47 protein-coding genes and 1 pseudogene (1 of these 48 only partly in view) are annotated in these 56,004 nt (G+C 71.9%); 14 read left to right on the top strand and 34 right to left on the bottom strand.

Features of this window, described 5'->3' with window-relative positions; translation table 11 throughout:
* The 4 genes from ACWCO8_RS31380 to ureA form a co-directional block, all read right to left on the bottom strand.
* A protein-coding gene (locus ACWCO8_RS31380) for a TetR/AcrR family transcriptional regulator (protein WP_362004024.1) crosses the window boundary here: on the bottom strand, nt 1-471 show its 5' portion. 75 nt of this gene lie to the left of the window's left edge; the window shows 471 of its 546 coding nt (coding positions 1-471); its start codon is at nt 469-471; the stop codon falls past the left edge of the window.
* Nucleotides 472-709: 238 nt separating this feature from the next.
* Nucleotides 710-1,726 (bottom strand): agmatine deiminase family protein, encoded by a 1,017-nt coding sequence (locus ACWCO8_RS31375; protein WP_451035092.1) that lies wholly within the window; start codon nt 1,724-1,726, stop codon nt 710-712.
* Between the two features lie 11 nt (nt 1,727-1,737).
* Nucleotides 1,738-3,420, bottom strand: coding sequence for an urease subunit alpha (locus ACWCO8_RS31370; RefSeq protein ID WP_451035091.1), 1,683 nt, complete (start codon nt 3,418-3,420; stop codon nt 1,738-1,740).
* Entirely contained in the window at nt 3,420-4,118 is a 699-nt protein-coding gene (gene ureA / locus ACWCO8_RS31365; RefSeq protein WP_451035090.1) for an urease subunit gamma, read from the bottom strand. Before ureA ends, ACWCO8_RS31370 begins: the two co-directional genes overlap by 1 nt.
* Before the next feature lie 201 nt (nt 4,119-4,319).
* On the opposite strand from ureA, the gene ACWCO8_RS31360 reads away from it, so the two are divergent.
* Complete coding sequence (locus tag ACWCO8_RS31360; protein ID WP_451035089.1) at nt 4,320-5,741, top strand: cytosine permease; 1,422 nt, start codon at nt 4,320-4,322, stop codon at nt 5,739-5,741.
* Between the two features lie 28 nt (nt 5,742-5,769).
* On the opposite strand, the gene ACWCO8_RS31355 is transcribed toward ACWCO8_RS31360, so the two are convergent.
* The 4 genes from ACWCO8_RS31355 to ACWCO8_RS31340 all read right to left on the bottom strand — a co-directional run bounded on the left by ACWCO8_RS31355 (nt 5,770) and on the right by ACWCO8_RS31340 (nt 9,566).
* Nucleotides 5,770-6,864: a branched-chain amino acid aminotransferase gene (locus tag ACWCO8_RS31355; RefSeq protein ID WP_362003517.1), complete on the bottom strand. Its 1,095-nt coding sequence runs from the start codon at nt 6,862-6,864 to the stop codon at nt 5,770-5,772.
* A 240-nt stretch (nt 6,865-7,104) separates the two neighbouring features.
* Nucleotides 7,105-8,145, bottom strand: coding sequence for a 3-isopropylmalate dehydrogenase (locus ACWCO8_RS31350; RefSeq protein ID WP_362003519.1), 1,041 nt, complete (start codon nt 8,143-8,145; stop codon nt 7,105-7,107).
* Nucleotides 8,146-8,314: 169 nt separating this feature from the next.
* Nucleotides 8,315-8,449 (bottom strand): hypothetical protein, encoded by a 135-nt coding sequence (locus ACWCO8_RS31345; protein WP_362003521.1) that lies wholly within the window; start codon nt 8,447-8,449, stop codon nt 8,315-8,317.
* Between the two features lie 205 nt (nt 8,450-8,654).
* Nucleotides 8,655-9,566 carry a LysR family transcriptional regulator gene (locus tag ACWCO8_RS31340; RefSeq protein ID WP_451035088.1) on the bottom strand — a complete coding sequence of 304 codons (912 nt, stop codon included), beginning with the start codon at nt 9,564-9,566 and terminating at the stop codon, nt 8,655-8,657.
* Nucleotides 9,567-9,666: 100 nt separating this feature from the next.
* Between ACWCO8_RS31340 and ACWCO8_RS31335 the strand changes: the two genes are divergently transcribed.
* From ACWCO8_RS31335 to ACWCO8_RS31325, 3 genes are read left to right on the top strand one after another with little or no spacing between them, the layout of a single operon-like run.
* Nucleotides 9,667-10,677 (top strand): zinc-binding dehydrogenase, encoded by a 1,011-nt coding sequence (locus ACWCO8_RS31335; RefSeq protein ID WP_451035087.1) that lies wholly within the window; start codon nt 9,667-9,669, stop codon nt 10,675-10,677.
* Between the two features lie 49 nt (nt 10,678-10,726).
* A complete protein-coding gene (locus tag ACWCO8_RS31330; RefSeq protein ID WP_362003527.1) occupies nt 10,727-11,068 on the top strand; it encodes a PadR family transcriptional regulator in 342 nt (113 codons plus the stop codon).
* A complete protein-coding gene (locus ACWCO8_RS31325) occupies nt 11,065-11,805 on the top strand; it encodes a hypothetical protein (RefSeq protein ID WP_451035086.1) in 741 nt (246 codons plus the stop codon). Before ACWCO8_RS31330 ends, ACWCO8_RS31325 begins: the two co-directional genes overlap by 4 nt.
* Before the next feature lie 11 nt (nt 11,806-11,816).
* Here the strand turns inward: ACWCO8_RS31325 and ACWCO8_RS31320 are convergent, their stop codons facing one another.
* The gene (locus ACWCO8_RS31320) at nt 11,817-12,359 is read right to left on the bottom strand and encodes a GNAT family N-acetyltransferase (RefSeq protein WP_451035085.1); all 543 of its coding nucleotides are present in this window, start codon (nt 12,357-12,359) and stop codon (nt 11,817-11,819) included.
* Nucleotides 12,360-12,477: 118 nt separating this feature from the next.
* Between ACWCO8_RS31320 and ACWCO8_RS31315 the strand changes: the two genes are divergently transcribed.
* Nucleotides 12,478-13,371, top strand: coding sequence for an alpha/beta fold hydrolase (locus ACWCO8_RS31315; protein WP_451035084.1), 894 nt, complete (start codon nt 12,478-12,480; stop codon nt 13,369-13,371).
* Here ACWCO8_RS31315 and ACWCO8_RS31310 read toward each other — a convergent pair.
* From ACWCO8_RS31310 to ACWCO8_RS31300, 3 genes are all read right to left on the bottom strand, one after another.
* The gene (locus ACWCO8_RS31310) at nt 13,361-13,597 is read right to left on the bottom strand and encodes a hypothetical protein (protein WP_451035083.1); all 237 of its coding nucleotides are present in this window, start codon (nt 13,595-13,597) and stop codon (nt 13,361-13,363) included. The two genes, ACWCO8_RS31315 and ACWCO8_RS31310, sit on opposite strands and share 11 nt — an antisense overlap.
* A gap of 132 nt (nt 13,598-13,729) precedes the next feature.
* Nucleotides 13,730-15,361 carry an L-glutamate gamma-semialdehyde dehydrogenase gene (gene pruA / locus ACWCO8_RS31305; protein WP_362003537.1) on the bottom strand — a complete coding sequence of 544 codons (1,632 nt, stop codon included), beginning with the start codon at nt 15,359-15,361 and terminating at the stop codon, nt 13,730-13,732.
* A gap of 30 nt (nt 15,362-15,391) precedes the next feature.
* Nucleotides 15,392-16,318, bottom strand: a complete 927-nt coding sequence (locus ACWCO8_RS31300) for a proline dehydrogenase family protein (RefSeq protein WP_451035082.1) — start codon at nt 16,316-16,318, stop codon at nt 15,392-15,394.
* A gap of 181 nt (nt 16,319-16,499) precedes the next feature.
* On the opposite strand from ACWCO8_RS31300, the gene ACWCO8_RS31295 reads away from it, so the two are divergent.
* The 3 genes from ACWCO8_RS31295 to ACWCO8_RS31285 are packed head-to-tail and all read left to right on the top strand — an operon-like array spanning nt 16,500 to nt 20,042.
* Nucleotides 16,500-17,687, top strand: a complete 1,188-nt coding sequence (locus ACWCO8_RS31295; protein ID WP_451035081.1) for a PucR family transcriptional regulator — start codon at nt 16,500-16,502, stop codon at nt 17,685-17,687.
* Nucleotides 17,688-17,724: 37 nt separating this feature from the next.
* The gene (locus ACWCO8_RS31290) at nt 17,725-18,873 is read left to right on the top strand and encodes a DUF1266 domain-containing protein (RefSeq protein ID WP_451035080.1); all 1,149 of its coding nucleotides are present in this window, start codon (nt 17,725-17,727) and stop codon (nt 18,871-18,873) included.
* A complete protein-coding gene (locus ACWCO8_RS31285) occupies nt 18,870-20,042 on the top strand; it encodes a DUF1266 domain-containing protein (protein WP_451035079.1) in 1,173 nt (390 codons plus the stop codon). The genes ACWCO8_RS31290 and ACWCO8_RS31285 overlap by 4 nt, the downstream gene beginning before the upstream one ends.
* Before the next feature lie 27 nt (nt 20,043-20,069).
* Here ACWCO8_RS31285 and ACWCO8_RS31280 read toward each other — a convergent pair whose 3' ends face one another.
* From ACWCO8_RS31280 to ACWCO8_RS31250, 7 genes and pseudogenes are all read right to left on the bottom strand, one after another.
* Nucleotides 20,070-20,648 (bottom strand): TetR/AcrR family transcriptional regulator, encoded by a 579-nt coding sequence (locus tag ACWCO8_RS31280; protein WP_451035078.1) that lies wholly within the window; start codon nt 20,646-20,648, stop codon nt 20,070-20,072.
* Between the two features lie 96 nt (nt 20,649-20,744).
* Nucleotides 20,745-22,334 (bottom strand): phosphoglycerate dehydrogenase, encoded by a 1,590-nt coding sequence (gene serA, locus ACWCO8_RS31275; RefSeq protein WP_362003549.1) that lies wholly within the window; start codon nt 22,332-22,334, stop codon nt 20,745-20,747.
* 237 nt (nt 22,335-22,571) lie between these two features.
* Complete coding sequence (ilvC, locus tag ACWCO8_RS31270; protein ID WP_451035077.1) at nt 22,572-23,573, bottom strand: ketol-acid reductoisomerase; 1,002 nt, start codon at nt 23,571-23,573, stop codon at nt 22,572-22,574.
* Nucleotides 23,574-23,692: 119 nt separating this feature from the next.
* On the bottom strand, nt 23,693-24,217 hold the full coding sequence (ilvN, locus tag ACWCO8_RS31265; protein WP_215065241.1) for an acetolactate synthase small subunit: 525 nt from the start codon (nt 24,215-24,217) through the stop codon (nt 23,693-23,695).
* A 31-nt stretch (nt 24,218-24,248) separates the two neighbouring features.
* Nucleotides 24,249-26,126, bottom strand: a complete 1,878-nt coding sequence (locus tag ACWCO8_RS31260; protein ID WP_451035076.1) for an acetolactate synthase large subunit — start codon at nt 26,124-26,126, stop codon at nt 24,249-24,251.
* 221 nt (nt 26,127-26,347) lie between these two features.
* A pseudogene (locus tag ACWCO8_RS31255) lies at nt 26,348-29,219 on the bottom strand (putative bifunctional diguanylate cyclase/phosphodiesterase).
* A 497-nt stretch (nt 29,220-29,716) separates the two neighbouring features.
* Nucleotides 29,717-30,679 carry a 2-hydroxyacid dehydrogenase gene (locus ACWCO8_RS31250; RefSeq protein WP_451035075.1) on the bottom strand — a complete coding sequence of 321 codons (963 nt, stop codon included), beginning with the start codon at nt 30,677-30,679 and terminating at the stop codon, nt 29,717-29,719.
* Between the two features lie 75 nt (nt 30,680-30,754).
* Between ACWCO8_RS31250 and ACWCO8_RS31245 the strand changes: the two genes are divergently transcribed.
* The 3 genes from ACWCO8_RS31245 (at nt 30,755) to ACWCO8_RS31235 (ending at nt 33,270) form a co-directional block, all read left to right on the top strand.
* Nucleotides 30,755-31,756, top strand: coding sequence for an aldo/keto reductase (locus tag ACWCO8_RS31245; RefSeq protein ID WP_451035074.1), 1,002 nt, complete (start codon nt 30,755-30,757; stop codon nt 31,754-31,756).
* Between the two features lie 155 nt (nt 31,757-31,911).
* Entirely contained in the window at nt 31,912-33,033 is a 1,122-nt protein-coding gene (locus ACWCO8_RS31240) for a PQQ-dependent sugar dehydrogenase (protein ID WP_451035073.1), read from the top strand.
* Nucleotides 33,034-33,045: 12 nt separating this feature from the next.
* Entirely contained in the window at nt 33,046-33,270 is a 225-nt protein-coding gene (locus ACWCO8_RS31235; RefSeq protein ID WP_451035072.1) for a DUF6191 domain-containing protein, read from the top strand.
* Nucleotides 33,271-33,285: 15 nt separating this feature from the next.
* On the opposite strand, the gene ACWCO8_RS31230 is transcribed toward ACWCO8_RS31235, so the two are convergent.
* From ACWCO8_RS31230 to ACWCO8_RS31210, 5 genes are all read right to left on the bottom strand, one after another.
* Nucleotides 33,286-36,321 carry a helix-turn-helix transcriptional regulator gene (locus ACWCO8_RS31230; RefSeq protein WP_451035200.1) on the bottom strand — a complete coding sequence of 1,012 codons (3,036 nt, stop codon included), beginning with the start codon at nt 36,319-36,321 and terminating at the stop codon, nt 33,286-33,288.
* 33 nt (nt 36,322-36,354) lie between these two features.
* Nucleotides 36,355-36,537, bottom strand: a complete 183-nt coding sequence (locus tag ACWCO8_RS31225; RefSeq protein ID WP_362003561.1) for a hypothetical protein — start codon at nt 36,535-36,537, stop codon at nt 36,355-36,357.
* A 130-nt stretch (nt 36,538-36,667) separates the two neighbouring features.
* Nucleotides 36,668-37,204: a hypothetical protein gene (locus ACWCO8_RS31220; protein ID WP_451035071.1), complete on the bottom strand. Its 537-nt coding sequence runs from the start codon at nt 37,202-37,204 to the stop codon at nt 36,668-36,670.
* 51 nt (nt 37,205-37,255) lie between these two features.
* On the bottom strand, nt 37,256-39,538 hold the full coding sequence (locus tag ACWCO8_RS31215) for an MMPL family transporter (protein WP_451035070.1): 2,283 nt from the start codon (nt 39,536-39,538) through the stop codon (nt 37,256-37,258).
* A 192-nt stretch (nt 39,539-39,730) separates the two neighbouring features.
* The gene (locus tag ACWCO8_RS31210; protein WP_451035069.1) at nt 39,731-41,809 is read right to left on the bottom strand and encodes a phosphocholine-specific phospholipase C; all 2,079 of its coding nucleotides are present in this window, start codon (nt 41,807-41,809) and stop codon (nt 39,731-39,733) included.
* Nucleotides 41,810-42,083: 274 nt separating this feature from the next.
* Between ACWCO8_RS31210 and ACWCO8_RS31205 the strand changes: the two genes are divergently transcribed.
* Nucleotides 42,084-42,860, top strand: coding sequence for an MBL fold metallo-hydrolase (locus tag ACWCO8_RS31205; protein WP_451035068.1), 777 nt, complete (start codon nt 42,084-42,086; stop codon nt 42,858-42,860).
* Between the two features lie 38 nt (nt 42,861-42,898).
* Here the strand turns inward: ACWCO8_RS31205 and ACWCO8_RS31200 are convergent, their stop codons facing one another.
* Nucleotides 42,899-43,786 (bottom strand): alpha/beta hydrolase family protein, encoded by an 888-nt coding sequence (locus tag ACWCO8_RS31200; RefSeq protein ID WP_451035067.1) that lies wholly within the window; start codon nt 43,784-43,786, stop codon nt 42,899-42,901.
* A gap of 162 nt (nt 43,787-43,948) precedes the next feature.
* Here ACWCO8_RS31200 and ACWCO8_RS31195 point away from each other — a divergent pair, with 162 nt between their 5' ends.
* Nucleotides 43,949-44,557 (top strand): TetR/AcrR family transcriptional regulator, encoded by a 609-nt coding sequence (locus ACWCO8_RS31195; RefSeq protein ID WP_451035066.1) that lies wholly within the window; start codon nt 43,949-43,951, stop codon nt 44,555-44,557.
* 78 nt (nt 44,558-44,635) lie between these two features.
* On the opposite strand, the gene gatB is transcribed toward ACWCO8_RS31195, so the two are convergent.
* From gatB to ACWCO8_RS31150, 9 genes are all read right to left on the bottom strand, one after another.
* Complete coding sequence (gene gatB, locus ACWCO8_RS31190) at nt 44,636-46,147, bottom strand: Asp-tRNA(Asn)/Glu-tRNA(Gln) amidotransferase subunit GatB (RefSeq protein WP_451035065.1); 1,512 nt, start codon at nt 46,145-46,147, stop codon at nt 44,636-44,638.
* A 15-nt stretch (nt 46,148-46,162) separates the two neighbouring features.
* Complete coding sequence (locus ACWCO8_RS31185; RefSeq protein WP_384507929.1) at nt 46,163-46,408, bottom strand: hypothetical protein; 246 nt, start codon at nt 46,406-46,408, stop codon at nt 46,163-46,165.
* On the bottom strand, nt 46,405-47,904 hold the full coding sequence (gene gatA, locus ACWCO8_RS31180; protein WP_362003582.1) for an Asp-tRNA(Asn)/Glu-tRNA(Gln) amidotransferase subunit GatA: 1,500 nt from the start codon (nt 47,902-47,904) through the stop codon (nt 46,405-46,407). Before gatA ends, ACWCO8_RS31185 begins: the two co-directional genes overlap by 4 nt.
* 4 nt (nt 47,905-47,908) lie before the next feature.
* Nucleotides 47,909-48,205 (bottom strand): Asp-tRNA(Asn)/Glu-tRNA(Gln) amidotransferase subunit GatC, encoded by a 297-nt coding sequence (gene gatC / locus ACWCO8_RS31175; protein WP_015036350.1) that lies wholly within the window; start codon nt 48,203-48,205, stop codon nt 47,909-47,911.
* A gap of 97 nt (nt 48,206-48,302) precedes the next feature.
* Nucleotides 48,303-50,453 (bottom strand): putative bifunctional diguanylate cyclase/phosphodiesterase, encoded by a 2,151-nt coding sequence (locus tag ACWCO8_RS31170; RefSeq protein WP_451035064.1) that lies wholly within the window; start codon nt 50,451-50,453, stop codon nt 48,303-48,305.
* A 237-nt stretch (nt 50,454-50,690) separates the two neighbouring features.
* Nucleotides 50,691-52,871 carry an NAD-dependent DNA ligase LigA gene (ligA, locus tag ACWCO8_RS31165; protein ID WP_451035063.1) on the bottom strand — a complete coding sequence of 727 codons (2,181 nt, stop codon included), beginning with the start codon at nt 52,869-52,871 and terminating at the stop codon, nt 50,691-50,693.
* A gap of 32 nt (nt 52,872-52,903) precedes the next feature.
* A complete protein-coding gene (locus tag ACWCO8_RS31160; protein ID WP_451035062.1) occupies nt 52,904-53,917 on the bottom strand; it encodes a methionine synthase in 1,014 nt (337 codons plus the stop codon).
* 13 nt (nt 53,918-53,930) lie between these two features.
* Nucleotides 53,931-54,629: an SDR family oxidoreductase gene (locus ACWCO8_RS31155; protein WP_362003589.1), complete on the bottom strand. Its 699-nt coding sequence runs from the start codon at nt 54,627-54,629 to the stop codon at nt 53,931-53,933.
* A 7-nt stretch (nt 54,630-54,636) separates the two neighbouring features.
* The gene (locus ACWCO8_RS31150; RefSeq protein WP_451035061.1) at nt 54,637-55,176 is read right to left on the bottom strand and encodes an LOG family protein; all 540 of its coding nucleotides are present in this window, start codon (nt 55,174-55,176) and stop codon (nt 54,637-54,639) included.
* 115 nt (nt 55,177-55,291) lie between these two features.
* On the opposite strand from ACWCO8_RS31150, the gene ACWCO8_RS31145 reads away from it, so the two are divergent.
* A complete protein-coding gene (locus ACWCO8_RS31145) occupies nt 55,292-55,864 on the top strand; it encodes an alpha/beta fold hydrolase (protein WP_451035060.1) in 573 nt (190 codons plus the stop codon).
* Nucleotides 55,865-56,004: the final 140 nt, after the last annotated feature.

The following is a 56,004-nucleotide window of genomic DNA, read 5'->3' as shown; positions in this document are numbered from 1 at the left end:
GATGCCGACCGCGACATGGACGCTGAACCCGTCGAGCAGGGCGCGCATCCGGGTGGCGTACCGGTCGGGGTCGACGGGCCGGAACTCGCCGCGCGAGACGCCCTCGGCGATCAGCGCGACGAGGTCGCGGTGCCAGGCGCCCTCGATGGCGGCCTGCCGGGCGCGCGCGTCGTCGTCGGCGTTCTGGGAGCGGTTCCAGACCTCCAGCCAGAGCGTCCAGTGCGGGTCGCGGGGGCCGTCCGGCACGTAGACGTCGACGTAGCCGTCGAGCCGCTCGGCGGAGCTTCCGGGCCGGGAGAGGAGCGCGCTGCGCTCGGCGCCGAGCCGGCCCTCGCTCCACTCCAGGGTCTGGAGCAGCAGTTCGTCCTTGGTGCGGAAGTAGTAGAGCAGGTGCCCGCTGCTCATCCCGACCTCGCGCCCGAGCCCGGCCATGGTCAGCCCGTCGAGCCCGCGCTCGGCGACGGTGGCCATGGCGGCGGCGAGGACGTCCTCCCGGGGAGGCGCCGCCTGGTTGCGACGGCGGCGCGCGGCGGCGGAGGACGCCGGGGAGGACCCGGAGGAGGAAGCGGAGGAATTCGGGCTGATGCTGCTCACTCGTACGTTCTACCCGATCGTCTCGGCCTCGGTGTCGCGGACCCGTGCCTCCCGGGAGGCGACGAGGCCGCACGCGGTCGCCCCGCGTGCGGCCGTCGCCGACCGGAGCCGCGGGTCAGACCCTCGGCTGCTGCTGGGTGATGCAGTGGATGCCGCCCCCGCCCGCGAAGATCGCGCGCGCGTCGACGAGCGTGACGATCCGCTCCGGGAACAGCCGGCGGAAGATGCCCGCCGCGATCTCGTCGTTGGGGTCGTCGAAGCCGCACAGGACCACGCCGCCGTTGCAGAGGTAGTGGTTGATGTACGAGTAGTCGACCCAGTCGCCCTCCTCGTCCTTCAGGACGGTCGGGGCGGGGATCTCCACGACCTCCAGCTGCCGGCCCTTGGCGTCCGTCTGGCGGCTGAGGATGTCGACGTACATCCGCGAGCGCTCGTAGTCCGGGTGGGCCGGGTCCTGCTGGCTGTGGACGACCACGGTGCCGGGCCGGGCGAAGGCCGCGACGATGTCGACGTGGCCCTGGGTGCCGTACAGGCCGTAGTCGCCGGTCAGGCCGTGCGGGAGCCAGATCGCCTTGGTCGTGCCGAGCTTGGCGTGGATCTCCGCCTCGACCTCGGCGCGGCTCCACTCGGGGTTGCGGCCCGGGCCGAGCTGGACGGTGTCGGTCAGCAGGACCGTTCCCTCACCGTCGACGTGGATCGCGCCGCCCTCGTTGACCAGGGGGCTGTTGACCACCCGTACGCCCGCGAGGTCGGCGACGTGGCAGGCGATCTTGGAGTCGTGCTCCCAGCGGGCCCAGTCCTGCGCGCCCCAGCCGTTGAACACCCAGTTCACGGCGGCCAGTTCGGTGCCGTCGCTGACGAAGGTGGGGCCGATGTCGCGCATCCAGGCGTCGTCCAGCTCGCGCTCGACCAGGTCGATGGCGTCGCCGAGCAGGGCGCGCGCGGAGTCCAGCTGGCCGGGGCCGACCACGACCGTGACCGGCTCGAAGCGGCGTACGGCGCGGGCCACGGAGGCCCACGCGGTGCGGGCGGCGGCCAGCTCCTCGTCGTTGGTGAAGGTGGGGTTGGGGCCGGGCCAGGCCATCCACGTGCGCTCGTGCGGGGCCCACTCGGCGGGCATTCGGAAGGTCATGGGAGGAGTCCTCAGAGGAAGTAGAGACGGTTCAGGGACATGGATTCGACCGGTTCGGAGCGGATCGGGTCGCCGTCCAGCGACACGAGTCCGGTCCGGCCGTCCACCCCCACCTGGCCGATACGGGAGTTGAGGAGCAGGTCACGGGGGCCGATGCCCCGGGTCCCGCGGACGGCGACACGACGGCGCCGGGTCGGCAGCCGGTCGGAGCCGAGGTCGACGGCCGCCTGGGCGACGAACGCGACCGAGATGTCGGCCGGGGTCGACCCGTGGGCGCCGAACAGCGGCCCGAGGACGAGCGGTTCGCAGGTGTCGGTCGCCGCGTTCGGATCGCCCACGACCCCCCACGCGGGGAAGCCGGACTTCAGCACCATCTGGGGCTTGGCGCCGAAGTACTGGGGCCTCCAGAGCACGATGTCGGCCATCTTGCCGACCTCGATCGAGCCGATCTCGTGCGCGAGGCCGTGGGCGATCGCCGGGTTGATGGTCAGCTTGGCCATGTAGCGCAGCACGCGCGCGTTGTCGTCGTGCGCGCCGTCGCCCTCCATCGGGCCCAGCTCGGCCTTCATCTTCCCGGCCATGGCGAAGGTCCGGCGTACGGTCTCGCCGGCCCTTCCCATCCCCTGCGCGTCGGAGGAGGTGATCCCGATCGCGCCCAGGTCGTGCAGGACGTCCTCCGCGCCCATCGTCCCCGCCCGGATCCGGTCCCGCGCCATGGCGGCGTCGCCGGGCAGGTCGGTCTTCAGGTCGTGGACGGAGACGATCATCCCGTAGTGCTCGGCGACCGCGTCGCGGCCGAAGGGGAGCGTGGGGTTGGTGGAGGAGCCGATGACGTTCGGTACGCCCGCCATCTTCAGGACGTTGGGTACGTGGCCGCCGCCGCAGCCCTCGATGTGGAACGCGTGGATGGTCCGCCCGTCCAGGACCTTCAACGTGTCCTCGACGGACAGGCACTCGTTCAGGCCGTCGCTGTGCAGCGCGACCTGCACATCGTGCTCCTCCGCCACCCGCAGCGCGGTGTCGAGCGCGCGGGTGTGGGCGCCCATGTCCTCGTGGACCTTGAACCCGGACGCCCCACCCTCCGCGAGCGCCTCGACCAGCGGCGCCGGATCCGAGGACGAACCCCGACCCAGGAAGCCGATGTTGACCGGCCAGGCGTCGAACGCGCTGAAGGCGTGCTTCAGGGCCCATGGCGAGTTGACGCCAACCCCCCAGACAGGCCCGAACTCCTGTCCGATGATGGTGGTGACACCAGAGGCGAGGGAGGCCTCCATGATGCGCGGGGACAGCAGGTGGACATGGGTGTCCACGGCACCGGCGGTGGCGATGAGCCCCTCGCCGGAGACGATCGACGTGCCGGTGCCGACGACCACGTCGACACCGTCGAGGGTGTCCGGGTTGCCCGCGCGCCCGATGGCGTGGATCCGGCCCTCGCGAATACCGATCGACACCTTGCGGATGCCCTGGACGGCGTCGATGACGAGGACGTTGCTGATCACGACGTCACAGGTCTCGCGGACGGCCGCGGCCTTGAGGTGAAGTCCGTCGCGCGCGGTCTTGCCGAAGCCGGCCAGGAACTCGTCGCCGGGCTTCTGGGAGTCGGACTCGACCCGGACGACGAGCCCGGAGTCGCCCAGGACGACCCGGTCGCCCGCACGGGGTCCGTGCACCGATGCGTACTCGTACGGGTCCATCACTCGCCCTCCTCGGTGAGCTCCACGCCCAGGTAGCCACAGGCCGCCGCGCGCCGCAGGGCCTCGTCCTTCGCGCCGGGCGCGTCCAGCGGGCCGTCGACCAGGCCCGCGAATCCGATGGCGATCCGCGCGCCGCCGATCGGGAGAAGGCCGACCTCCGCCTCGCCGCCCGGGTCGAAGCGGAACGAGGACCCGGCGGGGACGGCGAGCCGCATGCCGTAGGCGGCGGCGCGGTCGAAGTCCAGGCGCGGGTTGGCCTCGAAGAAGTGGAAGTGCGAGGTCACGCTGACCGGCACGGTCGCGGTGTTGCGGACCGTGAGGACCACCGCTGGGGGTTCCTCGGCCTCGGTGGGGCCCGGCAGCAGCGCGCCCGGGGCGCCGTCGCCCAGGGAGGGGCCGCCGATCGGGTCGGAGACGACCGCGAGCCGCGAGCCGTCGTCGAAAACGGCCTCGACATGCACTTCGGTGACGACATCGGCCACACCCGGCAGCACGTCGTCGGGGCCCAGCACGGACCGGGCCGCGGCGATCGCCTCGGCGAGCCGTCGGCCGTCGCGGGCCGCCTCGCAGACCGTGTCCGCGATGAGGGCCGTCGCCTCCGGCACATTGAGCCGAAGGCCCCGGGCCCGGCGGGCCCGCGCGAGCTCGGCGGCGCCGAAGAGCAGCAGCCGGTCGCGTTCCGTGGGGGTCAGTCGCACGTCCACACACCTCCTGTTTGAGCGACACTCTAAATGCTGAACGCGAGGTATCCAAGGATTGACGTACGCGACAGTAGTGCGTCACATTGAGCGCCACTCTAAAACGCACTCGCGAACCGGTCCCCTGAGACCTGCTCCCGGCAGCTGTCTCTGGCACCCGACCCTGACATCCGTCCGCCCGCTTGCCCCGCAGGAGCGCCCATGCCGATCGAACAGCGCGGAGTCGACACCATCCCCGAAGCGGAACGCACCAGCGGCCCGCGTGACCTCCTGGCCATCCTCCTCGGCTCGAACCTCTGCCTCGGAGTGATCGTCTTCGGCTGGCTGCCGGTCTCCTTCGGCCTCGGCCTCTGGGCGTCCGTGAGCGCCGTGGTCACCGGCACGCTCGTCGGCGTCGCCGTGACCGCCCCGCTCGCGCTCGTCTCGCTGCGCACCGCGACGAACCTCTCGACCTCCAGCGGCGCCTTCTTCGGCGTACGCGGCCGGCTCGTCGGCTCGGTGGTGGGGCTGCTGCTCTCCCTCGGCTACACGGCCCTGACGCTGTGGATCGGCGGGGACGTCGTGGTCGGCACGCTCGCCCGGCTGACCGGCCTGCCCACCGGCGGCGCCACGCACGCGGTGGTCTACGCGGTGCTCGCCGCCTGCACGGTCGTCGGCGCGGTGTACGGCTACGGCCTGCTGCTCCGGCTCAGCAAGGCGCTCGCGATCGGCATGACCCTGCTCCTCGGCCTCGGCCTGGTCGCGTACGGGGGCGACCTCACCACGGCCCCGGTGGCCGACACCCCGTATCTGCTCGGCTCGTTCTGGCCGACGTGGGTGCTCGCGGCGGTGGCCGCCGGACTCAGCGGCCCGGTCGCCTTCATCACCCTGCTCGGCGACTACACCCGCTACATATCCCCCGCGCGGTACAGCTCCAGGACCGTCTGGCGGACCACCTGTATCGGCCTGGTCGCCGGCCTGCTGATCCCTCAGCTCTTCGGTACGTACACGGCGTTGGCCGCGCGCGGCGCCCTCGACTACGCGGGCCCGCTCGTCGCGGCCTCCCCCGCCTGGTACGTGCTGCCACTGCTGCTCGCCGCGACCGCCGGCACGGTCGGCAACGCGGGTCTGATGCTGTACTCGATGGGCCTGGACCTGGACGCGATCCTGCCCCGGGCGACCCGGGCGCGGGCGACGCTCGTGGTGGCGGCGGTCGCGACGGCCTTCGTCTTCCTCGGCCACTTCGCCTCGGACGCGCAGTCGGCGATGACCTCGTTCGTCCTGCTCCTCACGGCGATCGGCACACCGTGGGCGGTGATCACGCTGATCGGTCACGCCCGCTGCAAGGGCACGTACGACCCGGAGGCGCTCCAGGTCTACAACCGCCGGGCGCGGGGCGGCGCGTACTGGTACACGGCCGGCTGGCACCCGCGCGCGACGGTCTCCTGGGCGCTGGGTGCGGGCGTGGGCCTCGCGGCGGTGTCGACGCCGCTGTACGAGGGGCCGTTGCTGGCCCTGACGGGCGGGATCGACTGCAGCTTCGTGCTGTCGGGACTGGTGGGCGGGGCGCTGTACGCCGTACTGACGCCCGCCTCCGGGGCCGCGCGCGCCGCGCGGACAGCCCCGGAGGTCCTGGTCGACTAGTCGAGAGAACTGCCGACAGAGCTGCCGACTACTGGCCCAGCTGGTGCGTCCAGCCGTGCACGTCCTCGGACTTGCCCGTCTGGATCGCCAGCAGCGCGTCGCGGAGCTTCATCGTGACCTCGCCGGGCTGCCCGCCCGACTGCTGCCACTCGCCGCGCGCCGACTTCACCGTGCCGACCGGCGTGATGACCGCGGCCGTGCCGCAGGCGAAGACCTCGGTGAGGGTGCCGTTCTCGCTGTCGGCCTGCCACTGGTCGATGGAGACCCGGCCCTCCTCGGAGGTGTAGCCGAGGTCCTTGGCCAGCTGGAGGAGCGAGTCACGGGTGATGCCCGCGAGGAGGGAGCCCGTGAGCGTCGGCGTGACGATCCTGTCCCCGTACACGAAGTACAGGTTCATCCCGCCGAGCTCCTCGACCCACTTGTGCTCCACGGCGTCGAGGTAGGCGACCTGGTCGCAGCCCTTCCCGGCGGCCTCGGCCTGGGCCAGCAGGGAGGCCGCGTAGTTGCCGCCGGTCTTGGCGTCGCCCATGCCGCCCGGGACGGCGCGGACGCGGTCCTCGGAGAGCCAGATGGAGACGGGCTTCACGCCACCGGGGAAGTACGGTCCGGCCGGCGAGGCGATGACGACGAAGAGGTACTCGTTCGCCGGCCGCACACCGAGGCCGATCTCGGTCGCGATCATGAACGGGCGCAGGTAGAGGGACTCCTCGCCGCCGTGCGCCGGGACCCACGCCTTGTCCTGCTGGACGAGGACGTCGCACGCCTCGATGAAGGTCTCGACGGGCAGCTCCGGCATGGCGAGCCGGTGCGCGGAGGCCTGGAAGCGCCGGGCGTTGGCGTCCGGGCGGAAGGTCGCGACGGAGCCGTCGGGGCGGCGGTAGGCCTTCAGGCCCTCGAAGATCTCCTGGGCGTAGTGCAGGACGTTCGTCGCCGGGTCGAGGGAGAGCGGGCCGTACGGCACGAGCTGGCCGTCGTGCCAGCCGCGGCCCTCGGTCCACCGGATGGTCACCATGTGGTCGGTGAAGTGGCGGCCGAACCCGGGGTTGGCCAGGATCGCCTCGCGCTCCGCGTCGGACAGCGGGCTGGAGGAGGGCTTGAGCTCGATCGTGGGCGTCGTCGTCATCAGTGGTAGTCCTTCACCGGTTGTGTGTGACGGACCGCGCTCACGCCGCTATCAGTGCTCTGCTAGGACGTCCGAGCTTTCCCGCATGCCGCGGCCCCACGTTCGATTATCGCCCGTGAAGAGCCGTGCGGGAAACGGTGTGATGCGGTCCAGGGTTGATGGTGGCACCCTGCGACCGCATAGGTACAGCCGCCGGGCGCTGAGTGCGACCCGGCGGCTGTGTGTCGTTCAGTCGGCGGGTCAGCTCGCTACGCGTACCGCGAGCGCGTCGCCGATCTCGTCCGTCGTACGGACGGAGTCGCCGCGCTCGGTCAGATCGGCGGCGACGGCGGCCTCGATACGGCCGGCCTCGGTCTCGTAGCCGAGGTGGCGCAGGAGGAGGGCGACGGAGAGCACGGTGGCCGTCGGGTCGGCCTTGCCCTGGCCCGCGATGTCGGGCGCGGAGCCGTGGACGGGCTCGAACATGGACGGGAACTCGCCGCTCGGGTTGATGTTGCCGGAGGCGGCGACGCCGATGCCGCCGGAGACGGCCGCGGCGAGGTCCGTGATGATGTCGCCGAAGAGGTTGTCGGTGACGATCACGTCGAACCGCTCGGGCTGCGTGACGAGGAAGATCGTCGCCGCGTCCACGTGCAGGTAGTCCGTGGTGACCTCGGGGAACTCCTCGGCCACCTTGTTGAAGATGTTGGTCCAGAGGTGACCCGCGTACGCCAGGACGTTGTTCTTGTGGACCAGCGTCAGCTTCTTGCGCGGGCGGGCCTGGGCGCGGGCGAAGGCGTCACGGACGACGCGCTCGACGCCGAAGGCCGTGTTGACGGAGACCTCGGTGGCGACCTCGTGCGGGGTGCCGGTGCGGATCGAGCCGCCGTTGCCGGTGTACGGGCCCTCGGTGCCCTCGCGGACCACGATGAAGTCGATCTCGGGCGCGCCCTTGAGCGGGGTCGAGACGCCCGGGAGCAACTTCGACGGCCGCAGGTTGACGTGGTGGTCGAAGAGGAAGCGGAGCTTCAGCAGGAAGCCGCGCTCCAGCACACCGGACGGGACCGACGGGTCGCCGATCGCGCCGAGCAGGATCGCGTCGTGGCGCTTGAGGTTCTCGACGTCGGCGTCGGTGAGGGTCTCACCGGTCGCGTGGTAGCGCTTGGCGCCGAAGTCGTACTCCTCCGTCTCCAGCTTCACATCCTGCGGGAGCGCGGCAGCGAGGACCTTGAGCCCCTGGGCCACGACCTCCTGGCCGATGCCGTCGCCGGGAATGACTGCGAGATTGATGCTGTGAGACATGTCGGCACCCTACTCCTCGTCCCATCGACTGACACTCATTGTCCACGATGCGGACGGCGGGCGGGTCGCGTCGCGGCGCATCGCGTTGCGGCGCATCGCGTTGCCGCGGCGCGCCCGCGTGGCGCCCGCGCTCGGCGAGCGTGGGCACCACGACGGGGTGCGGCGGCGGTCAGTGGCCGGTCGAGCCGCCGTTGTCACGGCGGTCGAGGGCGCGCTGGAGGGCGGCGGCGGCGTTCTTGCGGGCGTCGTCGGCGCTCGGGCGGGCGACGGAGTGGCGGACTCGACGGGCGGTCTCAGCGGCCATGGGGGATCGACTCCTTGAGATCAGTGGTGATCCGAGATCAGTGGTGATCGAAGGCGCCGGAAGGGGCGGGGAGCGGGCCCGCAGGGGTTGCCTGCACAGGGGCAGCGCGCTCACGACCGCCATTCGCTGATGGAGCGAGACGTTCGGCTCCTACAAAGCTAGGACAGCCGGGCGCATCTGTCTCCACAGTTACTCGGACTTCCTACTATCTGAGACGGTGATCGACTCGCTCCGGCTGCCGCACAGCCCTCAGCTCACGGATCAGCGCCCGCACGGTGAGGGATTTCGCCAGCTCAGGGGTGGTGACATAGCCGACGGACCGCGTCGGGCGCTCCGGACCGAGATCGGTGATCTCCACCGAGGGCGGTGCTCCGATCAGGGAGAGTTCCGGCATCACGGCCATGCCGAAACCACTGCTCACCATCGAGAGCACTGCTCCGTCGTCCTCGGCCTCGACGGTCGCCGCCGGCAGCCAGTCCTGTTCGGCCCACCACCGGCGCGTGCACGAGGTGCAGTTCTCCGCCCAGTCGACGAGCGGCAGCGAGCGCGGCGCCCCGTGCCCGGCCGGGTGCACCAGCGCGTACCCCTCCTCGACCAGCACGCCCCCGACCAGCTGCGGCGGTACGGGTGACGTCGTCCCGATCGTCGCGATGCCGAGGTCGGCCCGCCCCTCCAGGACTTCGCCCGCGGTCCCGGGCCCCAGCTCCCGTACGATCCGCACCTCCGGGGCGATGTCCGGATGGCGGGCCGCCAGTCGCTCCAGGGCGCGCGGCAGCAGATGCAGTGCGGCGCTGCGGAAGGCGGCGATCCGCAGGGGCCCGGCCACCGTGCCCGCCTCGGCACCCCGCACGTCGACACCCCGCACCTCGGCCCGCATCACGTCGAGCAGCCGCAGCACCCGCCGCGCGTGCGCGAGGGCGACCTCCCCCGCGGCCGTCGGCGTGGCTCCGGTACGCCCCCGCTCGAAGAGGACCGCGCCCAGCTTCCGCTCGCTGGTGCGCACCGAGTGGGAGACGGCGGACTGCGTCATGCCGAGCGCCGCGGCCGCCGCGGAGAAGCCGCGCTCGCTCCCGACGGCGACGAGGATGCGCAGTTCGTGCGGCGCAAGGTCGGTCATGACGGCTCTCACCTCGGACTATGAGCGGCTTCGATGGATCGGCGGGATCCATCGGAGCAACCTACTGCCCGGCCTCCGGATTCCTTCCTACGGTCGCCCCATGACGCACGACGCCACCATGATCACCGTCCACCAGACCGCCCGCCCCGACGGCTTCCCCACCCCGGACCACTTCGCCTTCGTCGAGACCCCCGTGCCCGACCCGGCACCCGGCACCGCGCTGGTCGAGAACCTCCTCTGGTCCGTGGACCCGTACCACCGCGAGGCGATGGACGGGGACTTCCTGTGGACCCTGAACACCCCCATGGAGGGCCGCACGCTGGGCCGGGTCCTCGACTCCCGCACCCCCGCGCTCTCCCCGGGCGACCTCGTCCTGCACCGCAAGGGCTGGCGGACGCACTCCGTCGTCGCACCGGACGAGGTGCGCGCCGTCCCTGACTTCGACGGCGTGCCGCTCGCCGCGCACCTGAGCGTCCTGGGCGGTACGGGCCTCTCGGCGTACGTCGGCCTGACCCGGATCGCGCGCCTCCAGCCGGGCGAGGACCTGTTCGTCTCGGCCGCGGCGGGCGGGGTCGGCACGGCGGCGGGCCGCTTCGCGCGACTGCTCGGCGCGGGACGGCTGGTCGGCAGCGCGGGTTCGGCGCGGAAGGTCGCGTACCTGACGGAGGAGGTGGGCTTCGACGCCGCCTTCGACTACCACGAGGGGCCGGTGACGGAGCTGTTGGCGAAGGCGGCCCCGACCGGGATCGACGCCGTGCTGGACGGGGTGGGCGGGGACCATCTGGAGGCCGCGATCGCCGCGCTCCGCGAGCACGGCCGGATCGCCTGGGTCGGCGCCGTCGCCCAGTACCACTCGCTCGCCACTCCCCCGCCGGCCCCGCGGAACCTCTTCGACCTGGTCGAGAAGAGCATCCGGCTCGAAGGCTTCCTGGTGAGCAACCACGTGGACGCGCAGGAGGAGTTGTACGCGTTCGCCGTCCCGCACCTGCGCAGCGGGCGGCTGCCGCTGGACGTGACGGTCGTCGACGGCTTCGCGCACATCGTGGACGCCTTCCTGGGGATGCTGCGCGGCGAGAACACCGGGAAGATGCTGGTGGCCCGATCCAGCTAGCCGACCCACCTAGATTGCATTCCTACCTAGGTGGTGATGGAATGCAGCCATGGCCGCAGACCGCAGATCCAGCTGGCTCAAGGGAGTCCTCGACCTGCTCGTCCTCTCCTGCCTGACCGACGGTGAGAGTTACGGGTATGAGATCGCCAAGGCGCTCGACCGGGCGGGACTCGGCGAGATCAAGGGCGGAACGCTCTATCCGGTCCTGAACCGACTGGAGGAGGCCGGCCTCGTCGAGGCCGAGTTCCGCGCCGCCGAGCGCGGGCCCGGGCGCCGCTACTACCGGCTCACCGAGCGGGGCCGCGAGGAGCTCGCGACCGAGAGCGGGGCCTGGCTGGGCTTCCATCGCGCCGTACAGACCATGCTGCACCCAGGGGGAACGACATCATGACGACCGACACCTACTTCGAGGAGCTGGCCGAGGCCCTGCGCACGGCGGAGGTGCCCGAGGAGCAGATCGCCTCGACCGTGGCCGATCTGCGCGCGCACCTCGCGGAGACGGGGACGGCCGCCGAGGAGGAGTTCGGCCCGGCCGCCGCGTTCGCCGCGCAGCTCGGCGGCGTCGTGCCGCCGCCCGGCGCGCCCGAGGAGGAGGCCGAGAGCTGGACATGGACGGCGGACCTCTTCAACGACCGGCGGATGCTGGCGGTCCACGGCGACCAGGGCTGGGAGGTCGAGTCGCTCGACTCCGTCGGCCGCTTCGTCTGCCGCCGCGCTCCGGGGCAGGCGCTGCGCTGGGAGTACCGGCGCGAGGTGATCAGGGGCCGGCGGAAGGACCAGGTGCTCGCCGAACTCTCGCCCGAGGGCTGGGAGTTGTGCGGCGAGTGGATGGTGTACGGCTACTTCAAGCGACCCAAGGCGGCGAGCGCGGGCCCGGCGGGCGCGCTGGACACCCTGCCGGCGACGCCCGCGCAGTGGCTCTTCCTGAGCCGCCGCGGCAAGGCGCTGCTCGGCGTCTGGATGCTGATGTCGGCCGCCGCCTGCCTGACCCTCGGACTGCCGGGGTACGTCATGCTGCTCATGGGCCTCGGCGCCCTGGTGTCGGGCCTGGTCACGTCGAAGCTGGAGACGGAGCGGGGCCGCGTCGCCGCGGAGCGCGCGACAGAAGGCACGCCCCCGAAGTCGTAACGGTCGTCGCCTCAGAGCACGTCGCCGTCGCGCCAGTCGAAGACGAGCGCGGCGGCCTGCCCGGGCAGTTTCCCGTCGCCCGCCGACCGGACGTAGGTCGAATCCTCCTCGTCGGGCAGGTGGACGACCCCCTCGGGCCCGAGCGCCTCGATCCGGCCCTCCCACAGGCGCCACCCGCGCGCCGCGTACAGCGCGGCCCCGTCGTCCGACGCGGAGAGCGCGCCGAACGCGTACGCCCCGTCGATCACCCGCTCCAGCTCGGCCATGACGAGCCCGCCGAGCCCCTCGCGGCGCCGGTCGCCGCGCACCCCGACGCCCTCGACATAGCCGACACGGTACGACCGGCCGTCGTGGAGCACGCGCCGCATGATCACGCTGCCGTGGGCGGCGACGCCCCGCTCGTCCTCGATCCAGGCGTGGACGCCGCCGAGGGCGTGGTCCCAGTCCTCGTCGGAGAACCCGCCACCGAAGGCGCCGTCGAGCATCTCCCGTACGGCACGGAGCCGTTCGGGACCGAGTTCGTGGGTGGGGGCGGTGTGGAGTGAGTCGGTCATGCCCCTAGTGTGCCGCGCCCAGCCACCCCCACTCTAACCTCTCTCAGTCACTTGACAGGTTAGAGAGGGATTGCTTGACTCACCTCATAACCACTCACGCCACGCCAAGGGGTTAGAGATGTCGAGCACGGAGCAGCAGGTCCACCACCGCACCGTCACCGTCCGGGGCCACGAGATCTTCTACCGGGAGGCGGGCCCCGCCGACGCGCCCGTCCTACTCCTGCTGCACGGCTTCCCGACCAGCTCGCACATGTTCCGCGACCTGATCCCGCGCCTCGCGGACCGGTTCCGCCTCGTCGCCCCCGACCACCTGGGCTTCGGCCGGAGCGCGGCGCCGGCGGCCACGGACTTCGACTACACCTTCGCCGAACTGGCCGCCCTCACCACCGAGTTCACCGAGGCCCTCGGCCTCGACCGGTTCGCGCTCTACATCCAGGACTACGGCGCCCCCATCGGCCTCCGCCTCGCCCTCGCCCACCCCGAGCGCGTCACCGCGATCGTCACCCAGAACGGGAACGCGTACGAGGAGGGCCTCGGCGCCGACGCCTGGGCGCCGGTCCTCGCCCTGATCGCCGAGCGCACCCCCGAGACCGAGGCACCGGTCCGTGCGATCCGCTCCCTCGACGGCATCAAGTGGCAGTACGAGACGGGCGTCCCGGCCGAGTTCCGCGAGCTGCTCAGCCCGGACGCCTGGTACCACGACGCCGCCCTGATGGCCCGCGACGGTCAGGACGCGATCCAGCTGGGCCTGATCGCCGACTACGGCTCCAACTTCGCGCTCTACCCGGCCTTCCAGGAGTACTTCCGCACCACCGAGGTCCCGCTGCTCGCCGTCTGGGGCGAGGGGGACGAGGTGTTCGTCCCCGCGGGCGCGAAGGCCTTCCTCCGCGACCTCCCGGACGCGGAGGTCCATCTCCTCCCCACCGGACACTTCGCCCTGGAGACCCACGCGCCGGTGATCGCCGAGCTGATCGGCGACTTCCTCACGCGGCGGGCGGGCGTCAGGCCGTAGCCTTCTCCAGGTCGCGGGCCATGCGCTCCACCCAGTCGGTGAAGCCCTCACGATGGTGGCCCTCGGCCTCCTCCAGGGTCGCGACCTGCGCGTCCGTGAGCCGGTCGGGCCCCGGCTCGGTCAGCAGCCGGTGCATCTCCTTCATCAGGGACGTCAGCCGCTGCGCGTCGAGGTGCTCGATCGCGTCGACCCCGTGGCCGGCCTTGAGCGTCGTCGAACCAGGCATGTCGTACCTCCTCGTCGAGCCCTCCCCTTCCCAGCAGCGTAAGCCCGCGCAATGAGAACCGCCCCCGTCCTGGGTTGGGGGTCCAGGAGGGGGGCGGTGTCAGGGGTGGGCCTCAGGGCGGCCCGGGGGGCATCAGCCCATGTGGGGGTAGCCGTACTCGGTCGGCGGGACCAGGGTCTCCTTGATCGCGCGGGTCAGCGTCCAGCGCATCAGGTTCTGCGGGGCGCCGGCCTTGTCGTTCGTACCCGAGGCGCGGCCGCCGCCGAAGGGCTGCTGGCCGACGACGGCGCCGGTCGACTTGTCGTTGATGTAGAAGTTGCCCGCCGCGAAGCGGAGCTTCTCCATCGCGTCGGCCGCGGCCGCACGGTCACCGGCGATGATCGAGCCGGTCAGCGCGTACGCCGACACCGACTCCATCTGCGCCAGCATCTCCTCGTACTTCTCGTCCTCGTAGACGTGGACGGCGAGGATCGGGCCGAAGTACTCGGTCGTGAAGACCTCGTTCTCCGGGTCGGTGCACGCGATGACGGTCGGACGGACGAAGTAGCCCTCCGAGTCGTCGTAGGTGCCACCGGCGACGATCGTGCAGGAGGCGTCGGCCTTCGCGCGGTCGATCGCGGCCTTGTTCTTGGCGAACGAACGCTCGTCGATGACGGCGCCGATGAAGTTCGACAGGTCGGTGACGTCACCCATCTTGATGCCGTCGACCTCGGCCGCGAACTCCTCCTTGAAGCCCGAGTTCCAGATGGAGGCCGGGACGTACGCACGCGAGGACGCGGAGCACTTCTGGCCCTGGAACTCGAAGGAGCCGCGGGTCAGCGCGGTCTTCAGGATCGCGCGGTCGGCGCTCGGGTGGGCGACGACGAAGTCCTTGCCGCCGGTCTCGCCGACGATCCGCGGGTACGAGCGGTACGACTCGATGTTGTTGCCGACCGTCTTCCACAGGTGCTGGAAGGTCTTGGTCGAACCGGTGAAGTGGATACCGGCCAGGTCGCGGTGGTTCAGGGCCACCTCGGAGACGGCGATGCCGTCGCCCGTGACCAGGTTGATGACGCCCTTCGGCAGACCGGCCTCCTCCAGGAGCTCCATCAGGAGCACGGCGGAGTGGGTCTGGGTCGGGGACGGCTTCCAGACCACCACGTTGCCCATGAGGGCGGGGGCGGTGGGCAGGTTGCCCGCGATGGCCGTGAAGTTGAACGGCGTGATCGCGTAGACGAAGCCCTCCAGCGGGCGGTGGTCCAGTCGGTTCCACACGCCCGGGGAGTTCGCCGGCGGCTGCTCGGCGAGGATCTGGCGGGCGTAGGCGACGTTGAAGCGCCAGAAGTCGACGAGCTCGCAGGGGGTGTCGATCTCGGCCTGCTGCGCGGTCTTGGACTGGCCGAGCATCGTGGAGGCGGCCAGCGTCTCGCGCCAGGGGCCGGCGAGCAGCTCGGCGGCGCGCAGGATGATCGCGGCGCGGTCGTCGAAGGCCATCGCGCGCCAGGCCGGGGCGGCGGCCAGGGCGGCGTCGATGGCGTCCTGGGCGTCCTGCTGGGTGGCGCCGGCGAAGGTGCCGATGACGGACTTGTGGTTGTGCGGCTGCACGACGTCGACGCGCTCGCCGCCGCCCATGCGCTTGACGCCACCGATGGTCATCGGCAGCTCGCGCGGGTTGTCGGCCAGCTCCTTGAGCTTGGCCTCGAGGCGGGCGCGCTCGGCGGAACCGGGGGCGTAGCTGTGCACCGGCTCGTTGACCGGAGCGGGGACCTGGGTCACTGCGTCCATGAGTCTCGTAACTCCTTTTGAGGGGTGGGCTCAGCCCTTGGTGAGGATGGAGCGGGCGAAGAAGAGGAGGTTGGCCGGCTTCTCCGCGAGGCGGCGCATGAAGTAGCCGTACCAGTCGGTGCCGTACGCGGTGTAGACGCGCATGCGGTGGCCCTCGGCGGCGAGACGGTTCTGCTCCTCGCTGCGGATGCCGTAGAGCATCTGGAACTCGTACTCGTCCAGCTTGCGCCCCGCGCGGCGGGCGAGCTCCTGGCCGATCGAGATCAGGCGCGGGTCGTGGGAGCCGATCATCGGGTAGCCCTCGCCCTCCATCAGGATCTTCATGATCCGGACGTAGGCCTTGTCGATCTCGGGCTTGTCCTGGAGGGCGACGGAGGCGGGCTCCTTGTAGGCGCCCTTCACGATCCGGACGCGGGAGCCGTTGGCGGCGAGGCGGCGGGCGTCGTCCTCGGTGCGGAAGAGGTACGCCTGGATGACGCAGCCGGTCTGCGGGAAGTCCTTCCGCAGCTCCTCGTGGATGGCGAACATCGAGTCGAGGGTGGTGTGGTCCTCGGCGTCCAGGGTGACCGTGGTGCCGATCTCGGCGGCGGCCGCGACGACCGGGCGGACGTTGGCGAGGGCCAGCTCGTGGCCGCCCTCGAGCGCTTGTCCGAACATCGAGAGCTTCACGGACATCTCGGCGCGCTCGCCGAGGCCCAGCTCCTTCAGGCGGCCGATGAGCTCCAGGTACGCGTCGCGCGCGGCGTGGGACTGCTCGACGGTGGTGATGTCCTCGCCGACGACGTCGAGGGTGACCTCCAGGCCGCGGCCGGTGATGTCCTGGACGATCGGGATGACGTGGTCGACCGTCTCGCCGGCGATGAACCGGTCGACGACCTGCTTGGTCCCGGGGGCAGCCGACACGAAACGGCGCATCTTGTCGCTGCGGGACGCGGCGAGGATCACGGGACCCAGCACGGGGACCTCCAGGAAGGCAGGGTGACGAAGGGTGCCTACCCGATCTTTCGTAAGCAATCGGGAAAGCACGGAGAACCACCGTGAAACCTAAGGATCGCTCCGATCCTCTGCCATCGACAGCTGTCACGCATCCGTGGGCGGCATCTCATACATATGTCTGAAGGGGTGCGAGAATGGCGCCGTGAAGGGCGATTACCAAGAACTGGTGGACGAGATCTCCGCGCTGCTCGGTGCTCCCGCGACGCTGGAGAACCGTGACTTCGGCCTGATCGCCTTCGGCGCCCACGACAGCGACGACGACACGGCGATGGACCCCGTCCGGACCCGCTCGATCCTGACCCGGAAGTCGACCCCGGCGGTCCGCTCCTGGTTCGAGGGGTTCGGCATCACCCGGGCCACCGGCCCGGTCCGTATCCCGGCGGCCCCGGACGCGGGCGTGTTCCGGAACCGCATCTGCCTTCCGGTACGCCACCGGGGCGTCGTCCTCGGCTACGTCTGGCTCCTCGACGCCGAGCCCGGGCCCACGCACGCCCAGCTCACCGCCGCCATGGAGGTCGCCACCCGGATCGGCGGCCTGCTCGCCGACGAGGAGCGCGCGGGCGCCGACCTCTCGCGCGAGCTGCGGGCCGCCCTGACGGCGGAGCGCGGCTGGCAGTACGACATGGCCCTCACCGCCCTGCGGACGGCCCTGGGCGCGGACGCGGAGGGCCTGCACGCGCTGGTGTGCCTCGCGCCGTGGCCGGACGAGGACAGCCCCTCCTCCCGTACGGTCCCGGGGGCCGCGGTCCTGTGCACGGTGCCGTGGCGCGTTCCGGGGGGCGCGGACGCCGGCGCGGGCCCCGGACCCGGACCCGGGGCTTCCGCCGGACGCGCCCTCGCCGTTCTCGTGCGCCTCCGGGCCGCCGACAACCTCGCGCCCGCCGTGGCCGCCGCCGAGCGGCTCCGGGGCACGCCGGGCGAGGGAGCCGTCACCGGGATCGCCGAGCCCCGCCGCGGCCTCGCGGACCTGGACGTCTCCTGGCGCGAGGCCACCGCGGCCGCCCGCACGGCGAGCGCCCAGCCGCACCTGGGGCCGCTCGCGGAGTGGGCCGCCATCGGCCCGTACCGTCTCCTGACCGCCCTCCCGCCTGCCGAGCCCGACCCCGTGGTGCGCGTCCTGCTCACCCCCGCGCACCACGAACTGGCCCGCACCGCTGAGGTGTTCCTCGACAACGCGGGCCAGGCGAGCCGCACCGCGACCGCCCTCGGCATCCACCGCCAGACGCTCTACTACCGCCTCTCCCGCGTCGAACAGCTCACGGGCCTCGACCTGGACGCGGGCGAGGACCGCCTGCTCCTGCACATGGCCCTCAAGGCGGCCAGGCTCTGAACGCGGGCCCCCTCGGGCCGGTTTATAGGATCTCCCCATGACCACGGGGAGTTGGGCACCGCCGACGTACACCGAGCGACTGCTGTACGAGGCGGGTGAGCGCGGGGACCGGGCGGCCGTCCTGGACGCCCTCGGGCGGACGCGCCTGTACGTGCTCCTCCCCCGGCTGCACGCCGACGTTCCCGGCCACACCCCGCCGCTCCCCAGCCGGCGCGACAAGGCCGCCCGGCGCACCGTCGTACCGGTGCTCACCGAGGGCATGCTGCCACCGTGGCACCCGGAGTGGGTGTTCAAGCAGACGACGATCGACAAGCTCGCCGCCGCCTGGCCGAACGACCGGTGGTGGCTCGCGGTCAACCCGGACACCCCGTTCGCGGCCGCCCTGCCGGGCCGGGCCGCCGACCGGCGGGCCTGGCAGGAGGCGGGCGCGCGCGGCGGCGGACCCGCGCGGCTCCGGCTGCTCACCCACGCGGGCGAGCACCTGCACGGGCCGGTCGCCCACGCCCTCGCCCTCGGCGCGCACCTCGCCGTCCTCAACGGCCTGGTGTGGAACCGGCTCGGCGCCCAGTACGAGGACTACGCCACGGACGTCTCGCGGCTGCGGCGCCCCTGGGTCGTCCACCACCGCGCGGACTTCCGGGACAAGCTGCGGACCCTGATCGCCACCCGGCTCGTCGGCCGGGTCCCCGAGGCCGTCCTCGGGGTCCGGCGCCGTCTCACCGCGCGCCTCGGCGGCCCGCCCACCGACGAGCAGTGGGCGGCGGCGGTCACCGAGACCTTCGAGCGGGAGGACCCCTACGGGGAGGACCGGGCCGAGGCCGTCCAGTTCCTGCGCCGGATCACCCACTACGAGGGGCGGTTCCGTGCCGACGGCCTCCTCCCGCCGGGCGGCCGGGTCGACACCCTCGCCGCCTTCGACCACGGCCGCGCCGTGAACGTCGTACGGCTCGCGCTCGGCGCCCGCTACTGCGATCCGCAGGAGGCGGAGCAGTCCGTCCTGAGCGTCCTCGAAGCCGCCCGCCGGGCGTACGGCTCCTGGGAGGAGTTCTCGCTCGGCTACGTACTGGCCCGGCTGATCCACTTCGACGAGGGCGACCCCGAGCCGATGTACCAGGAATCCCTCACCCTCCACCGCACGCTCACGCAGGACGCGTCGAGCCCCTACCGGAACATCCCGTGGTCATGAGCCCTCGCCGCCCGCCCGCTCCCCAGGGAGCCCCCTGGATCCCGCCGTCCGAGACCGAGCAGTCGCTGTACGAGGCGGCGCGGCGCGGCGACTTCGCGGAACAGCTCCGTGTCCTCGCCGGGGCCGAGCTCTTCATCGCCGCCCCCAAGGCCGAGGTGGACGCCGACCCGGAAACCGTCTGGTGGCGCCCCCAGCAGGCGGCCAAGGGGCTCGTCGTCCGGCCGGTCCTGACGCGCGGGATGCTGCCGCCCTGGCATCCGGAGTGGGTGTTCCACCAGGTCACCCTGCGCTGGGTCGCCGAGTTCGAGTGGCGCGACCCCCGGGTGCTCCTCTCGGTCAACGGCGGCACCCCCGGCCAGTTGCTGCTGCCGACCACACCCGAGCACCGAGCGGGGTGGCTGCGGGTGTACGCCGAGAAGGAGCGGGGTTCGGGCGACCGGTTCGTCGCCCTGCGGCACGGCCCGCTGCACGGGCCGCTCGCCTTCGGCCTCGGCTGCGGCGCCCATCTGGCGTTCGGCAACGGCGTCCCGTGGAACGACGTGGGCTCGGCCTACATGGGGTACACCACCATCCTCGACACGCTCCGCGACGGCTGGGACGTCACCGACCGCGAGGGCTGGCGCAAGGAGCTGGACGCGCTGCTCGACGGGCGCAACAGCCCGCCCGAACCGGACTTCACCCTCCGGGTCCGCGAGCAGCTGCGGGCCGCCCGCGGCGCGGTCCCTTCGCCGGACGAGTGGCGCGAGACGGCCGCCGGGCACGCCCAGGACCTGGGCGCGAACCCGGTGACGGTGCGTCACATCGAGGCGCTGGTGCGCCGCATCCTGCGCTACGAGGCCCGGTTCCGGGCCGACGGGCTGCTGCCCCCGGACGGGCGGGTGCGGAAGACGGTCGCGTACGACTACGGGCGTGCGGTCAACGTGGCCCGCTGGGGCCTGACGGCCCGCTTCTGCACGCCTCCGGAGGCGGAGCAGGCGATCGTCCACGCGGGCGCGCTGGCGCGCTCGGCCTACGGGTCGTGGGAGGAGTACTCGGTCGGGTACGCACTGGGGCGGGTGCTGCGTTTCGACGGGGAGGAGTACGGCCCGTACCACGAGGACAACGTGGCCGCCCACCGCGTCCTGACGGAGCACGAGGGCAGCCCCTGGCGGAACATCCCCTGGCGCTGAGCCGACCAACTGACCGCGGATCCCTTGCTATTGCTCGCCCATCAGCACCTTGAGCCCGGCCGTCAGATCGTCCGCCGTCGGCGCCGTCTCGGGGTCCACCATCCACTGGATCATCACGCCGGTGGCGAGCGCCTGGCAGAGGAGGCCCGCCACCCGGGCCTTCTCCGGGTCCGCCTCGGGGTCGAGGCCGAGGAAGACCTCCGCCATGCCCAACCGGCCCTCGCGCTGCGGCTCCTTGATGGCCTCGCGGAGCTTCTCGTCGTCGTCGAGGCGGGTCACGACCTCCGTCTGGAGTTTCCAGACCGGGCGGCTGGCCTCGGCGGCGGCGATCACCTGCTCCCAGACCGCGTGGAAGCGCGCGTACGGGTCGGCCGGCAGCGTCTTCCTGTTCTCGCCGCTGCCCGCCGGGCCGACCTGGTTGCCCCACTCCTCCGTCAGCGCCAGGAACGCCTGCTGGAGCAGCGCGTCCTTGGAGCCGTAGTGGTAGCCGATCGAGGCGAGATTGGTGCCCGAGGCGGCGACGATGTCGCGGGCCGTGGTGCGGGCGTACCCCTTCTCCAGGAGGCAGCGCTTGGCGCCGTCGAGCAGGTCTTCCTTATGTCCCATGACAGCACTGTACCCGGCCACTAGACAATCGTGTAAGACGGTTGTCTAGTGGCCGGGTACGCGTACGTCAGCGGCAGGAGAGCCGGTCGGACCGGGTCAGACCAGGTTGACCGAGCGGGCCGAGGCCGCGCCGATCTCGGCCGCGATCTCGGAGAGCACCGCGGCCGGAACCGTGTCGTCCACGGTGAGCACGACGAGCGCCTCGCCGCCCTCCTCCGCGCGCGCCACCTGCATGCCCGCGATGTTCAGACCGGCCTCGCCGAGGATGCGGCCGACGGTGCCGACGACACCTGGGCGGTCCTCGTAGCGGAGCACGACCATGTGGTCGGCGAGCGCCACGTCCACGTCGTAGTCGCCGACGGCGACGATCTTCTGGAGGTGCTTGGGGCCGGCGAGCGTGCCGGAGACCGCGACCTCCTCGCCGCTGGAGAGCGTGCCGCGCACGGTCACCACGTTGCGGTGGTCGGGGGACTCGCTGGAGGTCGTGAGCCGGACCTCGACACCGCGCTCCTGCGCGAACAGCGGGGCGTTGACGTACGACACGGTCTCGTCGACCACGTCCTCGAACACGCCCTTGAGCGCGGAGAGTTCGAGCACCTTCACGTCGTGCTGGGTGATCTCGCCGTACACCTCGACGTCGAGGCGCGCCGCGACCTCGCCCGCGAGCGCGGTGAAGATCCGGCCGAGCTTCTCGGCGAGCGGCAGACCCGGCTTGACGTCCTCGGCGATGACACCGCCCTGGACGTTGACCGCGTCCGGGACCAGCTCACCGGCGAGCGCGAGACGCACCGAGCGGGCGACCGCGATACCGGCCTTCTCCTGCGCCTCGTCCGTGGACGCGCCGAGGTGCGGGGTGCAGACGACCTGGTCGAGCTCGAAGAGCGGGGAGTCCGTGCAGGGCTCCTTCGCGTACACGTCGAGGCCGGCGCCGGCGACCCGGCCCTCCTTGAGGGCGGTGTACAGCGCCGCCTCGTCGACGATCCCGCCGCGCGCGGCGTTGACGATCCGGACGGACGGCTTGACCTTGTGCAGCGCCTCGTCGCCGATGAGACCGAGGGTCTCCGGGGTCTTCGGCAGGTGGACGGTGATGAAGTCGGCGACCTCCAGGAGCTCGTCCAGGGTCAGCAGCTTCACCCCCATCTGGGCGGCGCGGGCCGGCTGCACGTAGGGGTCGTACGCGACGATCTTCATGCCGAACGCGGACATCCGCTGGGCGACCAGGACACCGATGCGGCCGAGGCCGACGACGCCGAGGGTCTTCTCGCTGAGCTCGACGCCCGTGTACTTCGACCGCTGCCATTCGCCGTTCTTCAGCGCGGTGTTGGCCTGCGGGATGTTGCGCGCGGTCGCGACGAGGAGGCCGCAGGCGAGCTCGGCGGCGGTGACGATATTGGAGGTCGGGGCGTTCACGACCATCACGCCCGCCTTGGTGGCGGAGGAGACGTCGACGTTGTCCAGACCGACACCGGCACGGGCGACGACGCGCAGCTTCTTGGCGGCGGCGATCGCCTCGGCGTCGACCTTGGTCGCGGAGCGGACCAGGATCGCGTCCACGTCGGCGATGGCGGGGATCAGCTCGGCGCGGTCCGCGCCGTTGCAGTGCCGGATCTCGAAGTCCGGGCCCAGGGCGTCGACGGTGGCGGGCGACAGCTCTTCAGCGATGAGTACGACGGGTTTCGAGCTCACGTGAGTCCTCACAGATCCAGTGCGGACGGCCGTCCCGACGGCCGCAGGCGGTGGAGGGGGCTTGCCGCGTGAAAGCGCACGACGCTGTGGGCCTGAACGCGAATGTTGTTGAGCAGTGTAGTGGTGCGTTGGCGCGATTCATGCGCCTCGTTGGCAGGATCACCCGTCCGTGGTTGGACGGCCTGTCCAAGGAAGTGGAGCGGGCCGGACACAGTGTCCGGCCCGCCCATTGAAGGCTTACGCCTCCTCGTCGTTCACCCAGCTCATGAGCTTGCGCAGCTCCTTGCCGGTGGTCTCCAGGAGGTGCTTCTCGTCCTGGGTCTTGTACTCGTTGTACTTCTTCAGACCGCCGTGGTACTCGTCCATCCAGTTCTTGGCGAAGGTGCCGTCCTGGATCTCGGTGAGGACCTTCTTCATCTCGGCCTTGGTGGCGTCCGTGATGATGCGCGGGCCGGTGATGTAGTCGCCCCACTCGGCGGTCTCGGAGACGGACCAGCGCATCTTCTCCAGGCCGCCCTCGTACATGAGGTCGACGATGAGCTTCAGCTCGTGCAGGCACTCGAAGTAGGCGATCTCCGGCTGGTAGCCGGCCTCGACCAGGGTCTCGAAGCCCGCCTTGACGAGGGCGCTGGCGCCACCGCACAGGACGGCCTGCTCGCCGAACAGGTCGGTCTCGGTCTCCTCGGTGAAGGTCGTCTTGATGACGCCCGCACGCGTGCCGCCGATGGCCTTGGCGTACGAGAGCGCCAGGGCGAACGCGCCGCCCGTGGCGTCCTGCTCGACCGCGGCGATCGCGGGGACGCCGCGACCCTCCTCGTACTGACGGCGGACCAGGTGGCCCGGGCCCTTGGGGGCGACGAGCGCGACGTCGACGCCGGCCGGGGGCTTGATGAAGCCGAAGCGGACGTTGAAGCCGTGCGCGAAGAAGAGGGCCTTGCCGTCCTTCAGGTTCGGCGCGATGGACTCCTCGTAGACCTTGGCCTGGATCGGGTCCGGGATCAGGATCATGATGACGTCGGCCTCGGCCGCGGCCTCGGCGGGCGTGACCACGCGCAGGCCCTGCTCCTCGGCCTTCGCCTTGGACTTGGAGCCCTCGTGCAGGCCGACGCGGACGTCGACACCCGAGTCACGGAGCGACAGCGCGTGGGCGTGCCCCTGGCTGCCGTAACCGATCACCGCGACCTTGCGGCCCTGGATGATGGACAGGTCGGCGTCGGCGTCGTAGAACAGCTCGGCCACTGGGAATCTCCTTGAGGTGCTGGTGTTACGTCCCACCGTACGGCGGGGAGCGGAAGGAAGGTTTTCGGGTCTCGCCTGGCGGACCGCCGCGGTGGACGGCGGTCGGCCGGGGTCGACGGTCAGGCGCTGCGGTCGAGGGCCCGCAGGGAGCGGTCGGTGATGGACCGCGCACCACGCCCTATGGCGATCGTGCCGGACTGCACGAGCTCCTTGATGCCGAACTGCTCCAGCATCTTCAGCATGGCGTCGAGCTTGTCACTCGAACCGGTGGCCTCGATGGTGACGGCCTCGGGCGAGACGTCCACGGTCTTGGCGCGGAACAGCTGGACGATCTCGACGATCTGGGAGCGGGTCTCGTTGTCGGCGCGGACCTTCACCAGGACGAGCTCGCGCTGGATCGCGGCGCTGGGCTCGAGTTCGACGATCTTCAGGACGTTGACCAGCTTGTTGAGCTGCTTGGTCACCTGCTCGAGGGGCAGGTCCTCGACATTCACCACGATGGTGATGCGGGAGATGTCGGGGTGCTCGGTGACACCGACGGCGAGGGAGTCGATGTTGAACCCGCGCCGGGAGAACAGCGCGGCGATCCGGGCGAGGATGCCGGGGGTGTTCTCCACGAGGACGGAGAGCGTGTGCCTAGTCATTGCGTCGTTCCTCTTCCTACGGCTCTCGGTCTCAGTCGTCTTCGTTGTCGCCGAAGTCGGGGCGGACGCCCCGGGCGGCCATGACCTCGTCGTTGGAGGTGCCGGCGGCGACCATGGGCCAGACCTGGGCGTCCTCGTGGACGATGAAGTCGATCACGACGGGGCGGTCGTTGATGGCGTTGGCCTCTTCGATGACCTTGTCCAGGTCGGCCGGGTCCTCGCAGCGCAGCGCGACACAGCCCATGGCCTCCGACAGCTTGACGAAGTCGGGGACGCGGGTGCCCTTGCGGGGCGCCGAGCTGGCGCCGACCTGGGAGCCGGTCGCCTCGTGGCCTGTCTCGTCGGCGTGCAGGACCGTGCTGGAGTAGCGCTGGTTGTAGAAGAGGGTCTGCCACTGGCGGACCATCCCGAGGGCGCCGTTGTTGATGATGGCGACCTTGATCGGGATGTTGTTGAGCGCGCAGGTGACCAGTTCCTGGTTGGTCATCTGGAAGCAGCCGTCGCCGTCGATCGCCCAGACCGGGCGGTCCGGCATGCCGGCCTTGGCGCCCATGGCGGCGGGGACCGCGTAGCCCATCGTTCCGGCGCCGCCGGAGTTCAGCCAGGTGGCCGGCTTCTCGTAGTCGATGAAGTGGGCGGCCCACATCTGGTGCTGGCCGACGCCGGCCGCGTAGATGGTGTCGGCGGGGGCGAGCTGGCCGATGCGCTGGATGACCTGCTGCGGCGAGAGGCTGCCGTCCTCCGGCAGGTCGTAGCCGAGCGGGTACGTCTCGCGCCAGCGGTTCAGGTCGCTCCACCAGGCGGTGTAGTCGCCCTTGCTGCCCTCGGCGGCCTCGGCCTGGACGGCCTGGATCAGGTCGGCGATGACCTCGCGGGCGTCACCGACGATCGGGACGTCGGCGGCGCGGTTCTTGCCGATCTCGGCCGGGTCGATGTCGGCGTGGACGATCTTGGCGTACGGGGCGAAGCTGTCCAGCTTGCCGGTGACGCGGTCGTCGAAGCGGGCTCCGAGGGCGACGATCAGGTCGGCCTTCTGCAGCGCGGTGACGGCGGTGACCGCACCGTGCATGCCCGGCATTCCCACGTGCAGCGGGTGGCTGTCGGGGAACGCGCCCAGCGCCATCAGGGTGGTGGTGACGGGGGCGCCGGTGAGCTCGGCGAGGACCTTCAGCTCGTCGGTGGCTCCGGCCTTCAGGACACCGCCGCCGACGTACAGGACGGGGCGCTTGGCGGCGGCGATGAGCTTGGCGGCCTCGCGGATCTGCTTGGCGTGCGGCTTGGTCACCGGGCGGTAGCCGGGCAGGTCGGTCTGCGGCGGCCAGCTGAAGACCGTCTTCGCCTGCAGGGCGTCCTTGGCGATGTCGACCAGGACCGGTCCGGGACGGCCGGTGGAGGCGATGTGGAAGGCCTCGGCGATCGTCTTCGGGATGTCCTCGGCCTTGGTGACCAGGAAGTTGTGCTTGGTGATGGGCATCGTGATGCCGCAGATGTCCGCCTCCTGGAAGGCGTCCGTGCCGATGGCCTTCGAGGCGACCTGACCGGTGATCGCGACCAGCGGGACGGAGTCCATGTGGGCGTCGGCGATCGGGGTGACCAGGTTGGTGGCGCCCGGACCCGAAGTCGCCATGCACACGCCGACCTTGCCGGTGGCCTGGGCGTAGCCGGTGGCCGCGTGGCCCGCGCCCTGCTCGTGCCGGACCAGGATGTGGCGGACCTTCTTCGAGTCCATCATCGGGTCGTACGCCGGCAGGATGGCGCCGCCCGGGATGCCGAAGACGGTGTCGGCCCCTACTTCCTCGAGAGAACGGATGAGGGACTGCGCACCCGTGACGTGCTCGACGATGGTGGCGGACTGTCCGCCGTTACGGGTCCGCGGCTGCGGATGGTGCCCGGTGGCCTGCTCGGTCATCAGCATTCTCTTCTCGAAGCAGAGGGTCTTTGCGGGGGTTTTGCCAGGGTTTGACGTGAGCCGGTGCAACAAAAAACCCCTCGTGCCGGGAGGCAAGCGAGGGGAGCGCGTCGGGTGCGTTCAAGCGGGGCCTTCAGGGCCCTGCTTCAGCCGACGCGCTTTCCAAGTACGAGAATTCGGGTGCGCATGGCACTGACCCTCCCCCCGAGCCACTACCAGTGTCAAGTGGGTGGGACAGGCGTCTCATTATTTGAGCGGATCGGGGGACGCGGGGAGCCTCTCCCCGACGGGAACAGCCGCCCCACCAGGGAGGGGATACCCGTCCCTGACGAGCGCGCGGCGCAGCCGGTACTCGTCGAGCGGGCCCGAGAACGCCATGCCCTGGCCATGGGTGCAGCCCATGGCGCGCAGCGCGAGGACCTGCTCGGGGACGTCCACGCCGTCGGCCACGGACTGGAGCCCGAGGTCCGAGGCGATGCGGAGCAGCCCGCTCGTGATCTTACGGAGCCGGGCGGATTCGACCACCCCCTCGACGAGCCCTCTGTCCAGTTTCAGTACGTCGACGGGGAGGCGGCGGAGCGCGTTGATCGCCGCGTAGCCGCTGCCGAAGCCGTCGAGGGCGATCCGTACGCCGAGCCGGCGCAGGGCCACCAGGCGCTGCTCCAGGTCGTCGAAGGAGACCCGGGGGTCGTTGTCGGCCAGCTCGATCATCAGGGAGCCGGACGGGAGCCCGTGGCGGGTGAGCAGCGCCTCGACGGAGCCGAGGGGCAGGGAGCGGTCGAGCAGTCTGCGGGCGGGGAGCCGGACGGAGACCGGGGTCCGGTGGCCGAGCGCGGCCCGCTCGGCGGCCTGCTCGACGGCGTGCTCCAGGAGCCAGCGGCCGAGCTCGGCGATCCGCTCTCCGTCGTCGGCGACCCGCAGGAACTCGGCGGGCGTGAAGAGGATGCCCTGCGCGGAGCGCCAGCGGGCCTGGGCGTGGACAGCGGTGATCCGGCCGGTGGTGAGGTCCACGACGGGCTGGTGGAGCAGGGCGAACTCGCCGTCGTCGAGCGCCGTGCGCAGCCGGGTGGCCAGTTCGGTCCTGCGGACGACCTCGGCCTGCATCTGCGGGGCGTACATCTCGACCCGGTCCTTGCCCGCGGCCTTGGCGCGGTACATGGCCAGGTCGGCGTTGCGCAGCAGCTCTCCGGCGCTGATGCCGGGTTCGGCGAAGGCGACGCCGATGGAGGCGGCGACCCGCACCTCGTTGCCGCCCTCGACGCGGTACGGCTGGGAGAGCGTGAGGCGCAGCCGGTCGGCGATCTCGTGGACCTGGCACTCCCGGGCCACCCGGTCCCGTGAGCCGTCGCCGAGGATGAGCGCGGCGAACTCGTCGCCGCCGAGCCGGGCGGCGGTGTCCCCGGCCCGTACGGAGTCCTGGAGCCGCCGGGCGGCCTGGATCAGCAGTTCGTCCCCGGCCTGGTGGCCGAGGCGGTCGTTGACGCCCTTGAAGCCGTCGAGGTCGATGAAGAGCACGGCGGTGCCGGGGTCCGAGGCGCGGCGGCCGGCCAGCGCCTTGCGGACGCGCCGGGTGAAGAGCGCGCGGTTGGGCAGGTCGGTGAGCGGGTCGTGCTCGGCGTTGTGCTGCAACTGGGCCTGGAGGCGCACCCGTTCGGTGACGTCCCGGCTGTTGAAGATGAGGCCGCCCTGGTGGCGGTTGACGGTGGACTCGACGTTGAGCCAGTCGCCCCGGCCGGAGCGGAAGCGGCACTCGATCCGGGTCGTCGGCTCCTCCGAAGGAGGAGTGGCGAGAAAGCGCCGTACCTCGTGGACGACTCCGCCGAGGTCCTCGGGGTGGATGAGCGAGGCGAGTTCCTCGCCGATCAGGTCCTCGGCCTCCCGTCCGTAGACGCCCGAAGCGGCGGGGCTGACGTACCGGAGTATGCCGGTCGGCGCGGCGATCATGATCACGTCGCTCGAGCCCTGCACCAGGGACCTGAAGTGGTTCTCCTGCTGGGCCAGTTCATGGGTGAGGGCGATGTTGTCGAGGAGCATGATGCCCTGGCGGACGACCAGGGCGAGCACGACCGTGCAGCCGGTGAGGACGACCACGCGGTCCACTCTGCGTCCCTCGACGACGTTGTACAGGATGCCGAGCGTGCAGACCGCGGCGGCGAGATACGGTGTGAGGGCGGCCAGCGAGCCCGCGATCGGGCGGCTGTGGTGACGGGCCGCGCGCGCCGCCGCGGAGCCCGTGACGGGCGCGGTACGGCTCGCTCCCCAGGGGGCGTACGCGAGCAGCAGGGAGCCCGCGAACCAGCCGGCGTCGAGGAGCTGGCCCGAGGTGTAGTTCTCGCGGAGCAGCGGGGAGGTGAAGAGGGCGTCGCACAGCACGGTGAGGGCGAGGGCGGCGATGGCGGTGTTGATCGCCGACCGGTTCAGCTGCGAGCGGCGGAAGTGGAGGGCCAGGACCATGCTGACGAGAACGATGTCAAGCAGCGGGTACGCGAGGGTCAGCGCGGCTCTCGCGACGCTCTCGCCCTCGAAGTGGGCGGTGTGCGCGAGGGCGAGGCTCCACGAGAGCGTGAGCAGCGAGCCGCCGATGAGCCAGGCGTCGAGGGCGAGGCAGACCCAGCCGGCCCGGGTGACGGGCTTCTTGGCGAGGACGAGCAGCCCGACGATCGCGGGCGGCGCGAAGAGCAGGAAGAAGACGTCGGCGAGGGACGGGCTGGGCACGTCCTGGCGGAGCACGACTTCGTACCACCCCCAGACCGCGTTCCCGGCGGCGGCCATCCCCGAGGAGAAGGCGAAGAGCAGCCAGGCGGGGCGGAAGCGGCTCTCGTGCACGCGCGCGTAGAGGAAGCAGGAGACGGCGGCGGCCAAGGCGGCGGCGCTCAGGCCGAAGTCGCCCATGACCAGGGCGAGTCGCTCGGAGCCCCAGCCGAGGGCGGCGCCGGTGGCGTACCCCGCGCAGATGAGCCCGAGGACGACCTGGGTGACGAGCGTCGGGACCCCGGAGCGCGCGGGGCCCGGCCGAGTCCGCCCCGGCCCGGTGGCGGCCCCGCCCGCGCCCGTGACGCGACCTCGCTCGATCAGCGCACCGGGGGCGTTCATCGCCCCCGCCGGCCTTCCGTGCGCGTGGTCACGTGCGGGGGCGGCGGCGCCGTCCGGGCCGGCGTGCCGGTGGTCGTCGTGGGTGCCGGTGTTCCGATGGTCGTCGGCACGCGAGGGTCCGGTAACGCGATCGGCGGCCGGGACCGTGTCGGCGCTGCGCCGGTCGGTCTGGGCGGGCAGGGCGGTGGTGCCGCCCGGCCCGCGGAGTCGGGCGCCGCATGGGGGCGACCCGGTGTCGTCGTCGCGGGCGAGGGTCGTCGACGGCGGCCCCGCCGCGTCGGATCGTCGGTCCATCGGCCGTACGTCACCCGTCGCCCCCCTCGGAATCTGATGTCCCGTCACTTCACTCCCCGGCGTCAGCTCGTACTCGACGCAGTCCCCCGCTTCGGGACGATACACCAGGACCGTCACTCAGGGACAGGGTCGCTGTACTCTCCGTGACGGCCCGGGGGCTCGCGACAGGCGCACCGAGGGGGCGCGTGGGGCCGGGCGCCCGCTCAGGTGGTCAGCACCACGTTGGCCGGCCGCTCCCCCGCCGCGAAGCGGGTGAGCTGGGCGGCGATCAGCCGCTTGGCCCGCGGCATGAACGCCGAAGTGGAACCGCCGACATGGGGGCTCACCAGAACACCGGGAGCGTGCCACAACGGGTGGCCCGGCGGCAGGGGTTCGGGGTCGGTCACGTCCAGGGCGGCGGTGATCCGGCCGGACTCGACCTCCTTGAGCAGCGCGGCGGTGTCCACCACGGGACCTCGGGCGACGTTCACCAGAAGGGCGTCGTCCTTCATCCGGGCGAGGAAGCCCGCGTCGGCGAGATGCCGGGTGTCGGGCGTGAGCGGAGTGGACAGCACGACCACGTCGGCCTGCGGCAACAGGGCCGGAAGCTCCGCCAGGGCGTGCACGGGACCGCGCTCCGTGGTGCGGGCGGAGCGCGCGACGCGCACCACCCGCGCGCACTCGAACGGAGCGAGCCGGTCCTCGATGGCGGCGCCGATGGATCCGTACCCCACGATCAGCACGGACTTGTCGGCGAGCGCGGGGTAGAAACCGGCCCGCCACTCCTCCTTGTCCTGACCGCGCACGAAGCCGGGGATGCCGCGCAGCGAGGCGAGGATCAGGGCGAGGGTGAGTTCGGCGGTGCTGGCCTCGTGGACGCCCTTGGCGTTGCACAGGTCGACCCCCGGCCCCAACGAGCCGATGCCGGGCGTCACATGGTCCGTTCCGGCCGACAGGGTCTGGACGACACGGACCGAGCTCATCGCGGCGAGCGGCCGGATCGCGATCTCCGTGCCCTTCATGTACGGCACCACGTAGAACGCGCACCGCGCCGGGTCGCCGGGAAAGTCGGGACCGCCGTCCCAGAAGCGGTAGTTCAGACCCGACGCGCCCGGGTCGGGAAGCCCTTCGATCTCGTCGGCCGGAATCGGAAGCCACACGTCAGGGGTCGTCTCATCGAGTGTCATGACCGGGAGGCTATGCGAAGAATCCCGGCCGGCATTGGTTACTTTGGGGGACGGCACAGGGAGGGGTACCGGCAGGTGGAGCGCAGGACTATCGGGGCGGCGGCGCTCGACGTGGGCGCGGTCGGCCTGGGCTGTATGCCGATGAACTGGGCCTACAGCTGCTCGCAGCAGCGCGGGGACCGGTCGCTGCGCACGGTGCACGCGGCGCTCGACGCCGGGGTGAGCCTGCTCGACACCGCCGACATGTACGGGCCGTTCACCAACGAGCTGCTGGTGGGGCGGGCGTTGAAGGAGCGCCGGGCTGAGGCGTTCGTCTCGACCAAGTGCGGCCTGCTCGTGGGCGATCAGCACATCGTGGCCAACGGACGGCCCGGGTACGTGCGCCGGGCCTGCGACGCCTCGCTGCGGCGGCTCCAGACGGACGTGATCGATCTCTACCAGCTGCATCGGGCGGACCCGGAGGTCCCGGTCGAGGAGACCTGGGGCGCGATGGCCGAGCTGGTGTCCGCGGGCAAGGTGCGGGCGCTCGGATTCTGCGCGGTCGGCGCGCGGGCGGCACGGCGCGGATCGGCGGCGGATGTGTTCGAGGGAACGATCCGGCAGCTGGAACGGGTCCAGCAGGTGTTCCCGGTGAGCGCGGTGGAGGCCGAGCTGTCGGTGTGGTCGCGGGAGGCGCTGGCGCGGCTGCTGCCCTGGTGCGAGGCGCGGGGTGTGGGGTTCCTGGCCGCGATGCCGCTGGGGAACGGGTTCCTGACCGGGACGCTGACGCCGGGCGGCGGTTTCGAGCCGGACGACCCGCGGGCCAGGCACCCCAGGTTCACGGCCGAGATGATGGCCGCGAACCAGCCGCTGGTGGCGGGGCTGCGCCGGGTGGCGGCGCGGCACGGGGAGGACGTCACCCCGGCGCAGGTCGCCCTGGCGTGGGCGCTGGCGCAGGGGCCGCACGTCGTGCCGATCCCGGGCGCCAAGCGGGAGCGGTGGGCGGTGGAGAACGCGCGGGCGACGGAGCTGGCCCTGACGGCCGGGGACCTGGCGGAGATCGCGGGGCTGCCGCGGCCGCGCGGATCGTGGGACTGAGGGCGCGGGCGGGAATCCGGGGCGAGCGGATTCGGGAGCGAATCCGGCGGGCGGGAATCCGGCGGGCGGGAACCTGATCGGGCCGAGCGGTGTATCAAGGGTAGTGATCGCCGCTTGAAGGGATCGGGACCGTGGGCCGAGCTTATGTGGGTGCCGTGGGGGCCGTGGGAGTCGCCGCGCTGCTGGGGCTGCTGACCGGGTGCGGGTCGGGCGGGGACGGGGAAGGGGCCTCGCCGGGCTCCCCCTCCGTGTCCGCGCCCGCCTCCTCGTCCGCGTCCGCCTCGGGATCGGGGTCGCGGGGCGCCCCGGGCTCCGTGCGCGTCGCCGGGACCCTGACCGAGGACCTGGAGTCGCCGTGGGGCGTGGCCGCGCTGCCGGACGGTGACCTGCTGGTCGCCTCGCGCGACGAGCGCACGATCACCCGGGTCGACGCGGACACCGGGAGAAAGACGCCGCTCGGCGAAGTGCCGGGGGTGGTTCCCGGTGGAGAGGGCGGACTGCTCGGGCTCGCCGTGCGGGACGGCATGGTGTACGCGTACTTCACGGCGGAGGCGGACAACCGCATCGTCCGCATGCCGTACGGAGGCGGGGCCGAGGACCGCCTCGGCGCTCCCGAGGTGGTCCTCGCGGGCATCCCGAAGGGGAACGTGCACAACGGCGGGCGGATCGCGTTCGGCCCGGACGGGATGCTGTACGCGGGGACGGGTGAGCGCGGCGAGACGGGGCTCGCGCAGAGCCCGGGGTCGCTGGGCGGCAAGATCCTGCGCATGACACCGGAGGGCAGGCCGGCGCCTGGCAATCCGTTCCCTGACTCGGTGGTCTATTCGCTCGGCCACCGCAATGTGCAGGGCCTGGCCTGGGACGGGGACGGAAGGCTGTGGGCGGCCGAGTTCGGGCAGAACACCTGGGACGAACTGAATCTGATCGAGGCCGGGAAGAACTACGGCTGGCCGAAGGTTGAGGGCGTGGCGAACGTGTCCGACTTCGTGGACCCGGTCGCCCAATGGAGAACGGACGAGGCCTCGCCCAGCGGCATCGCGTACGCCGAGGGCGCGATCTGGATGGCGGGGCTGCGCGGAGAACGCCTCTGGCGGATCCCGGTGTCCGGAGCGGAACGCTCCGGGGACCCCGAGGCGTTCCTCGTGGAGGAGCACGGCCGGCTGCGCACGGTCCTGGCGGCGGGTGACGGTCGGCTCTGGCTGACGACGAGCGAGACGGACACCCGGGGCACGCCCGGGCCCGGCGACGACAAGATCCTCCGGTTGGAGGTGAAGTAGGAGGCGGAGACGATGTTCAACATGATGGAAGAGCTGTTCGCGCCCGGCCGTCAGCACACCGAGGACGAGCGGCAGCGCCTGGAGCTGACCCGGGAGGACCCGGGTGACGCGGACCCCGCGCGCGGACCCATCGACCTCAGCTCCGGCGCGGTGCTGATACGTCTGCCGCAGCCGGTGACCGTCCGCGACGAGGACGGGGATGGCGGCGACGGGGACGGCGACGACGAGACTCCCTAGGGCGGGAGCGTCCGTCTAGGCCGTCGGTTCCAGGAGGCGGAGGCGGTGGGCCAGGGCGGCGGCCTCGCCACGGCCGGAGACGCCGAGTTTGGCGAGGATGTTGGAGACGTGGACGCTCGCGGTCTTCGGTGAGATGAAGAGCTCCTCGGCGATCTGGCGGTTGGTACGGCCGGCGGCGACCAGGCGCAGGACGTCCTGCTCCCGGGGGGTCAGGCCGAAGGCGTCGTCGCCCGGCTCCGGTTCCGGGGCGCGGTCCGGTGCGGTCAGCGGGAGGCGGGCGCGGGCGGCCAGGAGTTCGACGTCCTCGCGGAGCGGCTGGGCGCCGAGGCGGACGGCCGTGGCGTGGGCCTCGCGGAGCAGCGCGGCGGCCTCCTCGCGTCGGCCGCCCTCGGCCAGGAGTGCGTCGGCGAGGCGGTGCCGGGCGAGGGCCAGGACGTAGGGGCGCTCCACGGCCTCGTAGGCGGCGACGGTCTCGGTCCAGCGGTCGACCGGGTGGCGGCCCTCGGCGCGGTCCAGCTCGGCCGAGGTGTGCCGGGCGTACGCCTCCCAGACGGGCGCCGGGGTCGCCATCTGCCGGGCGCTGCGCCGGAGCAGGGCGAGGGACTCCGCGCGGCCCTCCTCGGCGGCGGGCAGGCCGAGGGCGTCCGCCTCGGCGGTGGCGGCGGCGAGGAGCAGCGGCCAGGCCTCGCGGTGGGTGCCGGGCGGGAAGCCGGTCTCGACGGCGGCGGCGAGCACGGTCCGTACGTCCTGGATCCGGCCTCCGGCGGCGGCGATGCTCAGCTCGACCTGCTTCCTCGGGACGACGTACTGGGGCATGGGGTCGGCTTCTCCGAAATGCTCGTGGGCCAGGGCCAGTTGGGTGGTGGCCGTGGCGAGTTCGCCCCGGGCGACGGCCAGTTGGGCGAGGCGGAGGGCGGCGGAGCCGCGCGGCTTGGAGCTGGTCCCGGAGTGCTCCAGCCACTCGCAGTTGCGCTGCGCCTCGTCCCAGAGGCCGAGGGAGAGCTGGGACTCGGCCTGGTTGGCGCGGATCCAGCCCTGGCTGTCGAGAAGGCCGTGGGAGCGGGCGAGGCGGAGGCCGTCCTCGGCGACCTCGACGGCCTCCCGGGAGCGGCCGAGGTTCTCCAGGACGTGGGAGAGGTTGACGTGGGCGCGGGAGCACTCGTGGTACAGGCCGAGGGCGCGGGTGCGGTCGCGGGTCGCGTACATGGCGGCGAGCCCGGCCTCGCGGTCGCCGGCGCTGACCTGGAGGGTGCCGAGGGTGAGGCGGGCGCCGAGTTCGATGGGCTCGTTGTCGACGAGGCGGGCGTACTCCACGGCCCGTTCGGCGGCGGCGAGGCTCTCGGGACCCGGCTTGTGGAGCATGCCCCAGCCGGCGGCCACGACGAGGACGCGGGCGTGGACGGCGGACGGCGGGAGGCCCTTGACGAGTTCCTGGGCCTTCGCGATCTCGGCCCAGCCGTCGGAGCGGCCGAGGCCGGAGACGATGCGGGACCGCTCGCACCAGAACCAGGCGGCCCGGAGCGGGTCGGTCTCGCCGCCCTCCTCGGAGGAGTCGAGGAGCCGAAGGGCCATCTTGCCGATCTTCAGGGCGCGTTCGCGTTCCCCGGCGAACCGGGCTGCGATGGCGGCCTCGGCCAGCAGATCGAGGTAGCGCAGCGGGGTCGTGACCGGGTCGCAGCCGCACGCGGGGTAGGCCTCGACGTAGTCGATGGGCCGCAGCGCGTCGCGGACCTCGGCGGGGACCTCGTCCCAGAGCTCCATGGCGCGTTCGAGGAGGCTCAGTTGCTCGGCGTGGGCGTAGCGCTTGCGGGTCTCCACGGAGGCGCGGAGCACGGCGGGCAGCGCCTTGGCGGGGTCGTGGGCGTGGTACCAGTACGTGGCGATCCTGGTCACGCGCTCGTCGGAGCGGACGAGCGTGGGGTCGGCCTCCAGGGCCTCGGCGTAGCGCCGGTTGAGCCGGGAGCGTTCGCCGGGCAGCAGGTCGTCGCTGACGGCCTCACGGACCAGGGAGTGCCGGAAACGGTAGCTGTCGCCGTCGGGGACGGCGAGCAGGATGTTGGCGCCGACGGCGGCCCTGAGCGCCTCGATCAGGTCGTCCTCGGAGAGCCGTGCGACGGCGGCGAGCAGCGCGTACTCGACGGTGGAGCCGCCCTCGGCGACGATCCGGGCGACCCGCTGGGCGTCCTCGGGCAGCGTCTCGACGCGTACGAGCAGCAGGTCGCGCAGGGAGTCGCTGAGGGAGCCGACGGCGCAGCCGGCCTCGTGGGAGACGACCAACTCCTCGACGAAGAAGGCGTTGCCGTCGGAGCGGTCGAAGACCTCGTCGACGAGTCCGGCGTCCGGTTCGGCGGCCAGGATGCCGGTGAGCTGGCGGCGCACCTCGGCGCGGGTGAAGCGGGCGAGTTCGATGCGGCGGATGGTCCGCAGCCGGTCGAGTTCGGCCAGCAGGGGGCGCATCGGGTGGCGGCGGTGGATGTCGTCGGAGCGGTAGGTGGCGACGACCACGATCCGGCCCCGGCGCAGGGTGCGCAGGAGGTAGGAGAGGAGGTGCCGGGTGGACGCGTCGGCCCAGTGCAGGTCCTCCAGGACGAGGACGATCGTCCGGTCGCCGGCGAGGCGCTCCAGGAGCCGTACGGTCAGCTCGAAGAGGCGGGCGGTGGAGTCCTCGTGGGACGGCTCGTGGCTGCCGACGTCCCCCAGCTCGGGCAGGAGCCGGGCGAGTTCGCCCTCCTGGCCCGCGGCCGCGGCGGCCAGTTCGTCCGGCAGCCGGCGGCTGAGCGCGCGCAGGGCGGTGGAGAAGGGCGCGAACGGCAGCCCGTCCGCGCCGACTTCGACACAGCCTCCTACGGCGACGTACGCGCCCCGGTCGCAGGCCGCCGCCACGAACTCCTCGATGAGCCGTGTCTTGCCGACGCCCGCCTCGCCGCCGACGAGCAGCGCCTGGGGCTCGCCGTCGCCGGCGCGGACGAGGGCGTCGGTCAGGGCGGCTGTCTCACCGGCCCTGCCGACGAACACGGGACTGACTGACCTGGTCTCCACGCCGCCGAGCATCGCACAGCCGTCCGGGTTGGCACCCACAAGGGGTCACGCGGCCCGGGCGAAACGGTCCCGCGCCTCTCCCACCCGCCCTTCGGATTCGTGCTCGCCGGACCGGGCGGCGGCCTTCGCGGCCCGCCGCGCCGTGACGGCCTGACGGGTCAGGCGCTGGGCGGCGGCCTCACGGACGAGCTCGGCGTGGTGCAGGCGGTTCAGTTCGTACGCGAACATCTCGTTCTCCCTGGTGTCGGTATCGCTCCTTGCGATGCCTCCACTCTCGTGGCCCAGGGGGTACGGCCACATCGGGCGAGTGCCGCATGTTCGGGGTACGGGGGGCCTTAGGCGGGCCCCGGGCGGTGCCTTAGGGCGCGGTCGGGAGACTCAGGAACAGGTCGAAGTACATCCCCGCCGACAGGAACATGCCGATGCCGCCCAGGACCGCGCCGGCGACGGCCACCGCACCGACCCACGCGGGGCGCCGCGGGCGGGTGAGGACGAGGACGGCGACGATGAGGGCGAGGAAGGCGAAGACCCCGTTGACGAGGGCGGTGGCGTGCCAGGCGTCGGCGTAGATCTCGTTGATCTGCTGGGCGGCGGTGCCGCCCTGGGCCTTGATCTGGCCGATGAGCGTCTCGCGCTCGCTGCTGACCTTGCCCACCCAGGTGCCGGTGAGGGCGGCGATCCCGAGCCCGGCGGAGACGACGGCCGCGGCCCCGGCGCCGATCCCGTCACCGGCGGGGGCGACCGGAGCCTCCTCGAGCTCGTCGAGATCCTCGTCGAGGCCCTCGTCGAGCTCGTCCTCGATCTTCTCGTCCGCCTCGTCGACCGGCTCGACGGCCTCGGCCTTCTCCTCGGCCTCGGTGTTCTCGGTGGTCGTCTTCTCCGTCTTGATAGTCATACGCCGCACGCTAGGTGCCGCGGATGAGAAGTGTCTTAAGACGCCTTCTCGTCACGCCTTCTCGTCCACCGCCACGCGCTGCCCGGGGATGGCGGCGGCATCGGCGTCCAAGGCGACCTCCGCGTCCAAGGCGACCTCCGCGTCCAGGACGACCTCGGCGTCCCGTGCGTCGGCGGCGGCCCGGGACTCGGGCGGCTCGATGCTGATGCGGGGCATGCGGCGGTCGAGCCAGCGCGGCAGCCACCAGTTGGCGCCGCCGAGCATGTGCATGAGGGCCGGTACGAGCAGGGTCCGCAGGACGAAGGCGTCCAGGGCGACGGCCGCCGCGAGGGCGATGCCGAACATCGCGACGACCCGGTCGCCGGAGAGCACGAAGGCGAGGAAGACGGAGATCATGATGACCGCCGCCGAGTTGATCACGCGGCTGGTCTCGGCGAGCCCGACCCGGACCGCCCGCCGGTTGTCGCCGGTCTCCAGCCACTCCTCGTACATCCGGCTGACCAGGAAGACCTGGTAGTCCATGGAGAGCCCGAAGAGCACGGAGACCATGATCACCGGCAGGAAGGGCTCGATCGGGCCCGCGCTGCCGAGCCCGAGCAGCTCGCTCCCCCAGCCCCACTGGAAGATCGCGACGACGATCCCGAAGGCCGAGGCGACGGCCATCACGTTCATCAGGGCGGCCTTCAGCGGGATGCCGATCGACCGGAAGGCGACCAGGAGCAGCAGACAGCCGAGCGCGATGACGACGCCGACGAAGAGCGGCAGCTTGCCGACGATGATCTCGGCGAAGTCGTCGTACGAGGCGGTCACGCCCCCCACGTGCACATCGAGCGAGGTGCCCCGCTCGGCCGTGGGCAGGACGTCCGTGCGCAGCCGGTCGACCAGCTCGCTGGTGGCCTTCGACTGCGGCGAGGAGTCCGGTACGACGGTGAGGACGGCGGTGTCGCCGGCGCTGTTGTACGTGACCGGGGAGACGGACTCGACGCCCTTGGTGTGCGCGAGCGCGGCCGGCAGCTCGCCGAGCGCGACGCGGTCGTCGGCGCCGTCGATCTGGGCGACGAGGGTGAGCGGCCCGTTGACGCCGGGCCCGAAGCCGTCGGCGAGCAGGTCGTAGGCCTGCCGGGTGGTCGAGGTGGCCGGGCCGTTGCCCTGGTCGGAGGTGCCGAGGTGGAGCGAGAAGGTCGGCAGTGCGAGGACGGCCATGACGACGGCGGCGACCACGCCGAGCAGCTTGGGGTGGCGCTCCACGAAGGCGGACCAGCGGGCGGCGAAGCCGGTCGGCAGCTCGGGCTGCGGCCCGTGCTCGGCCAGCTGCCGGCGCTCGCGGCGCGAGAGCGCCCGCATGCCGATCAGGGAGAGCAGCGCGGGCAGCAGGGTGACGGAGGCGGCGACCGTGAGGACGACGGTCAGGGAGGCGGCGATGGCGACGCCGTTGAGGAAGCTGAGGCGCAGGATCAGCATGCCGAGCAGAGCGATACAGACGGTCGCCCCGGCGAAGACGACGGCGCGGCCGGTGGTCGCGACGGCGATCTCCGCGGATTCGGGGACCGAGAGCCCGCGTTTGAGGCCCTTGCGGTGGCGCGTGACGATGAAGAGCGCGTAGTCGATGCCGACGCCGAGGCCGATGAGCATGCCCAGCATGGGGGCGAAGTCGGCGACGGTCATCACATGGCCGAGGAGCGCGATCCCGGAGTACGCGATGCCGACGCTGACGAGCGCGGTGGCGATGGGGAGCGCGGAGGCGGCGAGCGAGCCGAAGGCGAGGAAGAGGACGACGGCCGCGACGGCGACGCCGACGGCCTCGGCGACATGGCCGCCGGAGGCCTCCGTGAGGGCGACGGCGCTGCCGCCGAGCTCGACCTGGAGGTTCTCGCCGCCGGCGGAGCGCGCGGTGTCCACGAGAGCCTGGGCCTGGGACTTCGGGATGTCGTCGGCCTGCTCGTGGAAGGTGACGGCCGCGAAGGCGGTGTGCCCGTCCTCGCTGATCTGCGCCTGGGCGCCGGGCCCGGGGCCGTACGGGGAGGCCACGGAGGCGATGCCGGGGAGCTCGGCGACCTCGTCGAGCACGTCGGTCATGCGCTGCTCGACGCCGGCGGCCCTGACGGTGCCCTTGTCGGTGTGCCACACGATGGTGTTGCCGTCACCGCCGCTGCCGGGGAAGCCCTTTTCGAGGAGGGCGGTGGCGCGGCCGGACTCGGTGCCGGGGACCTCGTAGTCGTTGGAGTACGCGGAGCCGGCGACCGACGCTCCGGCGACAGCGCCGCCGAGGGCGACGAGCCAGAGCAGGACGGCGACGAGGCGGTGCTTGATGCACCACCGTGCGATGGCTGCCAAAGGACGTGCTCCCTGGTGGTGGTTCGTGGATCTTTACCGGGGAACAGCCCGAAAAGAACACTTGACCTGGATGAGCCCACTCTCGCAGCCCAATAAGATCAAATGCCCCATTCGTGTCGATACTCACAGCGCCGCGCGGAGGCTCGGGCCTTTGGACCCGGGCCCCCGCGCGAACGCCGCGTACGAGGGGTCTCAGCCGGAGACGCTGGCGCGCCCGTTCTCGATGTGCCCCATGAGCCGTCGGCGGAAGCCGCCCGGGGCGGTCACCTCGACGTCGTACCAGCCGTGCGCGTCGGCGGCCGAGTGCACGAGGGTACGGCTGCGGCCGGGCTTCACCTTGACCGTACGGCTCCAGTCGCGCAGGTCGTCGCTGTCGACGTAGCCGAGCGGGCGGACGGTGAAGGAGACCGGCGCGGAGCCCGTGTTCCGTACGGTGAGATGCAGGTCACGGTCATGGTGGTCGATGTGCGAGGCGAGCTCGGCGCCGCCCGCCGCCGGGCCCTCGAACTCGCGGCGGAAGCCGTTCGGGCCGGTGATCGTGAACCGGTAATGATCACGCGTAAGGGGTACCGCCCACTGTGCCGTGCCCCTTACATCGCGGTGCTGGGGGACGGTGAACTCACCCGCGTACGGGTACAGCGCGAAGTGCGCGGAGCCCTTCCCGGTGTTCTTGAGGTCGACGGTGATCCCGCCGGCGCCGACCCGCGCCTGGGCGTCCGGCTGGTACGGCAGCGGCCTGGCCGGGCGGGTGCCCGGCTCCTGGACCGGCATCGTCTGGACCAGCGGCGGCTGCGGCCGCCAGCGGCCGGAGAACGGCGGGATCGGGCCGGGCTCCTGGACGTCGGGCTGCCGGTGGGTGCGCCGGAAGTCGAAGGCGGAGGTCAGGTCGCCGACGGCGGCCCGCCGCCAGGGGGTGACGTTGGGTTCCTTGATGCCGGTGAGCTGCTCCAGGAAGCGGATCACCGAGGTGTGGTCGAAGGTCTCGGAGCAGACGTAGCCGCCGAGCGACCAGGGCGAGACGACGAGCATCGGGACCCGGATGCCGAGGCCGGTGGGCAGGCCCTTCCAGCGCTCGTCCGTGTTGTCGGCCGGCGGGACGGGCGGCGGCACGTGGTCGAAGAAGCCGTCGTTCTCGTCGTAGTTGATCAGCAGGACGGTGTGGCGCCAGACGTCCGGGTGCGCGCCGAGGGCGTCGAGCACCTTGTAGACGAGGGAGGCGGAGGCGACCGGCGAGGAGGAGCCGGGGTGCTCGGAGTCGATCGCGGACGGCACGAGGTACGAGACTTCCGGCAGCGTCCCGGCGGCGACGTCGGCGCGGAAGGCGTCGGCGAGCTTGCCGGACTCGACCCGGCGAAGGCCGCGCTCGAAGAGCGAGCGCTCGGCGGCGCTGAGCGTGGCGACCCCGTCCTCCAAGGCGGCGAGCAGCCGGGCCCGCTCGCCCGCGTCCTCCGTATCCCGCACGGCGGCGTAGAAGGACTCCATGAAGGTGTGGCCGCCGGTCGGGGCGAGGGCCTTGCGGGCGATCTTCTTGAAGGAGGTGAAGAACTCGATGTTGTTGTCGGTGAAGTTCTCCCACTCCGTGTACGTCTTCCAGCTCCGCCCGGCCGCTTCGAGGCGCTCGGCGTAGGTGGGCCAGGAGTAGCCGGGGTGGGTGCCCTCGGCGTACGCGGCGTTGGTGACGGCACGGGAGCCGTCGGCCTCGTAACCGGTCCAGCCGGACCACAGGTGGTTGCGGTTGGGGCTCGTCGAGGTGTGCGTGGACGAGTGGTAGGCGTCGCAGATGGTGAAGGTGTCCGCGAGCTCGTAGTGGAGCGGGATGTCCTGGCGGTCGTAGTACGCCATGGTGGCGGCGGTCTTGGCGGAGACCCAGCCGTCCATCCAGCCCTCGTGCCAGGCCTTGGCGCCGCCGCTCCAGGAGTGGTCGAGGTCGCCGATGTACTGGAGGTCCTTCGCCTGCGTCTCGGCCGCGCCCCGGATCGGGAACGGCAACACGGTCCGGCCGAGGGCGGCGGGCTGCTCGAAGACGGGCTTGCCGGAGGGCAGCTCGATCGCGTTGCGGTCACCGAAGCCGCGGACACCGCGGAGGGTGCCGAAGTAGTGATCGAAGGAACGGTTCTCCTGCATGAGGATCACCACGTGCCGCACGGCGGACATGCCCCCGGCCGGCGGCCCCGCGGCGATCGCCTCCTGGAGCGACGGCGGGAGCAGCGAACCGGCAGCCGCGGCGCCGAGCGCGCCTCCGCCCAGGGCGAGCACCTTGCGGCGGGACATCCGGGACTTCTCGGGGGACAAGACCGACCTCCAGTCGACGGCCAATGGTTCGCCTTCGAGCCATTGGGTGGTACCTGGGGGACGGTAGTGAGGCCGGGTGACGGAGAGAAGACCCGATTCGGACGCGGTGGTGAACGTCCATCACCGGTATCCGGGCGGATACGCGACGCCCCGTCAGCGTGACGGAGGTCCGGGACACCGGGCGTTCGTGTGCCATGGGCCGGGTGCGGAACACCGGCCCGCGACCGTGGATCACGCGTTCTAGGATCCAGGGATGACGGACGAGCTTCGCCTTACGGTCCTGGGTTCCGCGACGCCCTACCCGAGCGTCGACAACCCGTGCTCCGGCTACCTGGTGGCGAGCGGTGACACCCGGATCTGGGTGGACGCGGGCAGCGGAACCCTCGGCCCACTCCAGCGGCACGTACGGCTGGACGAGCTCGACGCCATCTGGATCTCCCACCTGCACGCCGACCACAGCGCGGACCTGCTGACCGCGTACTACGGCCTCCTGTACGCGGACATCCACCTGCCGGCGCCGATTCCGCTGTACGGCCCGCCGGGCATCGCCGACCGGTTGGCCGGATACCTCACCAACACGGCCGACCGCAGCGCGGTCGAATCCGCCTTCGCCGTCACCGAGTTGTACGACGGACACCGGGCCGACATCGGCTCGCTGCGGCTGACCAGCCGGGCGGTGAAGCACGGCATCCCGGCGTTCGCCGTTCGCGTCGACGGAGCGGGCGGATCACTGGTGTACTCCGGCGACACCGCACCGTGCCCGAGCCTGACGCAGCTGGCAGCGGGCTGCGACGCGCTGCTCTGCGAGGCCGAGAGCGCGGAGGCGCCAAAGGAGGGCGAGCAGGTGCACCACACCCCCGAGGACACCGGCGACACGGCTCACGCGGCCGGGGTGGGCCGCCTGATCGTCACGCACGTCGGCCGCTTCCTCACCCCGCAGGAGGCGGTGACCCGCGCCGCGACCCGCTACGACGGCCCGATCGACCACGCGACCCCCGGCACCACGTTCACCCTCCGCCCGTCCACCTGACCTGATCCTTCGCCGGTCAGCATCGGCCGCCCGGCCGGCTACTTGCTCCGCAAGGTCCCCAGCGGGCCGGGGGTCTCCTCCAGCTCCGCCACCGCCGTCTTCCACCCCGTGTCCTCGCCGCAGAGGGCACTGCGGAGGAAGGCCGTCGTGAGTCGCTGGATCAGCGCCACGCGCGCGGGGTGCTCGTCGGTCGTCTCGGCGGCCTCGTAGCCGGATATGCCGCCGAGCGAGTGCTCCGCGCCGAACAGCGTGAGCAGGCTCTTGGGCCCCGGGCTGTACGTGTACGGGTCGGTGAACCAGTCCGGGCCGCGGGTGGACAGCTGGGACTGGTCCTTGTCGCCTGCGACGACCAGGGCCGGTGTGGTCATGGTGGTGAACGACGGCCTCATGAAGGGGAAGTGCTCCGCCGCCCACGGGGTCAGGTCGTCGCCCAGGCCCGTCGCCGCGAGCAGCACGCCCGCCTTGACCCGGGGGTCGGACATGTCCTCCCCCGGTGCGCCGTCGGCGTCGAGGACACGCGCGCCCAGGAGCGTGCTCGCCGTCTGGGCGCCCCAGGAGTGGCCCGCCACCGCCACGCGCTCGTGGTCGACGCGTCCCGCCAGGCCAGGTACGGCCGCCTCCAGCGTGTCGAGGCCGTCCAGCACCCGCGTGAGGTCCTCGACGCGGATGCGCCAGATCTGCGGCGTACGGGGGTCATCGGCCGGGATGCCCAGCGTCCTGGAATCGAGGTGTGTGGGCTGGGCGACCACGAAGCCGTGCGCCGCCCAGTGATCCGCCAGCGGTGCGTAGCCGTCCATCGACGAGCCGAAGCCGTGCGAGAAGACGACCACCGGCAGATCGCCGCCGGTCGCGGGGGCGGACACGCGGACCTGGAGGTCCTCGCCCCGGCCCCTCGATGCGGGCAGGACCACGGGCTTCGCGGACATGGACATGAGCATGGGCATGGAGGTGCCTTCCGTCGTCGGCATTCGGTGCACGCCTGCGCGTGCGATCTGCCATCATGGATGAAACGGAACATCGCTCCGCTAACGATACGGAACACTGTTCCGCTTCGCAAGACCCCTTGTGCAGAAGGATGGAGAGCCGCGGTGGACGACAACGGCCAGGGCCAGGCCCAAGCCCCGGGGAGCAGCGCCCGGTCCAAGCGCAAGGACGCCCAGCGCAACCAGCAGACCCTGCTGGAGGCGGCGGCCGCGGCCTTCGTCGCCTCGGGTGTCGACGCGCCGGTGCGCGACATCGCGGCCCGCGCGGGCGTCGGGATGGGCACGATCTACCGGCACTTCCCCACCCGCGCCGACCTCGTCATCGCCGTCTACCGCCACCAGGTCGACGCCTGCGCCGAAGCCGGTCCCGGACTGCTGGCCGACAGCCCGACGCCCCACGCGGCCCTGGCGCAGTGGGTCGACCAGTTCGTGGACTTCCTGGTCACCAAGCACGGACTGGCCGCCGCCATGCAGGGCGACGGCCCCGGCTTCGAGGCCCTGCACGCCTACTTCCTCGAGCGGCTCGTGCCGGTCTGCGACCAACTCCTCGACGCCGCCGTCGCCTCCGGCGAGATCCGCGCCGACCTCGACCTCGACGCGTACCAACTCATGCGCGGCATCGGCAACCTCTGCATCGGCGCCGAGAGCGACCCCCGTTACGACGCCCGCCGCCTCGTCACCCTCCTCGTCGCGGGACTGCGCCAGCCACACTGAGACGACGACAAAGGGCGGCGCCCCGAGTCCGATGGACCCGGGGCGCCGCCCTCGTACGCGTACGAGACAACCAGTCGATCAGCCCTCGCTGACGCCCAGCTTCTCCAGGATCAGGTCCTTCACGCGCGCCGCGTCCGCCTGGCCGCGGGTGGCCTTCATGACCGCGCCGACCAGGGCGCCGACCGCCGCGACCTTGCCGCCGCGGATCTTGTCGGCGATGCCCGCGTTGGCCGCGATGGCCTCGTCGACCGCCGTGCCGAGCGCGCCCTCGTCGGAGACGACCTTCAGGCCGCGCTTCTCGACGACCTCGTCCGGGCCGCCCTCGCCGGCCAGCACGCCCTCGATGACCTGGCGGGCCAGCTTGTCGGTGAGGTCACCGGAGGCGACCAGCTCGGTCACCCGGGCGACCTGCGCCGGGGTGATCGGCAGCTCGTCCAGGGCCGTGCCCGACTCGTTGGCGGAGCGGGCCAGTTCGCCCATCCACCACTTGCGCGCCTGGTCCGACGGGGCGCCGGCCTCCGTGGTCGCGACGATCAGGTCGACCGCGCCCGCGTTGAGGATGGACTGCATGTCGTGCTCCGACACGCCCCACTCCTCGCGGAGCCGGTTGCGGCGCACGCGCGGCAGCTCGGGCAGCTCGCCGCGCAGCTCCTCGACCCACGCACGGGCCGGGGCGACGGGGACGAGGTCGGGCTCCGGGAAGTACCGGTAGTCCTCGGCGTTGTCCTTGATCCGGCCGGACGTGGTGGAGCCGTCTTCCTCGTGGAAGTGACGGGTCTCCTGCACGATCGTGCCGCCGGAGGTCAGCACGGCCGCGTGGCGCTGGATCTCGAAGCGCGCCGCCCGCTCCACCGAACGGAGCGAGTTGACGTTCTTCGTCTCCGAGCGGGTGCCGAAGGTCTGCGTGCCGTTGGGGCGCAGCGACAGGTTCACGTCGCAGCGCATCTGGCCCTTGTCCATGCGCGCCTCGGAGACGCCCAGGGCGCGGATCAGCTCGCGCAGCTCGGCGACGTACGCCTTGGCGACCTCGGGGGCCCGCTCGCCCGCGCCCTCGATGGGCTTGGTGACGATCTCGATGAGCGGGATGCCGGCGCGGTTGTAGTCCAGCAGGGAGTGGGACGCGCCGTGGATACGGCCGGTGGCGCCGCCGACGTGCAGCGACTTGCCGGTGTCCTCCTCCATGTGGGCGCGCTCGATCTCCACGCGGAAGATCTCCCCGTCCTCCAGCTGGACGTCCAGGTAGCCGTTGAAGGCGATCGGCTCGTCGTACTGCGAGGTCTGGAAGTTCTTCGGCATGTCCGGATAGAAGTAGTTCTTCCGGGCGAAGCGGCACCACTCGGCGATCTCGCAGTTCAGCGCGAGACCGATCTTCACGGCCGACTCGACGCCGATCGCGTTGACGACCGGGAGCGAGCCGGGCAGACCGAGACAGGTGGGGCAGGTCTGCGAGTTGGGCTCGGCGCCCAGCTCGGTCGAACAACCGCAGAACATCTTGGTCTTCGTACCGAGTTCGACATGGACCTCGAGGCCCATGACGGGGTCGTACGCGGCCAGCGCGGCTTCGTACGACAGCAGTTCAGTGACAGTCACGGTGGAACTTCCCTCTCAGCCCAGCAGGACGTCGTCGTCGCCGAGGCGCTTCAGCTCGCGGTACAGGATCGCGAGGCCGGTGACGATGGCGGCGGCGGACACGACGGCGTCGACGAGCTTGAGCGTGTCGTGCTCGGCGCGGGCCTTCTTGACCTGCTTCATCACGGTGACGGCGCCGAAGGCGGTGGTGCCCATGGACAGGTACGTACCGGCCTTGGACTTCTTGAAGCCCTTGGCCTTCTGCAGTGCACTGGTACTCACAGCGACGGAGCCTCCTCGAGCAGCGGGTGACCCCACTTTTCCACGAAGGCGGCCTCGACGGCGGCTCCGACCTTGTACAGCCGGTCGTCCTTCATGGCGGGGGCGATGATCTGCAGGCCGACCGGCAGGCCGTCCTCCGGCGCGAGGCCGCAGGGCAGCGACATGGCGGCGTTGCCGGCCAGGTTGGTCGGGATGGTGCACAGGTCCGCGAGGTACATCGCCATCGGGTCGTCGGCGCGCTCGCCGATCGGGAAGGCGGTGGTGGGGGTCGTCGGGGAGACGATCACGTCCACCTGCTCGAAGGCCTGCTCGAACTCGCGGGTGATGAGCGTGCGGACCTTCTGCGCCGAGCCGTAGTACGCGTCGTAGTAGCCGGAGCTGAGCGCGTACGTACCGAGAATGATGCGGCGCTTGACCTCGTCGCCGAAGCCGGCCTCACGGGTGAGGGCGGTGACGTCCTCGGCCGACCGGGTGCCGTCGTCGCCGACGCGCAGGCCGTAGCGCATGGCGTCGAAGCGGGCCAGGTTGGAGGAGCACTCGGACGGCGCGATCAGGTAGTACGCCGACAGGGCGAGGTCGAAGGTCGGGCAGTCCAGCTCGACGATCTCGGCGCCCAGCTCCTTGAGGAGCTCGACGGACTCGTCGAAGCGCTGCACGACACCGGCCTGGTAGCCCTCGCCGCGGAACTGCTTGACGACACCGACGCGCATGCCGGCGACGGAGCCGTTGCGGGCGGCCTCGACGACCTGCGGGACCGGGGCGTCGATGGAGGTCGAGTCCAGCGGGTCGTGCCCGGCGATGGCCTCGTGCAACAGGGCCGCGTCCAGGACCGTACGGGCGCAGGGGCCGCCCTGGTCGAGGGAGGAGGAGAAGGCCACCATGCCGAAGCGGGAGACGCCGCCGTAGGTCGGCTTGACGCCGACGGTGCCGGTGACGGCGGCGGGCTGGCGGATCGAGCCGCCGGTGTCCGTGCCGATGGCGAGCGGGGCCTCGTACGCGGCGAGGGCGGCGGACGAGCCGCCGCCGGAGCCGCCGGGGATCCGGGTGAGGTCCCAGGGGTTGCCGGTGGGGCCGTAGGCGCTGTTCTCGGTGGAGGACCCCATGGCGAACTCGTCCATGTTGGTCTTGCCGAGGATGACGACGTCGGCGGCCTTCAGGTTCTTGACCAGGGTCGCGTCGTACGGCGGGATCCAGCCTTCGAGGATCTTCGAACCGACGGTCGTCGGCATGCCGGACGTGGTGAAGATGTCCTTCAGCGCGAGCGGGACGCCGGCGAGCGGGCCGAGCTTCTCGCCCTTGGCGCGCTTCTCGTCCACGGCGCGGGCCTGGGCGAGGGCGCCCTCGCGGTCGACGTGCAGGAAGGCGTGGACCTTCTCGTCGACGGCCTCGATCCGGGCCAGGTGGGCCTCGGTCACCTCGACGGCGGTGAGCTCGCCGGAGGCGATCTTCGCGGCGATCTCGGCGGCCGTGAGCTTGATGATGGTGCTGTCCGTCATGTGATTAGTCCTCCCCCAGGATCTGCGGCACCTTGAAACGCTGCTGCTCCTGGGCCGGGGCGCCGGAGAGCGCCTGCTCGGGGGTGAGCGACGGACGGACCTCGTCCGCGCGCATGACGTTCGTCAGCGGCAGCGGGTGGGAGGTCGGCGGTACGTCTTGGTCGGCGACCTCGGAGACGCGGGCGACCGCGCCGATGATGTCGTCGAGCTGACCGGCGAAGTGATCGAGCTCTTCGCCCTTCAGCTCCAGACGCGCCAGCCGTGCGAGGTGGGCGACCTCCTCGCGCGTGATGCCAGGCATGCGATCCTCACGGGGTGAGTTTGATGGTGTTGGCCCAATCCTATGGGGCCCGCACCGCCACCCGTGAAACGGTTCGTCCGCGGCACTCGCGCGGGGGCTACTGCACCACCTGGCCCGAGGGGTGGTCGAGGTCCACGGGCGAGGCCGTCTCGGCGGCCTCCAGGGCCCGGAGCTCGGCGGCCTCCTCGGAGGGGCGGCGCCAGCCGTGCTCGCCGCGGGCGCGCAGCCAAGCGGTGGTCTCGGCGGGCGGCATCGCCGCGGCGACCAGCCAGCCCTGGACGGCGTCGCAGCCCAGGTCCCGCAGCCGCTCCCAGGTCTCGTCGTCCTCGACGCCCTCGGCGACCACGAGCAGACCGAGCGAGTGGGCGAGGTCCAGGGTGCAGCGGACGATCTCGGCGTCCTCCGCGTCGACGGCGAGCCGGGCGACGAAGGAACGGTCGATCTTCAGCTCGCTCACCGGCAGGCGGCGCAGGTGGACGAGGGAGGAGTAGCCGGTACCGAAGTCGTCCAGGGACATCTTCACGCCGTGGCCGGTCAGGCCGGCCATGGTGTCGGCGGCGCGCTGCGGGTCCTCAAGGAGCACGTGCTCGGTTATCTCCAACTGGAGCGCCCCGGCCGGGACGCCGTGGCGGGCCAGACGGGCGGCGACGGCGCCCGCGAAGCCGGGGGTGTGGACGTCGCGGGGCGAGACGTTGACGGCCACAGGAACGTTCAACCCCTGGGCCCGCCACCGGGCCACCTGCGCGAGCGCGGTCTCCAGGACGTACTCGGTGAGGTGCGGCATCAGGCCGGAGGACTCGGCGATGGCGATGAACTCGTCCGGGGGGACCCGGCCGCGCTCCGGGTGCACCCAGCGGACCAGGGCCTCCAGGCCGGCGACCTGGCCGTCGAAGCGGACCTTGGGCTGGTAGTGCAGCTCGACCTCGCCGGCGTCCAGGGCGCGGCGCAGGTCGCCGAGGAGACCGAGCCGGTCGGGGGTGTTGGAGTCGCGCTTGGACTCGTACACCTCGACGCCCGTACGGTCCCGCTTCGCCTGGTACATGGCGACGTCGGCGCGGCGCAGGAGACCCTCGGCGTCGAGCGCGTGGTCGGGGAAGACGGCGACGCCCGCGCTGGCCTCCAGGACGAGGGTGAGCCCGTCGAGGTCGAGCGGCGAGGAGAGTTCGGCGACCAGGTGGCGGGCGACGCGCTGGGCGCTGGTGGTGGAGTCGGCGATGGGGAGCAGGACGGCGAACTCGTCGCCGCCGAGCCGGGCGGCCTCCGCTCCACGCGGCAGGGCGAGCTTGAGCCGCTCGGCGATCTGGAGGAGCAGCCGGTCTCCCGCGAGGTGCCCGAGGGTGTCGTTGACCGATCGGAAACGGTCGAGGTCGATCAGGACGAGCGCGGAGCGGGCGCCCTCGCCCTCGGCCTGCTCCAGGGCGGTCCAGGCCCGCTCCAGGAGCCACTGGCGGTTCGGCAGGCCGGTGAGCGGGTCCTTCAACTGCTCCTCGGCGCGGGCGCGGGCGATCCAGAGCGTGGAGTCGAGGGCGATGAGCGGGACGGCGAAGAGCGGAAGCAGCAGCGGCTGGGAGACGGCGACGACGCAGATCAGCGGCGCGATGCCGAGCAGCGCGACGGCGACGAGGCCCTGGCGGAGCAGGGCGGTGCGGGCGACCGTCGGCAGTCCGCCCTGGGGCGAGAGGGAGTACCAGAGGAGCAGCCGGGTCACCACGAGGTAGGTGCCGGCGGCAAGGGCGACCTCGGGGATGTCGGAGATCCCCCAGGCGGGGGGCTGCCAGGGGTTCTCGACGGTCGGTACGTCTCCGAAGGCGGCGAGGACCAGGGCGGCCGCGCCGACGCCGAGGACGTCCACGGAGCCGTGCAGGAGGCCCTGGCGCCAGCGGTGGCGGCGGGCGGCGCCGACGAGGACGACGACGGCCATGGAGACGAGTCCGGCGGGCACCCAGCCGTAGAGGAGCAGGACGGCGAGGGTGAGGGCGGCGCCGGAGCCGGTGCCGCCCCACCAGCGGTCCCGGCCGAGGGCGACGAGGTGTCCGACGATGAGTCCGGTGAGGACGGCGAGGGACCAGCCCTCGGCGCCGCCGGGGAAGAGCCCGTGGCCGGAGCTCACGGCCCGGTAGATCCCGGTGGCGAGCACGACGGCGGCGAGACCGACCACGACGCCGGGGAGCCCGGAGGTGATCGCCACGCAGGCCGCGCGGCCGCGCGCCCGCGAGAGCGGGGCGGCGGCACTCTCGGTCGGTTTCATTCCGTCCCTCTCACAGCCGGCGGTGCCGTCGCAACGCGGTGGGCCGTTGTCATGCCGCCACGGCCGGCAGAGCCCACTCGGCCGCGCGACAGACGCACGGTCTCAACAGTAGGCCGCGGAGGGCTCCGACGGGCAGCGCTCTCCATCTCTTGCCCGAATGCGACCTGCCCACCCGTAACGATCTGGTATGCGCCGAACGGGTGACGCCGACAGGGCTTCCCGTCGGCGTCCCCCGGGCTACGCCTCGGCCGGGACGGCCGCCTCCCGAGCGGCTTCGGGCCCCTGTTCGAGCAGGACGGCGAAGCCGTCCTCGTCCAGAACCGGAACCTTCAGCTGCATCGCCTTGTCGTACTTGGATCCGGGGTTCTCGCCCACGACGACGAAGTCGGTCTTCTTCGAAACGGAACCGGTCACCTTCGCACCGCGGCTCTGGAGCGACTCTTTTGCGCCATCCCTGGTGAAGTTCTGCAGCGTGCCGGTGACGACGACCGTGAGCCCCTCCAGCGGACGCGGCCCCTCGTCCTCGCCCGCGCCCTCGTCCTCGAGGAGCACCCCGGCGGCGCGCCACTTGCGCACGATCTCGCGGTGCCACTCCTCGGAGAACCAGTCCTTCACGGCGGCGGCGATGATCCCGCCGACCCCGTCGACGTCGGCGAGCTCCTGTTCGGTCGCCTGCTCGATCCGCTCCAGGGAGCGGAATTCGCGGGCGAGCGCCTGGGCGGCGACCGGCCCCACGTGCCGGATCGAGAGGCCGTTGAGGAACCGGGCCAGCGGACGGGTCTTGGCCGCCTCGATGTTGGCCAGCATGGCAAGCGCGTTCTTCTTCGGCTCGCCCTTCTGGTTGGCGAAGACCGTGACGACCTTCTCCTCGCCGGTCTTCGGGTCCCGCTTGGGCAGCCCGCTGTCCGGGTCGAGGACGTACGCCTTGATCGGCAGCAGCCGCTCGATGGTGAGGTCGAAGAGATCGCCCTCGTCGAGAAGCGGAGGCTCGGACGGCTCCAGCGGGCGGGTGAGCGCGGCGGCGGCCACCGAGCCGAAGTTCTCGATGTCCAGGCACTCGCGGCCGGCCAGATAGAAGAGCCGCTCCCGCAGCTGGGCGGGGCACGTCCGCGCGTTCGGGCAGCGCAGATCGATGTCGCCCTCCTTCATGGCCCGCAGCGGCGTCCCGCACTCGGGGCACTCGGCGGGCATCACGAACTCCCGCTCGGTGCCGTCCCGCAGGTCGGCGACCGGGCCGAGGATCTCCGGGATGACGTCACCGGCCTTGCGCAGCACGACCGTGTCGCCGATGAGCACGCCCTTGGCCTTCACGACCTCCTGGTTGTGGAGGGTGGCGAACTCGACCTCGGAACCGGCCACCGTCACCGGCTCCACCTGCGCGTACGGCGTGACCCGGCCGGTCCGGCCGACGCCGACCTTGATGTCGACGAGCTTGGTGTTGACCTCCTCCGGCGCGTACTTCCAGGCGATCGCCCAGCGCGGGGCGCGCGCGGTGGAGCCGAGCCGGCCCTGGAGCGGGATCTCGTCCAGCTTGACGACGACCCCGTCGATCTCGTGCTCCACGGAGTGCCGGTTCTCACCGAAGTACGCGATGAACTCCCGTACCGCCTCGAGGGAGTCGACCACCTTGTTGTGTCGGGCGGTCGGCAGGCCCCACTCGCGCAGCAGCTCGTACGCCTCGCTGAGCCGGTCGATGGCGAAGCCCTCACGGGCGCCGATGCCGTGGACGACCATGCGGAGCGGAAGCGTGGCCGTGACCCGCGGGTCCTTCTGCCGCAGCGAACCGGAGGCGGAGTTGCGCGGGTTGGCGTACGGCTGCTCACCGGCCGCCACCCGGCGGGCGTTGAGGTCGGCGAAGGCCTCCATCGGGAAGTAGACCTCGCCCCGGATCTCCACGAGATCGGGGACGCGGTCACCGGACAGCCGCTCCGGAATGCCGTGGATGGTGCGGGCGTTGGGCGTGATGTCCTCGCCGGTGACGCCGGTGCCCCGGGTCGCCGCCCGGGTGAGCCGGCCCTTCTCGTACGTCAGGTTGATCGCCAGGCCGTCGACCTTGAGCTCGCACAGGAAGTGGTAGGCGGACGTGCCGACGTCCTTGGCGATCCGCTCGGCCCAGGCCGCGAGCTCGGCGTCGTCGAAGGCGTTGTCCAGCGAGTACATCCGCTCGCGGTGGTCGACCTTGGCCAGACCCGTCTCGTAGTCCCCGGAGACCTTCTGCGTGGGCGAGTCCGGCGTGCGCAGCTCGGGGTACTCCTCCTCCAGCGCCTCCAGGGCGCGCAGGAGCTTGTCGAACTCGCCGTCGCTGATGACCGGCTGGTCCTTCACGTAGTACCGGAAGCGGTGCTCCTCGACCTGCTCGGCCAGCTCCGTGTGCTGCTCCCGTGCCGCGGCGGGCAGGGCCCCCTGTTCGACTGCCACCGTTACTCGTCCTCCCGTTGCCTCAGACCCCGTCACTCAGGGTTGTCCGCGAGCGATCTCGCCGCCCGGGCGCAGTGGGCGAGGGCCGCGCGGGCGTAGGCGGGCGAAGCGCCCGCGAGCCCGCACGTCGGGGTGACCACGACGGACTCGGCGAGAGTCCCCGGATTCAGCCCCAGCCTGCGCCACAGCGTCCTGACACCCATGACGCTACCGCCCGGGTCGGACAATGCCGTGTCGGTGGACGGCACCACGCCCACGAAGAGCCTGGTGCCCGCCTCGACGGCCTCGCCGATCGGCTCCTCGTCACGTTCGGTGAGCAGCCCGAAGTCGAACGAGACGGCGTCGACGCCGGCCCGCCGCAGCAGCCCGAACGGCACGTCGGGGGCGCAGGAGTGGACGACGACCGGGCCGTCGTGGACCGCGATCACCTCGCGCAGGGCGCTCTCGACGACCTGCCGGTCGACGGCCCGGTACGTGCGGTAGCCGCTGGCGGTACGGACGTGGCCGCGCAGGACGGCGGTGAGGGAGGGTTCGTCGAGCTGGAGGGCGATCCTGGCGCCGGGGATCCGCTTGCGGAGCTCGGCGAGGTGGACGCCGAGGCCCTCGGCGAGGGAGCCCACGAGGTCCCGGCAGGCGCCGGGGTCGCCGAGGGCGGCCTCGCCGCCGCGCAGTTCGAGGGCGGCCGCGAGCGTCCAGGGGCCCACGGCCTGGACCTTGAGCGGACCTTCGTACCCCTGGGTGAACTCCTCCAGGGCGTCGAGGTCCTCGCCGAGCCAGGAGCGGGCGCGCCGGGTGTCCCGGCCGGGCCGGTCGCTGATCCGCCAGCCGCTGGGCTCCACGTGCGCGTACAGGTCGACGAGCAGCCCGAGGGTCCGGCCGATCATGTCGGCGCCGGGTCCGCGGGCGGGCAGTTCGGCGAGGAAGGGGAAGTCCTCGAAGCTGCCCGTGACGGTCTTGGCGGCTTCCCGGGCGTCACCGCCGGGGAGGGAGCCGACGCCGGTGGCGGGCCCCCAGACGAACGCGTTGGTCTCGCTGGTCTCGGTCACTGTTCCGGCGTCCCTATCGTCCCGGACGGACCGTCAGGTCGTTGATCTCCGCGTCGCGCGGGAGATCGACGGCCGTCAGGATCGCGGTCGCGACCGACTCGGGGTCGATCCAGCGGGAGGGGTCGTACTCCTTGCCCTCCTGGGAGTGGACCTTCGCCTGCATGGGGCTCGCGGTGCGGCCCGGGTAGACGGAGGTGACCCGCACCCCGTTGGCGTGCTCCTCGTGGCGCAGGGAGTCGGCGAGGGCCTTCAGGCCGTGCTTGGAGGCGGCGTAGGCGCTCCACTCGGCGTGGGCGTTCAGTCCGGCGCCGGAGTTGACGAAGACCACGTGCCCCTGGGAGACCCGCAGCTGGGGCAGGAAGTGCCGGGTCAGTTCGGCGGGGGCGATCAGGTTGACGTTGAGCTGGTGGCGCCAGGTCTTGGGGGTGAGGTCGCCGACCGGCCCGAGGTCGACGACGCCCGCGATGTGCAGGAGCGTGTCGACCCGTTCGGGCAGGCTCTGGTGCGAGAAGGCCCAGGAGAGCCGGTCGGGGTCGGCGAGGTCGCCGACGAGCGTCCGGGCGCCGGGGAACTCGGCGGCGAGTTCCTTGGCCCGTCCGGCGTCGCGCGCGTGGAGCACGAGGTCGTCCCCGCGCGCGTGGAGCCGGCGGGCGACCGCCGCGCCGATGCCGGAACCCGCCCCGGTGATCACATGAGTAGCCATGGGACCCATGCTCGCATCACCGAGCGGCTACAGACTCCTCCAGGTGGGCGAGAGCGGACACGCCGTCCTCGGCGAAGAAGACCAGGTCGGTGAGGGGAAGGGGGAGGAAGCCCTCGGCCTCCATGCGGTGGAACTGGGTCTTCAGGCCGTCGTAGAACCCTGCCGTGTTCAGCAGGACCACGGGCTTCGTGTGCTTGCCGTGCTTCCGCAGCTCCAGGACCTCGGTGGCCTCGTCGAGGGTGCCGGTGCCGCCGACCATGATCACGATCGCGTCCGACTTGGCCAGAAGCAGGGCCTTGCGCTCGGCGAGGTCCTTGGCGAAGACCATCTGGTCCGCGCCCGGGCGGGCCTTGGCGGCGAGGAAGTCGACGGAGACGCCGACGAGTCGGCCGCCCGCCTCCTGCACCCCGTCCGCGACGACCTTCATCAGACCGGAGTCCGAGCCGCCCCACACGAGGGTGTGGCCCGCCTTGCCCAGGCGCTCGGCGAAGTCGCGGGCGGGGGCGGTGTAGCGCTCGTCGAGGTCGGCGGCGGAGAGGAAGACGCAGATGTTCATGGCGCCCACGGTAACGCGCGCCTGGCGGGTGCCTCCGGACCCCCGCTCTCAAGATTTTCCCGGAATTTCCGTGCCCCACCGATGAGTTCGGCGCACGGGGTCGGTCAGCACTGCCATGGACGAGACGAGCGGCACATGGGGCGGCGTCCGGGGGCGGGTGCGCTCCGCGGACGGGACGACGATCGCGTACGAGCTGCGCGGGGAGGGGACGCCAGTGATCCTGGTGAGCGGCGCCCCGTGCACGGCCGAGAGCGGGCGGCCCCTGGCCGATCTCCTGGCGCCCCGGTACGCGATCGTCACGTACGACCGGCGGGCGTCGGGGGTGGAACAGGAGGAGATCGAGGACCTGGCGGCCCTGATCGACGAGGTGGGCGGCAAGGCCTTCGTGCACGGGATCGGGTCCGGCGGGGCGCTCGCGCTCGCGGCGGTGGCCGCCGGGCTGCCGGTGGAGCGGCTCTCGGTCTTCGAGCCGCCGTTCTCGGTGGAGGCGGCCGCGCGGCTCGGGCGGGTCCACGCGCGCGTGCTGGTCGTGGACGGCGGCGCGAGCCCGTCCCGGACGCGCCGGGCGGCCGTGGCGGTCTCGACGGCCCTCCCCCGGGGCCGCCACCGCACCCTGACGGGCCAGACGCACGAGGTGGCCCCGCACATCCTGGCGCCGGTCCTGGAGGGCTTCTACGAGGAGGAGTAGCGAGGCCGTCCTGGCCAGCCTCAGGCCGTCACAGCGTCTCAGGCCCTAGGCCGTTTCCTTCGGATCATCTGATCGTTGGCTGATGTGTGTCGTTGACTGACGCCCAGTGGGCGAGGATCGAGCCGCTGCTGCCGGATCGG

This window comes from Streptomyces sp. NPDC001927 (assembly GCF_053594455.1).
The sequence above is the reverse complement of the archived record's forward strand: the minus strand, read 5'-3'. Positions and strand labels throughout refer to the sequence as shown.

What these genes read in the sequence shown, in the direction of transcription:
- ACWCO8_RS31225 (WP_362003561.1), bottom strand. Translation starts at nt 36,537, where the DNA reads ATGTTCGCGTACGAACTGAACCGCCTGCACCACGCCGAGCTCGTCCGT.
- ACWCO8_RS31340 (WP_451035088.1), bottom strand. Translation starts at nt 9,566, where the DNA reads ATGACCGACCTTGCGCCGCACGAACTGCGCATCCTCGTCGCCGTCGGG.
- ACWCO8_RS31310 (WP_451035083.1), bottom strand. Translation starts at nt 13,597, where the DNA reads ATGCCTGGTTCGACGACGCTCAAGGCCGGCCACGGGGTCGACGCGATC.
- ACWCO8_RS31320 (WP_451035085.1), bottom strand. Translation starts at nt 12,359, where the DNA reads ATGACCGACTCACTCCACACCGCCCCCACCCACGAACTCGGTCCCGAA.
- ACWCO8_RS31335 (WP_451035087.1), top strand. Translation starts at nt 9,667, where the DNA reads ATGACGCACGACGCCACCATGATCACCGTCCACCAGACCGCCCGCCCC.
- ACWCO8_RS31250 (WP_451035075.1), bottom strand. Translation starts at nt 30,679, where the DNA reads ATGACACTCGATGAGACGACCCCTGACGTGTGGCTTCCGATTCCGGCC.
- ACWCO8_RS31360 (WP_451035089.1), top strand. Translation starts at nt 4,320, where the DNA reads ATGCCGATCGAACAGCGCGGAGTCGACACCATCCCCGAAGCGGAACGC.
- ACWCO8_RS31325 (WP_451035086.1), top strand. Translation starts at nt 11,065, where the DNA reads ATGACGACCGACACCTACTTCGAGGAGCTGGCCGAGGCCCTGCGCACG.
- ACWCO8_RS31150 (WP_451035061.1), bottom strand. Translation starts at nt 55,176, where the DNA reads ATGAACATCTGCGTCTTCCTCTCCGCCGCCGACCTCGACGAGCGCTAC.
- ilvN (WP_215065241.1), bottom strand. Translation starts at nt 24,217, where the DNA reads ATGACTAGGCACACGCTCTCCGTCCTCGTGGAGAACACCCCCGGCATC.
- ACWCO8_RS31330 (WP_362003527.1), top strand. Translation starts at nt 10,727, where the DNA reads ATGGCCGCAGACCGCAGATCCAGCTGGCTCAAGGGAGTCCTCGACCTG.
- ACWCO8_RS31370 (WP_451035091.1), bottom strand. Translation starts at nt 3,420, where the DNA reads ATGGACCCGTACGAGTACGCATCGGTGCACGGACCCCGTGCGGGCGAC.
- pruA (WP_362003537.1), bottom strand. Translation starts at nt 15,361, where the DNA reads ATGGACGCAGTGACCCAGGTCCCCGCTCCGGTCAACGAGCCGGTGCAC.
- gatC (WP_015036350.1), bottom strand. Translation starts at nt 48,205, where the DNA reads ATGCCTGGCATCACGCGCGAGGAGGTCGCCCACCTCGCACGGCTGGCG.
- ACWCO8_RS31345 (WP_362003521.1), bottom strand. Translation starts at nt 8,449, where the DNA reads ATGGCCGCTGAGACCGCCCGTCGAGTCCGCCACTCCGTCGCCCGCCCG.
- ACWCO8_RS31235 (WP_451035072.1), top strand. Translation starts at nt 33,046, where the DNA reads ATGTTCAACATGATGGAAGAGCTGTTCGCGCCCGGCCGTCAGCACACC.
- ACWCO8_RS31170 (WP_451035064.1), bottom strand. Translation starts at nt 50,453, where the DNA reads ATGAAACCGACCGAGAGTGCCGCCGCCCCGCTCTCGCGGGCGCGCGGC.
- ACWCO8_RS31355 (WP_362003517.1), bottom strand. Translation starts at nt 6,864, where the DNA reads ATGACGACGACGCCCACGATCGAGCTCAAGCCCTCCTCCAGCCCGCTG.
- ACWCO8_RS31290 (WP_451035080.1), top strand. Translation starts at nt 17,725, where the DNA reads ATGACCACGGGGAGTTGGGCACCGCCGACGTACACCGAGCGACTGCTG.
- ACWCO8_RS31200 (WP_451035067.1), bottom strand. Translation starts at nt 43,786, where the DNA reads ATGTCCGCGAAGCCCGTGGTCCTGCCCGCATCGAGGGGCCGGGGCGAG.
- ACWCO8_RS31285 (WP_451035079.1), top strand. Translation starts at nt 18,870, where the DNA reads ATGAGCCCTCGCCGCCCGCCCGCTCCCCAGGGAGCCCCCTGGATCCCG.
- ACWCO8_RS31350 (WP_362003519.1), bottom strand. Translation starts at nt 8,145, where the DNA reads ATGTCTCACAGCATCAATCTCGCAGTCATTCCCGGCGACGGCATCGGC.
- ACWCO8_RS31230 (WP_451035200.1), bottom strand. Translation starts at nt 36,321, where the DNA reads ATGCTCGGCGGCGTGGAGACCAGGTCAGTCAGTCCCGTGTTCGTCGGC.
- ACWCO8_RS31205 (WP_451035068.1), top strand. Translation starts at nt 42,084, where the DNA reads ATGACGGACGAGCTTCGCCTTACGGTCCTGGGTTCCGCGACGCCCTAC.
- ACWCO8_RS31280 (WP_451035078.1), bottom strand. Translation starts at nt 20,648, where the DNA reads ATGGGACATAAGGAAGACCTGCTCGACGGCGCCAAGCGCTGCCTCCTG.
- gatA (WP_362003582.1), bottom strand. Translation starts at nt 47,904, where the DNA reads ATGACGGACAGCACCATCATCAAGCTCACGGCCGCCGAGATCGCCGCG.
- ACWCO8_RS31315 (WP_451035084.1), top strand. Translation starts at nt 12,478, where the DNA reads ATGTCGAGCACGGAGCAGCAGGTCCACCACCGCACCGTCACCGTCCGG.
- ACWCO8_RS31145 (WP_451035060.1), top strand. Translation starts at nt 55,292, where the DNA reads ATGGACGAGACGAGCGGCACATGGGGCGGCGTCCGGGGGCGGGTGCGC.
- ACWCO8_RS31155 (WP_362003589.1), bottom strand. Translation starts at nt 54,629, where the DNA reads ATGGGTCCCATGGCTACTCATGTGATCACCGGGGCGGGTTCCGGCATC.
- ACWCO8_RS31220 (WP_451035071.1), bottom strand. Translation starts at nt 37,204, where the DNA reads ATGACTATCAAGACGGAGAAGACGACCACCGAGAACACCGAGGCCGAG.
- ACWCO8_RS31375 (WP_451035092.1), bottom strand. Translation starts at nt 1,726, where the DNA reads ATGACCTTCCGAATGCCCGCCGAGTGGGCCCCGCACGAGCGCACGTGG.
- ACWCO8_RS31210 (WP_451035069.1), bottom strand. Translation starts at nt 41,809, where the DNA reads ATGTCCCGCCGCAAGGTGCTCGCCCTGGGCGGAGGCGCGCTCGGCGCC.
- ACWCO8_RS31260 (WP_451035076.1), bottom strand. Translation starts at nt 26,126, where the DNA reads ATGACCGAGCAGGCCACCGGGCACCATCCGCAGCCGCGGACCCGTAAC.